This window comes from Sulfitobacter mediterraneus (assembly GCF_003054325.1).
In the GTDB taxonomy this organism is placed as follows: Bacteria; Pseudomonadota; Alphaproteobacteria; order Rhodobacterales; family Rhodobacteraceae; genus Sulfitobacter; species Sulfitobacter mediterraneus.
Window position 1 is genome coordinate 113,320 of record NZ_QBKU01000008.1, and the last position, 55,059, is coordinate 168,378.

Genomic DNA, 55,059 nt, shown 5'->3' on the forward strand with positions numbered 1-55,059 from the left:
GGACCATTTTGCGCCCAACTGCCACCTGCCCGCAGGAGACGCCCATGGCCCATCTCACCGACCCCGCCACTCGCGCGGTGCCAGAAACCGGACTGGCGGATCTGGGGCTATTTGGCAAACCCCTGTTCGAAGACCCAAGCGCACGGGCGCTGGCACGGGTCGGGGTGGTTGATGTCGGGTCAAACTCTGTTCGTTTGGTGGTGTTTGACGGTGCGGCCCGATCGCCCGCCTATTTCTACAATGAAAAAATCATGTGTGCCCTTGGCGCGGGCATGGCCGAAACCGGCCATCTGTCGCCCAAAGGCCGGACCCGCGCCTTGTCCGCGATGCGCCGCTTTAGCAAACTGGCCGAAGGTATGGGCCTGTCAGAACTGACGGTGGTTGCCACAGCGGCGGTGCGCGATGCCTCTGACGGCCAAGATTTTTGCGATGAGGTGCGCCGCGAGACCGGTTTGCGGATCTGGGTGATTGATGGGCGCGAAGAGGCGCGATTGTCGGCGCAGGGTGTCTTGCTGGGCTGGCCCGGCGCTTACGGTTTGGTCTGCGACATCGGCGGCTCTTCGATGGAACTGGCAGAGATTTCCGGCGGGCGCGTCGGGCGGCGGGTCACCTCGCAGCTTGGCCCGCTGAAACTGCGCGATCTCAAGGGTGGGGCCAAGGCACGCGAGGCACACATCAAAGAGGTGATGGAAAGTATGCACGCCCAAATGGGCGCCCAACGCGACCGGCTGTTTCTGGTGGGCGGCTCATGGCGGGCCATCGCGCGGATCGACATGCTGCGCCGGGGCTATCCGCTGCATGTGCTGCACGAATACCGCATGACGCCCAAGGCGGTCCGGGCCACGGTGAAATACATCAAAGATTGCGATCTGGATGAGTTGCGCAGTGCCTGCGGTGTCTCATCCACCCGGATGGCACTGGTGCCTTATGCCGCCGAAGTCCTGTCGCGGCTGGTGCGCACGTTCAAACCCAAAGACATCGCAATCTCAAGCTATGGCATCCGCGAAGGGATGCTGTATGAACAAATGCCCCAGCGCCTGCGCGACCGCGACCCTCTGATCGAGGCCTGCCGCTTTGCAGAAGCCAAGGATGCGCGGATGCCCGGCTTTGGTAAGGTGCTCAACAATTTCATCGCGCCGCTTTATCGCTCCGCGCCCGCCCCGCGCAAACGTCTGGTCAAAGCCGCCTGCCTGCTGCACGACGTCAGCTGGCGCGCGCATCCCGACTACCGTGCGGAGGTGTGTTTTGACAACGCCACCCGCGCCAATCTGGGGGGGTTGAAACATTCAGAACGGATCTATTTGGGTCTGGCCTTGTTGCACCGCTATTCCAACAAACGCGAAAACACCCGGTTTGAAGATCTCTACGAAATGGTCGATGAACGCACCCGCCAAGAGGCTGAAATCCTCGGCAAAGCGATGCGATTTGGCGCGATGCTGTGGATGAACAAAGACGCAGAACGCGGCGAAATGCGTTGGTTTCCAAAGAAAAAGCTGCTGCAACTGCGCCTGACCGAAGACATGTTGCCCCTGTTCGGTGAGGTCGCCGAGGCGCGGTTCAACTCTTTGGCCAGCTCGCTTGAGGCGCAGGTCGAGATCAAGACCGTGCGCGAAGGGCGTCACGATTGAACACGCCCGCCCGGCCGAGAGTGCGGGATTGAGTTTTTCTTGCCAAATTAAGCGGGGACCAGCGCCGAACAGCAGCCGCAATCAAAGATCGATCTGCGGCGCAGGTTCGGTTGGAGTTTCCGGTTTGACCAATGGATGATCCGGCTTGCGGCGGATGACGATATCGCCGTTTGGCAACATCTCTGGCGCTTGATAAGCGCTCCAATCCTCGACCTCTTCCAACAGCTCGGTCAGTTTCGGCCCCATCTCCTGCGCAAAACTTCTCAGCGCCGGACCCATCTGATCGGCCAGTCCTGAAAACTCTTCGATGGCGGGCTCCATCTCTTTGAGGATGCCTTCCATAAACATCTGCGCGCCGCGTTCCATGAGGGACAATCCGCGGTCCTCTTCGGCGGCAACAGCCATCGGTGCCATAGCCACCGCAATGATCAAACTGATACGTTTCATGGGGCCAATATAGTGGCTTTGTCTCAAGTTTTCGAGGGGGTGGCCGGACCGTCAGCGAATTCCAGCGTCACTGGAAAATGGTCGGAGGCCGTGACCAGCGCATCGCGCAGCTCTGGCGTATGCCAGCAATCTGGATCATCCAGTGGATGCCAGATCCGCCATGCCGCGCCGCGTTGGCGGAAATGCGGGGTGACCATGATGTAATCGAGCAGCGCCTGCAAAAACCGCTTTTCCGGCCTGATCCAGAACCGCGAGGTTGTTGGCATCGCCCCCAAACGGCGGCTCAATGCCTGCCGCGCATGCGGATCAAAAAGTGCATCCGGACCATCATCGCCCATGACAATCTCGACCGAAGAGCGCCCGAACAGATGCTCAAACTCATCCAGGCCCGGCCCGTCATTCAAATCCCCAAGCACCACCAATGGCACTGCATCACGCAAATGGTCCTCAATACGCCCCCGCAACCATATCGCCTGCGCCAATTGTTTGCGCCGGTTGGCGATGGCAAAGCTCATAACTTCGGCCGGATTGCTGGCCCCGTGCGGCGCTTTGGATTTGAGATGCGCCCCGATCATCCGAAAGGCAAACCCGCCCGCCGTTTCGATCGCAAGCTCTAGGGGGGGTTTGGAAAACACCACCCGATCTTCGGTTGCATCAATATCCAGATCAATCCGCAACGCTCCGTCAAACCGCGGCGCACCTTCGGCCCCCTCAGGACCAGAGGCAACGCCCTGCGGATCATGCCGGACCTTCATCACATCCGGGTCAAACAGCAGTGCGATCTCTTGCTGGGTGTCATTGGGAAAGCCGATCACCGCATCCCGCGCTCGCAGCCCAAAATGCGCGGCAAAACCGGTCAAAGCTTTGATAGTTGATCTGTTTTTGCTTTGATCCGGCGCTTCGATGATCATCACAGCATCAGCATCCAGGGCCTGAAACACCCGGCCCAAGGCTTGGGTCTGCTGCGCACGCGTCACGTTGTAACGCGCCGACCAGCCACCGTCATCGAAGAGCTGATCCTCATCGTCAAACAGGCTCGAAAACCACTCAATGTTATAAGTGGCAATCCGCATCAGGCAGCTTTGCCCGACAGGGTTTCCCAAGCCCGGTTGATATCAATCAACCGCTTTTCCGCCATGCGCACCGCCTCTTCGGGCAGGCCCCGCGCCACCAAGGCATCGGGGTGGTTGGCCCGCACCAGCTTGCGCCACGCCGCCCGCGCCACATCCATCGGGGCATCAGGCGCAATGCCCAAAACCGTATGGGGCAGTGGCGATGTATCAGGCACAAACCGCGCCTTGAGCGCTGGAAAGGTCTCGTCCGCCAGCCCGAATATCTCCGCCACCCGCTCCAGAAACGCGTCCTCGTTGGGATGGTAGGTGCCATCGGCCATCGCAATGTGAAACAACCCCTCCATCAAATCTGTCAAGATCTCGGGTTGCTCGGCAAACATCTCGGCGATCCGGCGGGCGTAATCGTCAAATCCGGCCACATCGCGCCGCGCCAGATTAAACACCCGCGCCGCGCCATCGGCATCGGCCTCGGCAATCTGAAACACTTCGCGAAATGCGGTGACCTCGTCGCGGGTGACCAAACCATCGGCCTTGGCCATCTTGGCCCCCAAAGCGATCACCGCAATGGTAAACGCCACCGACCGCTCCGGCGGGCTGCGCAGGCGGTCGAATACTTCCGTCAAACCCTGACCGGAGGTCAGAGCTGACAGCGCTTCGGTGATGCGGGTCCAAATCGACATGCGCGAACCATAGACGCTGCCGCAGGGGAAGTCAGGACGTTCAGAGGGTTTTCTGCATCAAAATCAGGTCAAGCCATTCGCCGTGTTTGCGCCCCACCTCTGGCAGACGCCCGGTCTGGACAAATCCTACCTTTCTGTGAAACGCAACCGCCGCGCCGTTGGCCGCGCTAATCCCGGCCACCATGACGTGAACCCCTTGATCTTGCGCTGCTTTCTCGGCCTTCTGCATCAGACGCGTCCCGACGCCCTGCCCGCCAAAACCGTCCGCCACGATCACCGTATGCTCGACCGTATGGGCATATCCGGGCCCGGACCGAAACGCGCCATAGGTCACAAACCCGGCCAGCCTCTCCGCCTCGGCCACCCAAAAGGCGGAAGGCCGCTCATTCATCAAAGCCGCAACCTCGGTTGCCGATTTCTCAAGGGTGGTGAACGTGAACGCCGTGTCGCGGATCATTCTATTCCAAAGCGTTGCAATACCCGCCGCATCCATTGCACTCGCGGGCCTGACAATCACCGCAGCACCCGCGCCTGACCCGCAACGTCAAACCGCGCCTCAAGCCCGGCTAATCCGGTCTCAAACGCCACAAATGCACCCTGCAAATGCGGCGCAAGCAACTGCGCCAATTCCGCCGCTTGCGGATGGCGCACGGTCAACCCTGTCATCCGGCACCCCTTTTGGTCCAACCGCGCCGCAGGATGCGCGGCGCCCTCCCACTCAATCAGCGCTGGGGCACAATTGTCATAGGGCAAAATCCCGCTCTCCGGCACCGCCATCCGCCAACGCAAATCACCCCGTTGCAACGACACAGGTGCACCAAAGCCATCCGGCAAAGCGGCCAATGTCGCGTCCAGATCGGTGCAACGGCAAATCCAGTTGCTGAGCCGGGCAGCACCAGAAAACCGGTCCAGATCAAACCACCGCGCCCGTATTGGCACCGCCCCGTCAGGATTGATCGCGATTGCCTCCAAATACAGCCCCTCTTCGAGACCCAGCAGCATATTATGGGTGAAAAACACATCATGCTCCCCGCCCTGTTGCAATGATACTTCCAAAGCCGCCTCAACATGCGCCTGCGCCGCCGCAAGGGTCTCCCCCGCAACCGCAACATGATCCAACTCCATCATTGGCTCTCTCCCCACTGCACCCCCTTTTTGGCTACAAATATTCTCGGAGGGGGTTTGGGGGAGGCAGACAGCCTCCCCCAACTTTTCCACTTGCGCCATCTGCCCAGTCAGATGGACGACGGGGAGGCAGACAGCCTCCCCCATTCAACACATCAAATCATTTGGCCCCGGCCAAATGTCCTTTGGATCATCCCCTCGCTGCGCGGATCAGCTTGAGAATGTCCTGCGCCGCCGATGGGATGTTGGTCCCCGGCCCAAAGATCGCCTTGACCCCGGCATCATAAAGGAACTGATAATCCTGCTGCGGAATAACCCCGCCGCAGATCACCAGAATGTCCTCGGCGCCCGCCTCCTTGAGCGCAGAAATCAACTGCGGAGCCAGCGTCTTGTGGCCCGCGGCCTGCGAACTGATGCCAATCACATGCACGTCATTGTCCACCGCATCCTGCGCCGCCTCGGCTGGCGTCTGGAACAACGGCCCCACATCGACGTCAAACCCGATATCGGCAAAGGCCGTGGCAATCACTTTGGCGCCGCGGTCATGACCGTCTTGGCCCATCTTGACCACCAACATGCGTGGGCGGCGGCCTTCGGCCTCGGCAAATTCTTCCACGGATTTCTGGATGTTGGCAAAGCCCTCATCCCCTTCATAAGCCGCCCCATAGACACCTGCGAGGGTTTTCACCTCGGCCCTGTGGCGGCCAAATTCGTCTTCCATTGCCATGCTGATCTCTCCCACAGTGGCGCGTGCGCGGGCCGCTTCGACTGCCCCTTCCAACAGGTTGCCGCCTTCTTTTGCCCGGCGGGTCAGTTCCGACAATGCGGCGGTGCAAGCGGCCTCGTCGCGGCTAGCGCGGATGCTGTTCAACCGTTTGATCTGGCTTTCACGCACCGCGACATTGTCCACATCCAGAATATCAATCGGATCTTCACTTTCGCGGCGGTATTTGTTGACGCCCACGATCACCTCGGTGCCGCGATCAATATTCGCCTGCCGCGTCGCCGCCGCCTCTTCGATCCGCAGTTTCGGCATGCCAGAGGCCACAGCCTTGGTCATGCCGCCCATTTCCTCAACTTCTTCGATCAGTTTCCAGGCGGCCTCGGCCAGATCATGGGTCAACTTCTCAACATAGTAAGACCCCGCCAGCGGATCGACCACATTTGTCACCCCGGTTTCTTCTTGCAAAATCAACTGGGTATTGCGTGCAATGCGCGCGGAAAAGTCGGTCGGCAAGGCAATCGCCTCGTCCAGCGCATTGGTGTGCAGCGACTGTGTGCCGCCCAGTGCCGCCGCCATCGCCTCATAGGCGGTGCGCACCACATTGTTGTAAGGGTCTTGTTCCTGCAAAGACACGCCAGATGTCTGGCAGTGGGTCCGCAACATCGAGGATTTGGCGTTCTTCGGCTCAAACTCCGACATAATCCGGTGCCACAACAGACGCGCCGCCCGCAATTTCGCCGCTTCCATAAAGAAGTTCATGCCAATGGCAAAAAAGAACGACAAGCGCGGCGCAAACCGGTCCACATCCATGCCAGCAGCTATCGCGGTGCGCACATATTCACGGCCATCCGCAAGGGTAAAGGCCAGTTCCTGCACCAGGTTCGCACCGGCCTCTTGCATGTGATAGCCCGAGATCGAGATCGAATTGAACTTCGGCATATGGTCCGAAGTATATTCAATGATATCGCCAATGATCCGCATCGACGGCTCTGGCGGGTAGATATAGGTGTTGCGCACCATGAACTCTTTCAGAATGTCATTCTGAATGGTCCCGGCCAGCACCGATTTGTCATGGCCCTGCTCTTCGCCCGCGACGATGAAATTGGCCAAAATCGGGATCACCGCGCCGTTCATCGTCATCGACACGCTGACCTTGTCCAGCGGAATGCCGTCAAAGAGGATTTTCATATCCTCAACGCTGTCGATGGCCACGCCCGCCTTGCCCACGTCACCTTCAACACGGGGGTGGTCACTGTCGTAGCCGCGGTGCGTGGCCAGATCAAAGGCCACCGAGACCCCCTGCTGCCCGGCCGCCAATCCGCGCCGGTAAAATGCGTTGGATTCCTCGGCTGTTGAAAAGCCCGCATATTGCCGGATCGTCCAGGGGCGGCCCGCATACATCGTCGCTTTCACCCCGCGCGTAAACGGCGCACTACCGGGGATACTGCCCAGATGATCGACCCCGTCCAGGTCTTCGGCTGTGTAGATCGGCTGCACCGGAATGCCTTCAAGGGTGTTCCATGTCAGGTCGTCAACACTGCGCCCGCGCAACTCCGCCTCGGCGGTGCTACGCCATGTTTCCTTTGATGTGTCCTTGTCCGCTGTCATGAGCTTGTCCTCTTGTCCTCTGATCCGGCGGCAGCGTTTTTTCTGCTCTTGTCCGGATCTTATCCTCTGTCAAATGGGCCAGACCATCCGCACCGGCGGTCAGCCAATGCAAATCGTCCGCATAGTTTTCCGCCAGTCGGGCGGTTTGTTCTGGGGTGAAGGGATGCCAACGGCCCGGTCCTTCGGGCAATTGCGCCGGGTCCGCGCCCTGTGCGGCCAACACCTCGCGCAGCTTGGGCAAATCAGGCGACCGGTTCAGCCAAAGCGCATTGCGGTCCACGGGGGCTGCGCGGCCCATGGCCGCTTCCAGCAGGCTGTCGGGACGGCCGGCAAATGTTTCAAACGGCAGCACTTCGATATGGGCGTCCGGCAGGGCGCAGGACAGATCGGTGATGACATCCCGCCAACCGCGCTGGCGGTTCGAGATCACCTCAAACGTGCGCGGCTTGGGGATCGGGTGCCCCCGCGCCACGGTCATCGCCGCCACGGATGACCACCATAGATCAGGCGAACGGACGCACAAAACCACACGGCTGATCTTGCCACCAAAGGCCGCAGAAACCCGCGCCAAACGTTCGCCAATTGCCGGATACAGGATTTTGGCCCGCAGGCGGGCGCGGGGCGTTCCGATCATGTTCTCGTCGCTGACCAACAAATCGCGCAACCCCAGATCCGCAGCCCGCGCCGCCAGAACCCGAACCCGGCCTTGTGCATGGGCCTGTCTGTTGCGCCCGTTGGCCGCTGCCGGCCCCGGAAACAAACCCGGAAACACCGATTTGCGGGTGCGCCACGGCCCCCAGAACCCGGTGCCCTGCTGGCCCAGATCATCGGCATGGTCCCGCATATAATGCTGGAACGTGGTCGTCCCGGTGCGATGCGCACCAAGGTGAAGTATGACATCCATAACAGCGGCGCCAATCGTGCTGAGCAAGGCCGCCCCCGTCGGCCTGAACGCAGGGGAATACCCCGTCATGTGCCCAAAGCCCTTGCATAATGCTTAAAGCGAAAATCGAACCGATTTTGCATCGCAAATCTTGCAAAAGCGCCTATATCTGTTCCAACAGGAGCCTTTATGAAACCGCTTATACCGCTTGTTATTGCAGGATTTTTTGCCACCGCACTGGGTGCTGACACGGGCGCACCATCGCCCGAAGATACTGTGTTTCGCGCCGCAGATATGGCCGATTTAAGCGAATTCCACTGGAAAAAGCGCCCCGTCGTAGTCTTTGCCGACAGCGAGAACGATCCTGCCTTTATTGAACAGATGGAACTGCTGGCGGCCCGCACGGAGGCGCTGATCGAACGGGATGTCGTTGTTTTGACCGACACAGACCCTGCCGCCCGCTCTGCGCTGCGGCTCAAAATGCGGCCACGCGGCTTTATGTTGGTGTTGGTGGGCAAGGACGGCGGCATCAAGCTGCGCAAACCCTTCCCATGGGACGTGCGCGAAATCAGTCGCAGCATCGACAAAATGCCCATCCGCCAACGGGAGATCCGCGAAGAGAAAGAGGCCAATCGCCCCGAAGGCCAGTGATCCTTGATCCCTGGCACGGCGCTGCCTATATTAAAGCTATGAGCAACACGAAGGTCTGATATGGACAAAGATCCCAACATACCCTTCACACCGATCCCTGTGACGTGGCGGACAGGTCCGCGCCCTGGCTACTGATGATCTGCTGGGCCGCTCTGGCGCCGCCGTCCGAATAGGCTTTGATCAAACGCAGGGCGTATTTCCCGAACAAATACGCCTGCTTACGCATTCCGACATAATCTGAATACATCGCCGTGCGCCGTGGCGGATCGAGCGTTTTGAAAGTCTCGCCGCGCATGTCATCGGCGAGGGCCGACACAGATTTGATCAGGCTGTAGTAGGCCACGATGGCGTCAATCGTTTGCCGTGGCAGCACGTCAATCTCCGCAATCACCGCATCATAGACATGATCGTGATGCTCACGTGGGATAAACGGCACATAATCCGCCTCTTTTTCCATACGTTCGGTCAACGCGGCGACATAGGCCTCTGTTTCCCCCACAACCCATAGCGATTCCAGCGTATTGCCGATCTCGGCATAAAGCGCCTTGTGATAATCCCGCAGCCGTTCCGCACGTCCACGCGACTTGGCCAATTCGGCAAAGATCGCCGTGGTCAGCCAGCCAACGGCAATCACCAAACCCGCGATCATCGCCTGCTGGATACCTGTCTCCAACTGCCCCAGAAACGGCAGCGCCGCCCAGACCAAAGCGCCAAGGATCACGACAACCGGCAGGCCAATTGTCAGAAAGAACTGCGCGATGATCAGACCTGCGGTGCGCGCCTCTTTCCACAACAGCAGCAGACCGGCGCAGAACACTGCGCCAATCGCCAGAAGCCATGGAAGTGACAGCACCGCATCGGTCATCGGATCATTCGAACTCCATGATCACGTCGTCCACTGCAAGGCTGTCGCCCGCACTGGCGTTGATCTTGGACACGACACCCTTTTTCTCGGCGCGCAGGATGTTTTCCATCTTCATCGCCTCAATGGTGCAAAGCGCTTGGCCTTCCTGCACCTCATCGCCCACAGCGGCCTCCAGTTTCACCACCAGCCCCGGCATCGGGCACAGCAGCATCTTGGACGTATCAGGCGCGACCTTCTCCGGCATCATCAGGGCCAGTTCGGCCTGACGCGGGGTGCGCACATGTACCCGCAGATCCGCGCCGCGGGTGCGCACACGGAAACCGCCCGAAATCTTGCCAACCTTCAGGATCAGCGGCGCATCCGCCACTGTCATGGTTGCCAATTGATCCCCCGGCGTCCAATCGCCACTGACGCGCAGCGCCTCACCATCGGCAAAATTCACGGTCGCGCCGTCCTGATCGGCCTCAATGGTCACATCAAAGGACTGTCCCTGAATGGCAACATTCCAATCCGAACCGACCTTGCGTTCGTGGTTGTCCATCCGGCCCGACACCCGCGCCCGGCGGATCTCGGCCACGCGGTGCATGGCAGAGGTCGCCGCCGCAATCCGGCGCAATTCGCCCTCGGGCAGTTCAACCCCCTCAAACCCATCAGGATATTCCTCGGCGATAAAGGCCGTGGTCATATCCCCGTTGATAAAGATTGGGTGATCCATCACCGCCGACAGGAATGGCAGGTTGTGACCAATCCCCTCAACTTCAAAACTGTCCAGCGCAACGCGCATCTGCTCAATCGCCTCGGCGCGGGTCGGGGCCCATGTGCACAGCTTGGCGATCATCGGATCGTAGTACATCGAAATCTCGCCGCCCTCGTAGACGCCGGTGTCATTACGCACCGCGGTCGCCCCTGATGGCGCATCATCCTGCCACTTGCTGTTATCGAGCAGCGGCCCCGCAGCCACCTCTTGTGGTGGGCGATAGCGTGTCAGACGGCCAATGGAAGGCAGGAACCCGCGATAGGGGTCTTCGGCATAAAGACGGTTCTCAATCGCCCAGCCATTCAGCTTCACATCCGATTGTTTGATCGACAGTTTCTCGCCATTGGCCACGCGGATCATCTCTTCGACCAAATCAACGCCAGTGATCAACTCGGTCACAGGGTGTTCCACCTGCAAACGGGTGTTCATCTCAAGGAAGTAAAAATTCTTGTCACCATCAACGATAAATTCCACCGTCCCGGCAGAGGCATAATCAACCGCCAGCGCCAGCGCGACCGCCTGTTCGCCCATGGCCTTGCGGGTGGCCTCATCAAGGAAGGGCGATGGCGCCTCTTCAACGACTTTTTGGTTACGGCGTTGGATCGAGCATTCCCGCTCGCCCAGATAGACACCGTTGCCATGGCTGTCACAGAGCACCTGAATCTCAATGTGGCGCGGTTGCGTGACGAACTTTTCGATAAAGATCCGGTCATCGCCAAAGGAATTGGTCGCCTCGTTCTTGGACGATTGGAACCCCTCGCGGGCCTCTTCGTCATTCCAGGCAATCCGCATGCCCTTGCCGCCGCCCCCGGCGGAGGCCTTGAGCATCACCGGATAGCCAACTTCATTGGAAATCTTGACCGCCTCATCAGCGTCCTCGATCAGGCCCATGTAGCCCGGCACGGTGGAGACCCCGGCTTCCTGCGCGATTTTCTTGGAGGTGATTTTGTCCCCCATCTTTTCAATCGCACCCACTGGCGGGCCGACAAAGGCCACACCGGCCGCCGAAAGCGCCTCGGCGAACTTGCTGTTTTCGGACAGGAACCCATAACCGGGATGCACGGCCTCGGCGCCCGAAGATTTGATCGCCTCCATCACCTTGTCAATGACGATATAGGACTGGTTCGCAGGGGGCGGGCCAATATGCACGGCCTCATCCGCCATCTGCACATGCAGTGCTTGCGCATCCGCGTCCGAATATATTGCGACAGTGGTGATGCCCATCTTACGGGCGGTCTTGATAACGCGGCAGGCAATCTCGCCCCGATTGGCGATCAGGATTTTCTTGAACATGGGATATCCTTCTGGGTCTTGAGGAAAACACAAAAACCCTGTCGCAGCGAAGGCTGCGCAGGGTTCAAATAAGCGGGTGCCAGGCGGGCGGGCCAAATAACGCGGCCTGCCGTTTTGGCAATGATTAGAGAGGGATCAGTTGCACTTGCCCGGATTGAGCTGGCAATAGGCGATGTTGCCCGCAGCACCGATGGCCGCACCTTGCGCAAGGCTGCCGCTGGTGATGGCCGCAGCGCCCGCGCCAATGGCCGCGCCGCCAAGCGCCTGTTCGCCAAGCGTGTCACCGCAAGCGGCCAAACCGCCGCAGGCCGCAAGACTGAGAATGATATGTTTGATGGACATCTGCCTGTTCCTTCACTGCTTTTATATGCAGGAACAACGCGGCACGCGCCCAATGGTTCCGCGCAGCCGGGCCGATCCTGTGCCTGACCATCCAGACCGCGCCACCTGCGGGAAAAAACGGGCAGCACATTCGGGGGGACGGTGCGCTGCCCATAAGGGGAAGGGGTTTGGTCTTGATGTGCAAACAGCGCATGGTTTTTGGTCGCGCCGCCTGCAGGTCCGACCCTGTCCAAATCCGCCCCAAGGGCCAAGCCCGACGCGCCCCATGCCGAAAAATCGGCTGAGGATCGCGCAAATGCGGGGAGGAGTGGCGCAAACATGCCGATTACCCCTCAAACGCTTCGGGGAAAGCGGCGCGGGCCATTGCTTCGTCGATGACCATGATGGCTTCGTAGTCTGCCGGATCGAAGGGATCGGTGGCAGGCAAAACCTCACGGCCAAACAGCCACGACAGACGCCCCGCATCCAGATTGCCCCGCTCAAACGGTTGATCACCAAATGCCTCCCACAAGGCCTTCATAAAGGCGGCATCGGCCCGGCGATCCGGCGGGCGACGATCTGGGCGACGCTCGCGCCGGGTGATCGGCGTGACCCCCTTGGGGTTTGGGCGGCGAATGGTGAATTGAAAGTCAGTGCCGGGCAAACGGCCCGGAAACCCGCGGTGTTTCAACATATAGGCAGGCATCACACACCCTCCTGACAAAGGGTGGTGGGGATCAAGGCAGGCGGGGTCGCCTGCCTTGTAACAGACTTACTTGTATTTGCCTGTGTATGTGGGCTCAACCGAGATGGGCTCTGGGTCGACAACCACGAATTCTTCTTCGGTCTGGCCGCTTGTACATGCGGCAACAACGGCAACAAAGCCGAGCGTTGCCAACAGTTTGATGCTCTTTGACATCTGTGTCTCCTGTCATTGTTGATGGGGCGCTGCACTGCTAGATGCCTCGCACGCCCCGGTTCTGAGGTAAGGAATACATGGGTATGCCTTGGCCGCAGAATAAGCAAAACGCCTGTCGATTGATATGGTTCCGCCGTCAATCGGCGGGTTTGTGACGCCAAAGCCTCATTCATTCGTGTCTGTGGCAAACCGCCCCCTACATGTTGTGGTTGCATCAGTAACTCTCCCAAATACAGGAGCCATTATCGGCGCGAAACGCTTCGAAAAACTGGGTTGCATCCGGGTCGGCCACGCCAAATTCGGTGGGCCGGTCGGCCAGCGACACAACGATCACATCCCCGTCCAATTCGAAATCCGAGATATAGGTCAGCGCAGTTTCCTGGCACAGATGCAGCATGTCCTGCGCGTTGACCTCGGCCATCGCATCATCACGAGAGATCTTCGGCGCAACAAACCGGAACCGCAGCCAGATCTCGTCGCCCAGATCGTCAATCAGCACCTCTTGCAGATCCACAGGTTGCCCCGATGGCACCTCGAAGGACCAGACAGGCGTCGCTGCCAGCAACAGTGCAAAAGCCAGACGGATCATGGCGCGTCTTCCTCTTGGGTGGCAAAATCGGCGGGCGAGATGATCTCGATCAGCTCCATATCATCAGAATGGCGCAGTTCGCGGTGTTTGATGCCTGGCGGCTGTAACACACAAGACCCGGCCCGCAGCAGATGCTCCCCCTGCCCCTCATATTCGAACACCACCCAGCCTTGGGTGACATAGACCATCTGAAAATCCAACTCGTGCGAATGCCATGCACCGGGGCTTTCCATCCCCGGAACCGCGCGGATCACATGGGCGCCGTAGCCGCCCTTGGTCGCATCCTTGATGCCCAGATCACGATACTCAAAAAACGGCCGCAGGCCCGCACCCTCGAATTTGCCATCATCCGCATGGGCGATGGCGAAGGCTTGGTTTTTGAAAAGGGTCATAGCAAAATCCTCTCAATCCTGCGCGAACCGTGCCTTACGCAGCGCCAATGACCGCTTCGCAAACATGATAGGTGCTGTGTCGCTAATTGATAAGCTCGCACAAAGCTCCAATCTGCAGGCCAGAGACGCCTCTGTGCTGTTTTCTTGTTGCAAGCTATCACTACAAGAACTCGCAGGTCTTTGCCCTTACGTCTGCAATGACGATTACACGCCCGACGGCCGGAATCCCTCGATAGTCCGAGGCCACACGAGGTGCGCGGTTTATCCAGAAAAGCCTGACTTCTATCTTTTCAGGCCGCTGTCCTTTTCTCGAGCCAAAGGCCACTAGCTCGCGAAAGTACTGACGACAAAGACTGAGGCCCTTCGTTGCATTCTCTTGCTTATCCCGACGCTTGTACCGCGCGTCTGTCCAAAAGTTCGCATACAAAAGTTTAGTCTTTGTGCCATCTTCGAGTGTCAAAACTGCATTAGCTCCCGCCCCAAAACAGACACGTCCATTTTTGAATTCATGCGGCGGGTTTTGACCAACGCAAAGTAGCCCGGACTGAGCTTGAAACGCCAAGCCAAAGCAAAGAAAGAGGCAAAGAGATACAAACCGCATATCACCACCTCACAACGGAATGTTGTCGTGCTTTTTCCAAGGCCGGTTGACCTTCTTGTTCCGCAAGGATGCAAAGGCCCGCGCGATCCGCTTGCGCGTGGTGCGCGGCTGAATCACCTCGTCGATGAACCCGCGCTCTGCGGCGACAAAGGGATTGGCGAACCGGTCTTCATAATCCTTGGTGTGCTGCGCGATCTTTTCTGCATCGCCCAGATCCTGACGGTGAATGATCTCTGTTGCGCCCTTGGCGCCCATCACGGCCACCTCGGCTGTCGGCCAGGCATAGTTGAAATCGGACCGCAGGTGTTTGGACGCCATCACGTCATAGGCCCCGCCATAGGCCTTGCGGGTGATCACCGTCACCATCGGCACGGTCGCCTCGCCATAAGCAAACAGCAGCTTTGCACCGTGTTTGATCACGCCGCCATATTCCTGACTGGTGCCGGGCAGAAAGCCGGGCACATCGACCAGCGTCAGCAGCGGGATTTCAAAGGCATCGCAGAACCGCACAAACCGTGCCGCCTTGCGAGAGCTGTCAATGTCCAGACAGCCCGCCAAAACCATCGGTTGGTTTGCCACCACACCCACAGTGCGCCCCTCAAGGCGGACAAAACCGGTGATGATGTTCTTGGCGAAATCTTCCTGAATCTCGTAAAAATCACCCTCATCCGCCAGCTTTTGGATCAGCTCTTTCATGTCGTAGGGTGTGTTTGGATTGGCCGGAACCAAGGTATCAAGCGAGGCTTCAATCCGGTCCGGCTCATCAAAGAACGGGCGCACGGGTGGCATCTGGGTGTTGTTGGCCGGCAGGAAATCGACCAGGCGGCGCACCTCTGCCAGGGCTTCCACATCGTTTTCAAACGCCGCATCCGCCACCGAGGATTTGCGGGTGTGGGTTGTTGCCCCGCCCAGCTCTTCAGCGGTGACAACCTCGTTGGTCACGGTCTTGACCACATCAGGGCCGGTCACGAACATGTAAGAGGTGTCTTTGACCATAAAGATAAAGTCGGTCATCGCAGGGGAATAGACCGCGCCGCCTGCACATGGCCCCATGATGACACTGATCTGCGGGATCACGCCGGAGGCTTCGATGTTGCGCTGGAACACTTCGGCATAACCGGCGAGCGATGCAACGCCTTCCTGAATACGCGCCCCGCCAGAATCGTTGATGCCAATCACGGGTGCGCCGTTCTGGATCGCCATATCCTGAATTTTGCAGATCTTCTGCGCGTGGGTTTCGGACAGTGATCCACCAAAGACCGTGAAATCCTGACTGAACACATAGACCAGACGGCCATTGATCGTCCCCCAGCCGGTAACCACGCCATCACCCGCAGGCTTTTGTTTTTCCATGCCAAAATCGGTACAGCGATGGGTGACAAACATGTCAAACTCTTCAAAGCTGCCCTCATCGAGCAACAATTCGACCCGTTCCCGCGCGGTCAGTTTGCCGCGCCCGTGTTGCGCGTCGATGCGTTTTTGACCACCGCCAAGGCGCGCGGTTTCGCGGCGCTCTTCAAGCTGTTCCAGAATATCTTTCATGGTGAACCCCTGCATAAGTTTGGCACATCTTATCCAAGCGAGGGCGGCAGCCAAAGTGAATTTGTGAATATTTGCAAAGTATTTCCATCATGGATGCAGCTAATTGCAAACTTGCAAATTCGCCCACCTTCTCTGGACATTGCCCAGACATGGGAATACTTGCATTTGCATGAATGCCCCTCCCGTTATCCGGTTTCTGGATCGGACCACCCCACCGCATATCTCGACATTGATCCTCCTCGCGGGGCTGTCTGCGATGGTGATGAACATTTTCCTACCCAGCCTGCCCTATATGGCAGAGTATTTCGGCACGGATTACGCGGTGATGCAGCTATCGGTGCCGCTGTTCCTGTTTTGCAGCGGTATTTTGCAACTCTTCATCGGCCCGATCTCTGACAATCTGGGGCGCCGCAAGGTAATGATGGGCGGGCTTGTCCTGTTCATCGGGGCGACTTTGGGCTGTATCTACGCGCCCAACGCCACCGTTTTCCTGATCTTTCGCATAGGCCAAGCCATCATCGCCACGGCAATGGTCCTCAGCCGCGCGGTGATCCGTGATCTGTATTCACAGGACCAATCCGCCTCGATGATGGGCTATGTCACCATGGGTGTGGCCCTTGTCCCGATGATCAGCCCGGCCATCGGGGGCGCAATTGAACAGGTCTTTGACTGGACTGTTACGTTCTGGTTGATGGCCGTTTTGGGCGGGGTGATTTTGTTGATCGTCTGGGCCGACATGGGCGAAACCGCCCGCCATTCCGGCAAGACCCTGATCGGCCAGTTCCGCGAGTACCCCGAACTTCTCCGCGCCCGACGGTTCTGGGGCTATGCGATGGCCTCCGGTTTTTGTTCCGGCGCGTTCTACGCCTATCTTGGTGGCGCGCCATTTGTGGGCAGCACGGTCTTTGGGCTGAACCCGTTCTGGCTTGGCATCTACTTCGGCGCCCCAGCCATCGGCTATTTTGCAGGCAACTTCCTCACCGGCCTCTACGCGGTCAAATTCGGCATCAACGCCATGGTGCTTTGGGGCTGTATCGCCAATGCACTGGGAGGCGCGGTGTCTTTGCTAATTTTCCTCAGCGGATATGGCACCGCTGAAACCTTCTTTGGACTGATGACATTGGTCGGCCTTGGCAATGGCCTGTGTATACCCAATGCTGCCGCTGGCATGTTGTCTGTGCGCCCCCATCTGGCGGGCACAGCCTCCGGCCTTGGCGGCGCGATCATGATCGGCGGCGGATCCGGCCTTGCGGTGTTGGCCGGTGCGCTCCTGACCCCCGAAACAGGCGCCTATCCCCTGCTGTGGCTCATGCTGCTGACGGCCATCGCCGGTGTTATCTCAATCGCGCTGGTGATCCGCCGCGAAAAAGCACTGGGATTAGCATTACGTTAACTCTTTCACCGCACCTTGCTGCTGACAGTTTGCAAAGCTAGGCTATCGCAAACTGCAAAGTTGCAAAGGGCGGCGTCATGGCCAATCAAAAACTCTATGCCGGGGCCAAGCTGCGCGAGCTGCGCACGCGGGTTGGTCTGACCCAAAAAGATTTTGCTGGCCGGCTCGGCGTGTCCCTGCCCTATCTCAACCAGATGGAAAACAACAACCGTCCGGTCAGCACCACTGTTGTCCTGTCTTTGGTGACAGAGTTCGGTATGGACGTGAGCGAGCTTAGCACGGGTGACGGCGAACGCCTTGTCAGTGACATGCGCGAGGCACTGGCCGACCCGGTCTTTGGCGGGAACATGCCACCGCTCGCCGATCTGCGCCTTGCCGCATCCAACGCGCCGGGGCTGGCGCGGGCCTTTCTCGAATTACACCAAAGCTACCGCCAAACCCACGAACGCCTCGCCTCACTGGACGAGGCACTGGGCCGGGGTGACGCAAGCGCCTCCCCCTCGCCATGGGAAGAGGTGCGCGACTTCTTCCACTATTGCGACAACTACATCGACGCGGTTGACCGCGCCGCCGAACATTTCGCCAGCCGCGAAGGTGGGCATCACAACATGCGCGTTGCGGCTGCATCAGCCCTTGCCAACGCCGGGGTCAGCGTCAGCTTTGCCGATGCCGACCGCCTGCGCCAATACGACCCTGCGCAAAAGGCACTGACCCTCTCGGCCCGCGCCGCACCTGAAACCCAGACCTTTCAAATGCTGCTGCAAGTTGCCCTCACCCGGCAGGAACCCCTGCTTGAGGCGACCCTCGATCTGGCCCGCTTTCACTCCACCGGTGCCCGCGAAATTGCCAAGATCGGTCTGGCCAACTATTTCGCCGGCGCCGCCTTGATGCCCTATGGCCAATTTCAAGACAAAGCACAGGACTGCCGCCATGATCTTGAGGTGCTGGCCGGACATTTTGGCGCCTCCATCGAACAGGTCGCGCACCGGCTTTCCACCCTGCAACGCCCCGGCGCCAAGGGCATCCCGTTCTTTTTTGTGCGGGTCGATCAGGCCGGCACCATCACCAAACGCCACTCTGCCACGCGCCTGCAATTTGCCCGTTTCGGCGGAGCCTGCCCGCTTTGGAATGTGCACCGCGCCTTTGAAACGCCGGGGCATTTCCTGCGGCAACTGGCCGAAACACCGGACGGCGTGCGATATATATCGCTGGCTCGCGACATCACCAAACCGGGCGGCCGCTTTGGCGCGCCCGTGCGCCGCTACGCCATCGCATTGGGCTGCGAAGTGGGCCACGCGGATGCCTTGGTCTACGCAGATGGCATGGACACCAGCCGCGACAGCGCCTTTGAACCGATCGGGATTTCCTGCCGGATTTGCGAACGCAAGGGCTGTCACCAACGGGCGGTGCCGCCGCTGGAACGCCGCCTTGTCGTCGATCCGAACCGCCGCGATGTCCTGCCCTATCAGGTCGAATAATCAGCGCCGCGCAGGCCGCCACCCAGAGGCCCGCGCCTGCGCTTCGGAACAGAACCACCGCTCGCCCTCGGCGGGCTGAATGCCGGTGCGGTCATAAAACTTTTGCCCTGGCATGTGGTAGATCCGTTTGCCCTTGGCCGAAATATTGCCCTTGATCGCACAGTTCGGATCTTGCGCATCGCGCCCCTTGATCCGGGTCAGACGATAACGTGCGGGCGATTGCAGCGTGAACCCGTGAATGCCGCGCTTGGCAACCAGGGCCGCTTTTTCATCCAGATCATAATCCATCGCATATTTGCGGTAGGCATAGGCCAGACCATCCTGCACCAGCCGCGCCCCGATATCCGCAACCCCGGCATAACACTTGGCCACCACGCGCCCGTAACGGTCTGTATCCTTGGCCACACAGCGCACCCGCTGCCCGCCGAACAAATCCTGCACCTGCCGCGTGACCCAATCACCGCAGGCCCAGTTTTGCCCGTTCAGCGTTGTGCACGGCTGATCTCGCTCTGGCGCATCAATACCATAAAGGCGCACGCGGGTCCGCCCGACATCCACCGTATCGCCATCAATCACACGCAGGTCTCCGGTGATATCTGCCGCCTGCGCAGGGGGCGCCAGCAGCCAAAGCGCACACAGCGCAAATCGTAAACAAATGGTTAACATGGCGTCACTATGGGCGCTGCGCCCGCAGGACGAAAGCGATTCTGTTAAGAAAGGTTAACGCCTATCACAACACGCCTGAGACCCGCCTGATGCCATGGCGCAGCAGATCACCGCTGCGATGTTTCCCACTCCGGATGAACCCAGGGCACATCATTGGCCCGCGCCAATGGATCAAGGCCAAGTAGCAAATCCGAAACCTTCTCACCCACCATGATCGACGGCGCATTGAGATTGCCATTGGTGATGCGCGGAAAGATCGAACTGTCCGCCACGCGCAGCCCCTCAACCCCGATCACCCGTGCCTGCGGATCAACCACGGCCATCGGATCGTCCACCGCGCCCATCTTGCAAGTGCCGCAAGGGTGATAGGCGCTCTCGGCATGTTCTGCGATGAAACTGTCAAGCTCCGCATCCGTTTGCATCTCCGCACCGGGCTGGATCTCATGCTTCACAAATGGCTTGAACGCCTCCTGCGCAAAAACCTCACGGGTCAAACGGATACAGGTGCGAAAATCCTCCCAGTCTTCGGGGTGAGACATATAGTTGAACCGGATCACCGGATCATCCGCAGGATTGCCTGACCGCAGGCTCACCGCCCCCCGCGACTTGGACCGCATCGGCCCAGTATGGGCCTGAAATCCATGCCCCTCTGCCGCGGCCTGGCCGTCATAGCGCACGGCGATGGGCAGGAAATGATACTGGATATCCGGATAAGGCACCCCGGCCTTGGAGCGTACAAAGGCCGCGCTTTCAAACTGGTTCGATGCGCCCATACCGGTCTTGGTAAACAGCCACTGCGCCCCGATCACCGCCTTGGACAGGACGTTCCAATGTTTATACAGGGTGATCGGCTGCGATGCCGCCATCTGGATATAAAGCTCAAGATGGTCTTGCAGGTTTTGCCCCACACCGGCGCGGTCCGCGACCACCTCGATCCCATGCTCGGCCAGATGCGCAGCCGGGCCAATGCCCGACAACATCAACAGTTTCGGCGAATTGATCGAAGAAGCGGCCAAAACCACCTCACGCTCGGCGCCGATGACCTCGATCTTGCCGCCGCGCAGCACCTCAACGCCGATGGCGCGGCCCTCCTCGATCACCACACGCTGCGCAAGGGCGCGGATCAGCTCGACATTGCCCGTGCGCTGCGCAGGCCGCAAATAGGCATTGGCCGCCGACCAGCGCCGCCCGTTCCACACGGTCTGCTCCATCGGGCCAAAGCCTTCTTGCTTTTCACCGTTGTAATCATCCGTGGCCTCATATCCAGCCTGCGCACCTGCCTTCACAAAGGCCTCGAACAAGGGGTTCTTGCGCGGCCCGCGGCTCACATGCAGCGGACCGTCCGTGCCGCGCCAACCCGCATCGCCGCCATGACCGCCGTCATGCCAGCTTTCCATCCGTTTGAAATACGGCAAAACATCCGCATAGGCCCAGCCCTGCGCGCCGCTTTCCTCCCAATGATCATAATCCATCGCATGACCGCGCACATAAACCATCCCGTTGATCGAGGACGATCCGCCAATCACCTTGCCGCGCGGGCAGGCCAGTTCGCGGTTGTTCAAATGCGGCTCCGGCTCTGACCGGTAGCCCCAGTCATACCGTTTCATATTCATCGGATAGCTGAGCGCCGCAGGCATTTGAATAAACGGGCCCGCATCGGTGCCGCCATGTTCAATCACGATCACCTTGCGCCCCGCCATCGCCAAACGATAAGCCATGGCACAGCCGGCACTGCCAGCCCCAACAATTACAAATTCCGCCTTCATACCTACCTCTTCGTGATTCCGCGCAGGGTCAAGGAGGCGCAAAGCGCCCCAAGCTGTGCTTGGCTTGTCCTTGACGCTGCGGGGAATCGCACCGCCATCATTGAACCGGTGTCTTGAGCCACAGACCTGTGGCGCAAGCACCTCTCAGCAAATCTCAAAACCGCCACAGAACAAAACCACCGATCCTGATCCGGGCTCACCTCGCCAAAAGCGCCAAAAATGAAACGCGCGTCAGCGCTCCTTTTGGCAGAGCCCTAAAAGGGCGCCTCCACGTCATCCATGCGCACAAACACCGATTTCAACTGGCTGTAATGCGCGATCGCCGCCTTGGAGTTCTCGCGCCCCACACCGGAGTTTTTGGATCCCCCAAAGGGGGCCTCGACCGGCGCGTCATTATAGGTGTTGATGAAACAGGTGCCCGCCTCAAACCGCGCCGCAACGCGGTGCGCACGGGTCAGATCCTTGGTGAACACACCCGCCGCCAGACCAAATTCGGTGTCATTGGCCCGCGCCATCACCTCATCTTCGTCCTCAAAATCCAGCACTGCCATCACCGGCCCAAAGATCTCTTCGCGGGCGATGATCATATCATCGGTCACATCGGCAAACACCGTCGGCTGCATGTAGAACCCTTCACGGTCCAAACGCGCCCCGCCCGTGACCAGACGCGCGCCTTCAGCCTTGCCTTTTTCGACATAGCCCAGCGCGATATTCATCTGCCGCTCTGACACCATCGGGCCAAAGCTGGTGTCGGGGTCCATCGGATCGCCGATCACCGCATTGCCCAGACGTTCCGTCAAACGGGTCAGGAACTTTTCCTTGATCGCCTTGTGCACAAACACCCGCGTGCCGTTGGAACAGACCTGACCAGAGCTATAGAAATTGCCCAAAATCGCCCCGCCAACCGCGTTCTCGATATCCGCGTCATCAAAGACGATCATCGGGGATTTGCCCCCCAGTTCCATCGTCACATGTTTGATGCCTTCGGCCGCAGCGGCATAGACCTTGCGCCCCGTCGGCACCGAACCGGTCAGCGATACCTTATCAACCCGCGGATCGGTGACCAATGCACTGCCCACCTCGCCCATGCCCTGCACGACATTGTAGATGCCCGCCGGCAGACCCGCCTCATGCAGGATCTCGGCCACCTTGAGCGCACAAAGCGGCGTTGTCTCGGAGGGTTTGAAAATCATCGCATTGCCGCACGCCAGCGCCGGTGCGCCCTTCCAGCAGGCGATCTGCGTTGGATAATTCCACGCGCCGATCCCCACACAAACGCCCAAAGCCTCGCGGCGGGTATAGACCCAGTTCTCGCCCAGCTGGATATGCTCGCCGGTCAGTGTCGCCGCCATGCCGCCGAAGTATTCCAGCGCATCGGCCCCGCTGGTGGCATCCACCACCGAGGTCTCCTGATAGGGTTTGCCGGTGTCATAGGTTTCCAGCACGCTCAGATCGTGATTGCGCTCGCGCATGATCTGCTCGGCCCGGCGCAGGATACGCCCGCGCTCAGTTCCGCTCATCGCGGCCCATGCCGCTTGGGCATTGCGCGCCGATTCAATTGCCTGATCGACAATCGCGGGCGTCGCGGCATAAACCGTTGCGATCTTTTCCCCGGTTGCGGGATAGATCACATCAATCGGCGTGCCGCTTGTGTCTTCGACGTAGGCGCCATTGATAAAATGGCTGGCCTTGGGCTGTGTGTCATAGGGCATGGGTTAACTTTCTGCCTCCGGCGGGAGTTTAGGGGCCAAATGAAGGGTCATTCACCGCGCGGGAAGCGTTTGTTGTCTTCCAGCACGTTGAGGTCCATGTGATTGCGCATGTATTGTTCGGATGCTTTGCGCAGCGGTTGATAATCCCAAGGGTAATACCCCCCCTCGCGCAGCGCCTCATAAACCACCCAGCGGCGGGCCTGACTTTTGCGCACATCGGCGTCGAAAGCTGCCAAATCCCAGCGGGCGTCCGCTTTGGCTTGCAGGGAATTTAGCGTGCCTTGGTGATCAGGGTGATCTGCCAGATTGGTCATCTCGTTGGGGTCGGCTTCCAGATCAAAGAGCTGATCAGGGTCAAGGTCGCAACGGTTGTACTTCCACTTGCCATAGCGCAGCGAAACCATCGGCGCGTAGGTCGCCTCGGCGGCATATTCCATCGCGACGGGTTCGGTCCGCTCCACCCCTTGGCCCATCGGCACCAGCGACTGTCCGGTGGTCCATTCCATCACCTCGTCCATGCTGACCCCTGCGAGATCACACAAGGTGGGACAGACGTCTATGTTGCTGACGGCGGTTGTTTGCAGGCCCGGCTCCATCTGCGGGGCCGAGATCATCATGGGCACGCGCGATGATCCCTCAAGGAAGGACATCTTGAACCAAAGCCCCCGCTCGCCCAGCATGTCGCCATGGTCGGAGACAAACAGGATGATCGCCTCTTGCCGCGTGTCTTCCAGCGTTTGCAGGATCTCGCCAATTTTGTCGTCAAGATAGCTGATGTTGGCAAAATAGGCTCGGCGCGACCGGCGGATGTCTTCTTCTTTGATGTCAAAGCTGCGCCAATCGTTGGCGTCAAAGATGCGCTGCGAATGCGGGTCGTGATCCTCATAGGCCATCGCCGGAACTTCGGGCAGCAGATGTTCGCTATCCTCGTAAAGATCCCAATATTTCTTGCGCGCCACATAGGGGTCATGCGGATGGGTAAAGCTGGCCGTCAGGCACCAAGGACGCCCGTCCTCCCCGCGTGACAGATCATAAAGCTTGCGCACCGCATTGTAGGCGACATCATCGTCGTATTCCATCTGGTTGGAAATCTCGGCAACACCAGCGCCCGTGACGGACCCCATGTTGTGATACCACCAGTCAATCCGTTCCCCCGGCTTGCGGTAATCGGGGGTCCACCCAAAATCGGCGGGATAAATATCGGTGGTCAGGCGTTCCTCGAACCCGTGCAACTGGTCTGGCCCGACGAAGTGCATCTTACCCGACAAGCAAGTGTGATAGCCCGCCCGGCGCAGGTGATGCGCATAGGTCGGGATCGACGAACAGAACTCTGCCGCGTTGTCATACACACCGGTATCGCTTGGCAATTGGCCCGACATAAACGCCGCCCGCCCCGGCGCGCACAGAGGCGATGCCGTATAGGCATTGGCAAACCGGGTGGACCGCGCCGCCAGCGCCTTGAGATTTGGCGCGTGCAGGAAATCCGCCGGACCATCGGGAAAGAATGTGCCGTTGAGCTGATCCACCATCAGGATCAGAATATTTGGTTGTGTCATCTAGGTGCCTTAAGCAAGAGATCGAGTGTTGTAAGGGCTGAGTTCAGCGCCGCCTTGGCAGTGCCGGAGTGCGACAGCGCCGCACGTAGATAGAGGCCATCAATCAAGGCCGCTATGGTATCTGCATCCGCTTCGGGATGGGGGGATGCGCCGCGCAGGGCATGGGTCAGGTTGGACCGCAACCGGCGCTGGTAAATTCGCAAAAGCCGCTGGGTGCCGTTGCTGGTGCGCGATGCCGCATAAAGCGTCATCCAGGCGGACACCGTTTCGGGCGCAAAACATGTCTCGTCAAAGCTCGCGATGATGATCGCTGCTGCCCGGTCGCGGGGCGTTTCGGCCTGTGACAAACGGTGCAGAACCTGCGCTTTGTATTCCTCAAGGATATGGGTCATCGCGGCGAGGAAGATCTGGTCCTTGCCGCCAAAATAATGATGCGCCAGCGCTGTGGACATGCCCGCACGTTTGGCGATCTGCCCCACGGTGACATCCAGCGAATGCGCCGCGCCGATCTCGGCGATTGTGGCCTGCACCAGCGCCGAGCGCCGGATGGGCTGCATTCCTACTTTTGGCATGACGGATTCTATCCTTTGGCGTTACCGCGTCAGGATAGTTCGATCTTTATTGACCCGTCAATCAAGAAAAGTCAGAGCTTGGTCGCATTTGCATTCGGCGTGATCTGCCGCTTTAGCATAGCCTCGCGCCAGGTGATAAATGTCACCGACCCCAGAATGACAAACCCGCCGACGATCACCCAGATATCCACCGGCTCGTTAAACGCCAAAACCCCAAGGGACGTGGCCCAAAGCAGCTGCAAAAAGGTGATCGGCTGCGTCACCGTCACGGGCGCGGCAGCAAAGGCCAGCGTCATGGTGTAATGCCCCGCCGTGGCAAACACCGCGACCGCCGTGAGCAGCAAAACCTCGCGCAATGTCGGCGTGACCCAGACCGGCAGCGCAAATGGGGCCAGCGCCAATGTGACAAAAATCGACAACATGGCGACCACCACTGCGGGCCTCACCTCATCGGCCAACACCTTGGCCAACAGGTAAGATCCGGCAAAAACCACAGCCGCAAACAGCATGGCCAGATGGCCCAGACTGACCTCGCGAAACCCTGGCCGGAGGATGATCGCCGCGCCCATCAACCCCAGACAGACCGCCGCAATGCGCCGCGCCGCCAGCTTTTCCCCCAGAAACACCGCGGCCCCCAATGTGACATAGATCGGGGCGAGGTAATTCATCGCCGTGACCTCGGCGATGGGGATGCGGGTCATGGCGTAGAACCACAAGATCACGCCCAGCGCGTGACAAAACCCGCGTAATCCGAACAGGGACCATTGGCGGCGGCTGAGGTTGGTTTGCCGCAATGCCCCCAACGCAGGCAGCAGGAACACCAGCCCGATAGCATAGCGCAGAAACGCCGATTCCGCCGCAGGCAGGCGCGGCCCCATGTATTTGACCAAGGCCGTGACGGCGATGAAAAGCAACCCCGTGACCAACATCCAAAGAATACCGGTAAGCGGGCGTTGAGGGACTTCAGTAACCATAACGCGACAGTTTCCCAACGCGCCGCAAAGGGCAAGGTCACATCAGCAATAGTTTTGCCGCAATGCCCCACATCGTCGCCGCGATCAGCCCGTCCAGAATGCGCCAGCTGAGCGGGATGGCAAACAGCGGACCAAGCAGGCGGGCGCCATAGCCCAATGAAAAGAAGAAACAAAAGCTGGCGAGCGTGGCCCCGATGCCAAAGGCCAGCCTATCGGGATATTGCGCCGAGATCGAGCCGATCAGAACCACGGTATCAAGATAGACATGCGGGTTCAGCCAGGTCAGTGCCAGAACCGTCAGCAGTGATTTTCTCAATGACCCCGCACCCTTCCCGTCCGCCTCAAGCACCGCGCCGCCAAACCATGCCGCGCGGGCGTTCAGGTAGCCATACCAGATCAGAAAGGCCGCGCCGCCATAGCGCATGATGGTCTCGAACCACGGCCATGCCTTTGCCAATGCCCCAAACCCCGCGACCCCGCCGGCGATCAAAACAGCATCGGACAGCGCACAGGTCAGGCAGACCCAGAACACATGCGCTCGGCGCAACCCTTGCCGCAGCACAAAGGCGTTCTGCGCCCCAATGGCCAGAATGAGGGTCAGGCTCAGGGCAAAGCCGGGAAGGAAAGAGGTCAGCACAGGCTTGGTCCTTTTACAGGTCTGGCGTTTGACTACAGCGCCCCTGCAAATTAGACAAATTAAAGATGCTAAATCTGAATTAGGAAAATTGATGTCGCTTGACCCGACCCATCTGGCCGCCCTGTCCGCCATTCTAAGGCTGGGCAGTTTTGATGCGGCGGCGGGTGCGCTTGGGGTCACGCCATCGGCGGTGTCGCAACGCCTCAAGGCGCTGGAAGAACAGGTCGGCGCAACTTTGGTTCACCGCAGCCAGCCTTGCCGCGCCACCACGCTGGGGGCACGGCTGGCCAAACATGCGGAGGACATCGCATTGTTGGAGGCGCAGGCCCTTGGGCAAACCTCAGCACCGCGCCCAAGGCTGCGCCTTGCGGTACCGGCCGATGCATTGGCCACATGGATGATACCCGCCTTGGCGGCAGTGCCGGATCTGCTGTTTGATGTGGTGAACGACGATCAGGACACCGCGGATGATTGGCTCCGCCGTGGTGCGGTCAGTGCCGCCATCACCGGCCATGACCGCGCCGCGCCCGGCTGTGATCTGTTGTCGCTGGGTGCCATGCGATACATCGCGACGGCCAGCCCTGCGTTTATGCGCAGTCATTTTGCGAAGGGCGTCAATGCCAGCACCCTCGCCTATGCACCGATGATGGTGTTCAACAGCAAGGATCAGCTGCAATCGCGCTGGATCGCCCAAGTGACCGGCAGGCGTCTGCATCCGCCCAGTCATCACCTGCCCTCCACCCATGGATTTGTTGATGCAGCGCTGTCCGGTATGGGCTGGGGCATGAACCCGGAGCCGCTGGTGCGGACGCATCTGGCCCATGGCAGCCTTGTCGCCCTGACCAAAAACGCCCCGCTGGATGTGCCGCTGTATTGGCAATGCGCACGGGTGATGGCCCCTGCCCTCACCCCGTTGACCCGCGCGGTACAGAATGCCGCCCGCAACCATCTGCATCCCACCTCCGGTTGATTGCAACAAAACGGACACAATTCGGTGAATTTGGTTGCGGCTCTCTGGCAGAACGGCAGCGCCGCACCTATGTGCTGTTCATAACCAAAGGAAGACAGATGAACGATTTTCAAAGCAAGCTGGATTTGAACCAGTCACAACTGGAGGTGATCGAGGCCGCGTTGCACACGCAGTCCAAGATCTTGAACGTACAGGCCAGCACCGGCAGCCGCGCCGCCCGCACAAAACTGAACGAAGTTAAAACCGTTCTGGCCCAGATTTCCCAAGCCAAAGCCCCCGAGCCGATGAAGCCATGCGCACGCATCGGCAGTGGATGGCTCGGTATGTCGCGCATCTTCGGATAAGTCAGCGCCTGCCATTGGCCTTCCACCGCCCCTGTGGGGGCGGTTTTTTATTGCCCAAAGCCCAACTTTTGGGCCGCCCGATTTACGCCGCCAGCCACGCCTCTGCCGCCGCGGTGCCATCAAGCGGAAACGCCTTGATCGTCAAACCCGGCATCAACGCGCCCTCGACCTCAGCTGCCGTCCGAATCCAGCCAGCATCGGTCAGAACGGCACATTTGTCATATTTGCCCAGCAGGCCAAACATCTTGGGCAGCATGGTCAATTCCACGCCCAAAGCCTCCAGTGTTGGCAAGGCAAACTCGGGAATTGTATAAAGCATCGTGCCGTTCGTGACCCCTTCGGACATCGACAACAGATCCTCCAGACCTTTGCGCATCATGTCCGCATCCAGTGACCCGCGCAGTTCGATATCGACACGGTTGTCCGACGGTTTGGTGATGGTGAGCATATTATCCTCCTATACAATGTCCAAAGTATCGCACATCGCCGGAGGGCCGTCCTTGATCCGGGTCAAAGCCTGCTATGATCAGCAGTTATCCGCCACAAAAAAACCGGCCCTCGTGAGGCCGGTTTCAAAAGCAGTTCAATAGGCGCAGATCAAAGCTGCGACATCACCTCGTCGGAGGCTTCAAAGTTGGTGGTGACCCGCTGCACGTCGTCATCATCTTCGAGCGCATCAACCAGCTTCATCAGCTTTTCCATGCTTTCGAGGTCCATCTCGGTGGTGGTGGTCGGACGCCAGACCAGTTTGGTCGATTCAGATTCGCCCAGTTCCGCCTCAAGCGCCGTGGACACATCGTTCAAATCGGTGTCCGCACACCAGACCACATGGCCATCTTCGGTGCTTTCGACATCTTCTGCGCCCGCCTCAATGGCGGCCATCATCACGGTGTCGTTGTCGCCGACCTCAGCCGGATAGGTCACTTCACCCTTGCGGTCGAACATGAAACCAACGCTTCCGGTTTCGCCCAGATTGCCGCCGTTCTTGGTAAAGGTCGAGCGCACGGTAGACGCCGTCCGGTTGCGGTTGTCGGTCATCGCCTCGACGATGACGGCAACACCGTTGGGGCCGTAACCCTCATAGCGGATCTCTTCGTAATCATCGCCTTCGCCGCCCTGCGACTTTTTGATCGCGCGTTCGATCACATCTTTTGGCACCGACTGCGACTTGGCCTCTTTCACCGCCATCCGCAGACGCGGGTTCTTTTCTGGGTCGGGATCGCCCATCTTGGCCGCAACCGTGATCTCCTTGGCCAGTTTGGAGAACAATTTGGAACGCTGTGCGTCCTGACGCCCTTTGCGGTGCTGAATATTTGCCCATTTGGAGTGGCCGGCCATGGATACCTCATAACTTGGATGATCGCGTTGCCACTCTATAGGGCAGCCCACCGCCCAAGGGCAATCCCCCCTGCCGATTGCCCCTTGCGTTGACGCATCAGGCGCGGTGTCATGGTGGCAAACACCATGTGAGGCCGTGATGAGTACCGATCAGATTATCCTGTTTTGCCTGTTTGGCGCTGTCTTTGGCTTGCTGCTTTGGGGGCGGTTTCGATATGACATCGTGGCCTTTTCGGCGCTGATGGTCGGTGTGGTTTTGGGCGTCGTTCCTACCAAGAATGCCTTTGACGGGTTCGGCCACCCCGCCACTTTGGTGGTGGCGCTGGTGCTGGTGGTCTCTGCCGGTTTGGTCCGGTCCGGTGCGGTGCTGTTGATCACCCGCACTCTGGTCGATGCCTCCCGTTCGCTGGGCGCGCATATCACCTTGATGGGTGCAGTGGGCGGAATCCTCTCGGCCTTCATGAACAACGTCGCAGCACTGGCGCTATTGATGCCTGTGGACATCCAGACCGCCCGCAAGGCCGGACGCCAACCGGGGCTGAGCCTGATGCCGCTCAGCTTTGCCACGATCCTAGGCGGTATGGTCACATTGATCGGCACGCCGCCCAACATCATCATCGCCTCGATCCGCCAGGATGCCTTGGGCGAGCCGTTCAAAATGTTTGATTTTGCCCCCGTGGGCGGGGTGGCCGCCATTGCCGGTCTGATCTTTGTGGCGCTGATCGGTTGGCGGCTGATCCCGGCGCGCGACGATGCCAGCATCGGCGAAAGCGATCTGGCGCAATACATCGCCGAATTGACAGTGCCAGAAGGCAGCAAACACATCGGCAAACGGCTGGCCGAGCTGACAGAGATAGCGGAAAAGTCCGACGTCGCGATCCTTGGGTTGATCCGCGATGGCAAGCGCCGCTATGGGCAGGCCCGCAATGTCGCACTTAAGGCCGGGGATGCCTTGGTGCTGGAAGCGGCGCCAGATGCGCTGGACGAATTTCGCAGCACGCTGGATCTGGCCCTGTCCGACACGGACCGTGAGGATCGCTTGAAAGCAGGCGGGGAAGGCGTTGAAATCATTGAAGTTGTGGTGCAGGAAAACTCCCGCCTGAATGGCCGCACCGCACAGGCCGTGGGGCTGGCATGGAGGCAGCGCACAATCCTGCTGGGCATTTCGCGACAGGGCCGCAAGATCACATCGCATCTGCGCGGCACACAGTTGCGCACCGGTGACATCCTGTTGCTGTTGGTGCCGCGTGACACCGCCGCCCATGTCACGGATTGGCTGGGCGTGCTGCCGCTTGCAGATCGCGGATTGGCCGTCACCGAAAATTCAAAGGTCTGGCTAGCCATCGGCCTTTTTGCCGCCGCCGTGGCCGCCGCTAGCGTCGGGCTGATCTATCTGCCCATCGCGCTGGGACTGGTGGTGGTGGCCTATGTTCTGGCCAAGATCGTGCCGCTGTCCGAACTCTACACCCATATCGAATGGCCGGTGGTGGTGCTGCTCGGCTCTATGATCCCGCTGGGCGCTGCACTGGAAACCTCGGGCGGCACCGAATTGATCGCGGGCGCCTTGATCGGGCTGACCGAAGGTTTGGCGCCGTGGATTGTGCTGACGGTTCTGATGGTGGTCACGATGACCCTCTCGGATGTCCTCAACAACACCGCCACCACAATTGTCGCCGCCCCCGTGGGCATCCAGATGGCGCAAACCCTCGGGGTGTCTCCGGACCCGTTCTTGATGGCGGTGGCGGTTGCGGCATCTTCGGCCTTCCTCACCCCCATTGGCCATAAAAACAACACGCTTATCCTTGGGCCGGGCGGCTATTCCTTTGGCGATTATTGGCGCATGGGTCTGCCGCTTGAGATCATTGTTGTTGCAGTCTCAATCCCTGCAATTCTGGTGTTCTGGCCCCTCTAGGCCAAAACCGCCCCAGCAAATCGCTTGTTTTTCAGGCTGATGCGTTCCTAATGGCCGCAACCAAAGGAGAAAGCCATGGATATCCTGATCAACGTCGTGCTGCCGCTGTCACTGGCGATCATCATGCTAAGCCTCGGTGTCGGCCTCAGCATTGCCGATTTTGCCCGCGTGGCACAGCGGCCCAAAGCGTTTTCCATCGGTGCAATCAGCCAGGTGGTGATGTTGCCCCTGATCGCCTATGCCTGCGTGCGGGCCTTTGGGCTGGGCGGCGAGCTGGCGGTTGGCGTGATGCTCTTGTCGCTATGCCCCGGCGGCGTGACCTCCAACATGGTTAGCAAACTGGCCCGCGGCGATGTGGCCTTGTCAGTCTCGTTGACGGCAGTGGTGTCCTTGTTGTCGATCCTGACAGTGCCAGTGCTGGCCGCATGGGCGGTGCAGCACTTCATGGGCGATGCCGCGCCGGATGTGTCTGTGACGTCGCTGGCCTTTGCAATGTTCCTGATCACTACCCTGCCCGTGGCAATCGGCGTTGCCATCCGCCACTTTGCCGCGGCTTTTGCTGACCGGATTGATAGCGGCCTGTCGCTTCTGGCTACGGTTCTGTTTGTGCTGATCGTCGTCGCCGCACTGGCGGGCAACTGGGCGCTTTTTGTTGAAAATCTGCCCCGGCTCGGACCCGCTCTGATCACGTTGAATGTGGTTCTGATGGCGCTGGGTCTGGCATTGGCCGCACTTGCCGGATTGGCATGGCAAGCGCGCAAAACCATTTCCATCGAAACAGGCATCCAGAACGCCACATTGGGCATCACCCTCGCCGCGATCATCTCGGGCCAGTCAGAAGGGTTCAGCACCATGGCGCTGCCCTCTGCCGTTTATGGGATCACCATGTATCTGGTGGCATTGCCGTTTGTCGCATGGTTCCGCAGCCACTGACCCGCCAGCACCCTACCAGAACAGAGGTATCACCGCACTGGCCAACAGCGACATCGACAGGTTCAGCGGGATACCGATCCGCATAAAATCGGTAAACCGGTAGCCCCCCGGCCCGTAAACCAACGTGTTGGTCTGGTACCCAATGGGCGTGGCAAAGGCGCAAGAGGCCGCGATCATTACCGCTACCACCAAGGGCCGCGCGTCAATGCCAAGCGCAGCGGCAAGGCTGATGGCAATCGGCGTCATGATCACCGCCACTGCATTGTTCGATACGATCTCGGTCAGGATGGTGGTCAACAGGAACACACAGAATATCACCACGGTCAGCGGCAGCGTGCTGAGCACCGGCGCGATGTTGTCCACCAAAAGCGAGATCGCACCGGAGTTCTGCAAACCTGCACCAACCGCCAGCATCGAGAAAATCAACGCCAATAGCCGCCCATCCACAAAAGAAAACGCCTCTTCGGCATCAATGCAGCCGGTGACCAGAACCAAGGCCACCGCCAACACAGCCAGCAACAAAATCGGAGCCACATTCAGCGCCGCAAGGGTAACGATCCCGATCAACGCCGCAATCGCAATCGGCGCATGACCCCGCCGATAGGCCCGCGCCGACGGTTGGCTGACATCAACCATATCCATATCCGCCGCCAGTCGTTGAATATCCTCCGCCGCGCCTTCCAACAGCAGGGTATCGCCCACCTTGACGATCAAATCGTCAAGCTGCCGCCCGATGTTCTGGTTGCGGCGATGCACCGCCAATGGATAGACCCCATAACGCCGCCGAAGGCGCATACTGCCCAGCGTCCGCCCCACCATCCGGCAGCCTGGGGTGATCAGAACTTCAACGGTGGTGGTCTCGACCGCCGACAGCTGATCCACACGTTTTAGCTCTTTATTGGCCTGAAGGCTCAACAGTTCGGTCATCTGGGTGCGCAAGACCACACGGTCCCCGACCTGCAGCGCAACCCCCTGCAACGCACGCCGCAAAGAGGTGTCGCCGCGCACAACGTCGATCAGGCGCACGCCCTCGCGCTTGAACAACTGCACATCGAGAACCTCGCGGCCGATCAGGTTGCTTTCGGGGGGGATCACCGCCTCGGTGAAGAATTTCATCTTGGAGCGATCCGACAACATATTGGCCATGCTGTCCCGGTCCGGCAGCAATCGGCGCCCGATGGTGGACATGTAAATCACCCCCCAGGCGCAAACCACAAGGCCAATCGGCATGATCTCGAAAATGCCAAATGGCTCCATCCCCTGCGCGCGCGCGACCCCGTCAACCAGAAGGTTTGTGGACGTCCCCAATAGCGTCAAAGAGCCGCCCATGATCGCCGCATAACTCAGCGGGATCAACAGCTTGGAGGCCTTGGTGCCCAAGGTCTTGCTCAACTGAACCACGACCGGGATCATCACCACAACCACCGGCGTGTTGTTCATAATCGCAGAGGCGCCCATCACCGACAGGATCACCCCGACAACGGCCAATCGCGGATTGCTGCGGGCATAGCGTTCGGCCAATCGGGTCAACACATCCAAAGCCCCGGTGCGCACAAGCGCGCCCATAACAATGAACATCGCTGCAATGGTCCAAGGCGCCGGATTGGACAGAACCGCCCGCGCATCCTCGTAAGGCAGAACTCCCATGGCCAGCAGGCTCGCCGCGCCAGTGAGCGCGACTACCTCCGTCGGGAAGGTCTCGCGCAGGAACAGGATGAACATGATCACCACAACCGTCAGGGTCAGAACGGCGCTGCCGGTTTGGGAAAGGCTAAAAAGCTGCATATGTCAGGCCCGTTCGCCAGTGAGGTTGAAGACAAGTGTCGCCTGTCCGCGCATCCGCTGCAAGGGCGCCGTTGGGTGCAAGCGCTGGTGCAAAGGGGGCCAGCCCCCACCGCCGCTGCGCGGCGCTCCCCCCGGAGGTTTTTCTGGCCAAATGAAGCTGGGTGCCGCTCTTCTTCATTTGGCCCTTAAACCTCTGGGGTCCGGGGCAAAGCCCCGGGTGTTTGCCTCGCACATGGAGCGGAATTAGGGGGCGCTGGTTTGCAACAAACCGCCATCGCGCACCGGAACAATGCGGGTGGCGCGGCCCGTGCGGTCGTCCGTTTCGATATAGACGCCCGAAAGTGTGGCCTCGGAATTGGCCGGGGTAAACCGTTCCTTGGGCATGCCGGTGATAAACCGGCGCATGGGTTCGGTTTTTTCCATGCCGATCACCGAATGATAATCGCCGCACATGCCAGCATCGGTTAAATAAGCCGTGCCGCGCGGCAGGATCATTGCGTCCGCCGTGGGGACATGGGTGTGGGTGCCCACAACCAGCGAGGCGCGGCCGTCGCACCAATGCCCCATGGCCATTTTTTCTGAGGTTGCTTCGCAGTGCATATCGACAATGATCGCCGAGGCCAGCCCGCCCAGCGGATGGGTTTTCAAGACTGTATCCAGCGCCGAAAACGGGTCATCAAATGGCCGTTTCATAAACACCTGGCCCAGCGCTTGGGTGACCAGCACCTTGCGCCCGTTCTTGGAGGTAAACAGCCGTGCGCCCTTGCCCGGTGCGGATTTGGAAAAGTTCAGTGGCCGGATAATGCGCGGCTCTTGTTCGATAAAGGACAGCATGTCCTTTTGGTCAAACGCATGATCCCCCAACGTCAGGCAATCCGCCCCCGCATCCAGCAGCAGTTTGGCATGCGCGCCCGAAAGCCCCATGCCGCCGGTTGCGTTTTCGCCGTTGACCACGATGAAGTCGAGCTTCCAATCGTCGCGCAAACGGCCCAGATTTTCCGTGATGGCACGGCGCCCCGCGCGGCCCATCACATCGCCAAGAAACAGTATTTTCATGGTTTCAACGGGTACGCCGACACGGTCCGAACAGCAAGTCAAACCTGCGGGCTAACCGCCGCGCGGGATATCAATGACGCCTCGTTCGGTCACGATCAGATCCAGCGGCTGATCCGTCGGCTCCAGCGGGACATCGGCGTGTTCCTGCCCGGCAAAGGCAAAGCCGATCGCCATAGTGGGCCGTTTGGCACGCAGCATCTCAAGCGTACGGTCATAAAATCCGCCGCCATAACCCAGCCGCCCGCCGCCTCGGTTGAAGGCCAAGAGCGGCACGATCAAGATCTCTGGTTCAAAAAACACCGGATCGGCGGGGATCATCGCGCCAAAGGCGCCGCTGACCATTTCAGTGTCCGGTGTCCATTGCGCGAACTTGAGCGGCGTCGCTGCCGCCTCAATCACCGGAACACCGACGGGGCCGTGGGCGCTGGCCTCTGCCATGGCGGGGGTCGGGTCAATTTCGGTGCGGATCGGCATGAAGCCGGACAAAGGTACCCCGCGATAGCCTGCAAGTACCTCGCTCAGATAGCCCGCTTGCGCGGCATTTGCATTGTCAAACAGGGGCTTGCGCCGTGCAAAGGCCGCCTTTCGGGCCGCGTCTTTGATCGCTGCGAGATCGGTCATAGCAGCACCGCCGCCGCGAGGCCGAGAAAGGCGAAGAAACCGACAACATCTGTCACCGTGGTCACGAAGGCCCCCGAAGCCAGCGCCGGGTCAACGCCGACGCGTTCCAGCAGGATCGGGATGCCTGTGCCCGCCAGTCCGGCCACCACCATATTGATCACCATCGCCACCGCGATCACATAGCCCAGCGCAGGCGAGCCGAACCAGATGATCCCCACGACGCCCATCACCAAGGCAAAAATCACCCCGTTCACCAGCCCCACCAGACATTCGCGCCGGATCACCCGCCAGACGTTGGAGCCGGTCAAATCCTTGGTCGCAATGGCCCGCACGGCAACGGTTAGACTTTGGGTGCCAGCATTGCCGCCCATGGAGGCCACGATGGGCATTAGTACCGCCAGTGCCACAATCTGGGCAATGGCCGCCTCGAACTGGGAAATCACCATAGAGGCCGCAATTGCCGTCACAAGGTTCACCGCCAGCCATGGCAGGCGCTGTTTGGTGGTCTCGACCACGCGGTCCGAAAGCGACCCCTCGCCCACGCCGGCCAGACGCAGGATGTCCTCCTCGTGTTCTTCATCCAGCACCGCCATCGCGTCATCAATGGTGATCACACCAATCAGCCGCCCCTCATCATCCACCACGGGGGCCGAGATCAGGTGATATTGGTTAAACGCATAGGCCACGTCGCCCTCATCGCGCATCGCGGGAATGATCTGAAAGGTCTCTTCGAGGATATCGCGCAAAGGTGTGGCGCGTTTGGAGCGCATGAGCTTGCCCAGCGTCACATTGCCAACGGGATGCAGCCGCGGATCGACCATCACGATGTGATAGAATTGATCCGGCAGATCCTCTTCGGCGGTGCCTCGCAAATGGTCAATCGCCTGCCCCACGGTCCAATGTTCAGGGGCCATCACCACCTCGCGTTGCATCAGGCGGCCCGCGGAATACTCCGGCCAGTTCAACGCCTGTTCCACCGCAACCCGGTCGGCGTCTTCGAGCACCTCAAGGATCGCTTCTTGCTGGTCGTCCTCCAGGTCTTCAATCAGGTCAACAACATCGTCGCTGTCCATATCCCGCACGGCCTGGCTCAGAACTTGCGGGGTCAGAACGGCGATCACTTCCTCGCGGATAGATTCGTCCAGTTCCGACAGGATTTCGCCGTCAAATTCGCGGTCATAAAGCCGGACAAGGCGGCTCCTGTCGAAGGCGTTGATCTGCTCAAGAAGGTCAGCAATATCCGCCGCATGCAGCGGATCCATCAGTTCGGTCAGCTTTTCGCGGTCGTCGATATCCACCGCATAAAGCACGGAGGCAACGGTCTTCGGCTCCAGCTTGTAGGCCTGACGCTCCGCATCCTCGCCAGTGGCCAGTTCAAGGTCTTCGATCTGTTCCGACATCGCTTGGCCCTCCGTTTGAGGGCGACCATAGGCAAGCGTTTGGGTGGTTTCAATGCCACTTGAGACGGCTTTGCGATTGTCCCCGACCTCTGCGAGGCTTAGGGTTGGATCATGACAAATCTGACCCTCATTCTTGGACCCGTTCTGCGCTATGCGGGTGATCCGTTGCGCGGCCCTTGGCAAGATGCCGTGCACGTGGACGGTGCGGGCGGAGTGTTGATCGAGGACGGCCAGATCATTGAGGTCGGCTCGGGTGCGGATCTGCAAAAGGCGCATCCGCAGACGGATCTACACCGCTATGGCAGCGATCACCTGATTGCGCCGGGATTTGTGGATGCGCATGTGCATTATCCGCAAACAGCAATCATCGCGTCATGGGGTAAGCGTCTGATTGATTGGCTAAATTCCTATACATTTCCCGAAGAAATGCGCCTGTCCGATCCCGCGTATGCCGATCAGATCGCCGGGCGTTATCTGGATTTGACGTTGGCCCATGGCACCACCACGGCCGCGTCTTATTGTACCATTCATCCCCATTCTGCGGATGCATTGTTTGAGGCAGCGGCGGCCCGCGGGCAACGGATTGTTGCAGGCAAGACATGTATGGACCGCAACGCGCCAGAAGGGCTGCGCGATACGGCGCAATCGGCTTATGATGACAGCAAAGCCCTGATTGGCAAATGGCATGGTAAGGGCCGCGCCAGCTATGCCATCACCCCGCGGTTTTCGCCCACATCAACGCCAGATCAACTGGCAGCATTGGGGGCATTGTGGGCGGAGCATCCCGATTGCCTGATGCAGACCCACCTGAGCGAGCAGACCGATGAGATTGCTTGGGTGAAAGAGCTGTTTCCGCAGGCCCGCGATTACCTTGACACTTATGAGGCGCATGGATTGCTGGGTGAGCGGGGCCTCTACGGTCATGCGATCCATCTGGAGCCGCGGGAGATTGACCGCCTAAAAGACTGCGGCGCAGCGCTGGTGCATTGTCCTACGTCAAACACGTTCATCGGCTCGGGCTTGTTTGACATGGCCGGATTGACGGCGCGCGGCATTCCGGTTGGTCTGGCCACGGACACGGGTGGCGGATCGTCCTTTTCGATGCTGCGCACCATGGCGGCAGCTTATGAAGTCGGTCAGTTGCGCGGCACCCCACTGCATGCGGCACAGCTGATTTGGCTGGCCACAGCAGGATCGGCGCGTAGCCTGCATCTTGGCGATAAGATCGGCAGCCTAAGCACGGGAATGGAGGCGGATCTGACGATTCTCAACCTCAGCTCAACCGCCGCAATTGCACAGCGGGCCGATCAAGCCAGTGACATCTGGGAAAACCTGTTTGCCACCATCATGATGGGCGATGATCGTGCCATCGCGGATGTATGGGTCAACGGGCAGAAACGCCCTTAACATAAAAGCCTTAGCAGGGCGCGGCCAGCACCATAACCCACAGATGCCCCGGCCCCCGCGCCACGCCGATCTCGCGCAGTTCGGGGCGGATCATATTGGCAAGATGTCCGGGGCTTTCGGCCCAATCCTGCATCACTTGGGTCAAGCTGCGTTGTCCCTTGGCGATGTTTTCCGCCACCAGACACCACTCATACCCTTGCGCGGTGACCCGTTGCCCGACAGTTGATCCATCGCGGCCTTCATGGGCGAAATACTTTCGCTGCGCCATGTCTATGGCATGCAGCAACGCCGCATTTTCCAGCGAAGGTGCATAAACCATTGGCGCATGGCCTTGCGCGACGCGCAGTTCATTGACCGGGCGCAGCACCGCCGGATCGGCCAAGGCCGGCATCCCAAGTGCCATCGCAAGCACCAACAAAAGTGATCTCATGCGGCCTCCGCCAATTCACGTGCCATTTGGTTCTGACGTGAAATGGTTGCCCCAAGGTTAATCGTTTGCACATGCCCGTCCCGCACAATCTGCCGACCTTCGACAAAAAGGTCACGCACCGTGGTCGGCCCCGCCAGCAAAAGCGCCGCCGGATCCCAACTGCCTGCGCTGGCCAATCCCTGCACATCCCAAACCGCTATATCGGCGCGTTTGCCAACCTCCAGCCGCCCGCAGTCGGGCCGCCCAAGAATATCCGCCCCGCCGCGCGTGGCAATTTCAAGCGCCTCGCGGGCGCTCATGGCATCGGCCCCCTGCGCAACCCGTTGTAGCAGCATCGCCATCCGGGCCTCTGCCACCAGATTGCCCGCATCGTTGCTGGCCGATCCATCCACGCCCAAGCCCACAGGCACGCCTGCATCGCGCAGCCTCCGCACTGGCGCGATACCAGAGCCGAGGCGGCAGTTGGAGCAAGGACAATGGGCAATCCCGGTACCCGTTTCCGCAAAAAGTGCAATTTCGGCTGCGTCCAGCTTCACGCAATGGGCGTGCCAGACATCACGGCCAACCCAGCCCAGATCCTGCGCGTATTCACCGGGGCGACAGCCGAATTGTTCAAGGGAATAGGCAATATCCTCATCGTTTTCAGCCAGATGCGTGTGCATCATCACGCCCTTGTCCCGTGCCAGAACCGCCGTGTTGCGCATCAGATCACGGCTGACAGAGAACGGCGAACAGGGTGCCAGCGCCACACGGCACATAGAGCCCTCCGAAGGGTCGTGGAAGCCATCCACCAAGCGGATGCAGTCTTCGAGGATGGCATCCTCGTTTTCAACCAGCGCATCAGGTGGCAAGCCGCCATCACTTACCCCGATACTCATCGAGCCGCGGGTGGGCTGGAACCGAAGGCCCAGTTCGGCGGCAGCATGGATGGTATCCTCCAACCGGACACCGTTGGGGTAGAGATAAAGGTGATCAGAGCTAAGCGTGCATCCCGACAGCGCCAGTTCTGCCAGCCCGATCTGCGCCGAGGTAAACATGTGATCCGGCGTCATCCGCGACCAAATCGGATAGAGCGTTTGCAGCCACCCAAAGAGCAGCGCATCCTGCCCGCCCGGCACGGCACGGGTCAGGTTCTGGTACAAATGGTGATGGGTGTTCACCAGCCCCGGCGTGACCACACAGCCCGAGACATCCACCACCTCCGCGCTGCCCGACAGGTCTTGGCCGATCTGAGTGATCACGCCATCTTTGATCCGGATATCAGCGAAGCTGAGCTCGCGCCGCCCGTCATCCATCGTCAGAATTGTATCAGCATTTTTAAGAAGAATTTCGGACATGGCTCACCTATATCGCGGTAAACCTGTCTCAGACCATGCATGCATCCGGTGGAAAACAGGTTGAAGAACCAGATGCAGGCAGACCCTACCCTGCCTTTGACCGCTTGGTCAACAATCTTTGAGAATGGCCAATGCCGCGGCGTGAATGTCGGCATTCGCGGCGGCAATCGCGCGGCCACCATCATGGGCTGGGCCACCTTGCCAGTCCGTGACAATTCCGCCTGCGGCCTGCACCACGGCAATGGGCGCCTGAATGTCATAGGGGTTCAACCCGGCCTCAATCACCAGATCCACCTGCCCCGCCGCCAAAAGCGCGTAGGCGTAACAATCCATGCCATAGCGCGTTAGACGCGCCTGCGCTGCAACCGCATGAAACCCGGCTTGATCCGCCGCAGTGCCAACCTCTGGGAATGTAGTAAACACCACCGCATCGGACAGCGGCTTTGGCGCCAGTGTCTGTATGGCACCTGCACTATGCGGACCTTCGAAGGCTGCACCATCTGGCGCGCCTTCATAGCGCTCGCCAATGTAGGGCTGATCAATGATGCCATAAAACGGTCCCTGCCCATCAGACACCGCGATCAATACACCCCAAGTGGGCGTGCCGCTGACAAACCCACGGGTGCCGTCAATCGGATCCAGCACCCATGTGAGGCCCGATGTCCCATCTGATGCGCCATATTCCTCGCCCAGAATCCCGTCCGCAGGGCGTTCTCGCGCCAGAATATCCCGCATCGCCCGTTCTGCGGCGCGGTCGGCTTCGGTCACGGGGTCATAGCCGCCATCGAGCTTGTTTTCAGCGGTCAATGCGGCATTGCGAAAATAGGGCAGAATCACCAAACGGGCCGCATCCGCCATCAGATGCGCCACGCGGCGAATATCGCTATCGAAATCGTTGTGTTTGGTCATGGCACTGGCCTGCCACCTCTGGCGAGGTGATGCAAGCCAATGTCATCAATGCTTTCAGGCAACGTCGCTCAACACACGCGCCAGTTCGAACAAGCGGCGGCGTTGATCTTCGGGGATCGCATAATAGGACCGGATCAAATCCATCGCTTCTTTGTCACCCATCACGTCAACGGGCACCTTGCCAGATGTCGTCACTTCGGCGCCTTCGCCTTCCATGCCTTCAAAGAAAAATGCAACGTTCACGTCGAGGGCATCGGCGATATCCCAAAGGCGGGACGCGCTAACGCGGTTTGCCCCGGTTTCATATTTCTGGATCTGCTGGAACTTAATCCCCACCAGTTCCGCAAGCTTTTGTTGGGTCATCCCGGTGAGCCATCTGCGTTGACGGATCCGCTTGCCTACATGCAAGTCTACTTTATGAGCCATCGTGTACACTCCCCCTTCGGCTTAAATGTGCAGTTCGGCCATTTTCATGTTCCCCTTCCGCAACGAAGGAGCGCCGACTGTTGAATAAGTCTACAAAACTTAACGGTTGCGGGCAAAACCTTTTGACGCTGGTTTGGCAATAAGTCCGGTCTGAACGCGCAAACCGGTGATCAACGGACGACTCTCCCTATGCTTGCGCGCCGGAATGCCGCAGGTGACTCAACCGCCCAACATAGATGAAGAGATCGCCGCAAAACATTGAAAAACAATAAAGCTTATGGATGTGGAAAAAATTCGATTCCACTAAAAGTTGAACATTTGTGTAACAACAAAAATTTGTGCTGCGCGATTTTATCGCAACGCACAAATTTTAGGCATTCGGCAAAGACCCGCCTCAAACCGCTCGTAAACGGCCAACTTGACTGGTCGAAAACGCATTTCGCAGCAGCCCGACCAGGGTATCATGCACCTCATTCTTGGCCGACCGACCTCCGTAAAGATTGATCAACTGCAACGGCAGCTCCGGCAGGGCACCATCGTGATCGATCTGCTCCATATGCGGGGGTTCGGTGCCCTCGATCATCGCATTGACCGCGAGATCTGCGCTGACGGCAGCTTCAATCGTGCGGTCGCTGTCCGTATCGAGCGACATCTCCCATGGCATATCGACCTGATCCAGCGCTGCGGTGACATGGGGGCGGAACGTGCAATAGCGGCAAAACGCAAGTTTCAGCGGCCGTTGCCGCCACGTCGCCCCACCGGGCGCGCCCAGCCAGACCAGCCGTTTGCGGGCAATCGTATCGCCGCCGCTGTCCACTTCGGGTTCGGTGGTCAGGATGATGTCGCATTCCCCTTTGGAAAATTGTTCCTTCAGCGTGCGGGTATATGAGGCTTCAAGCTGGATCTTCACGCGGGGAAAGGCGGCGTGGAATTGTTTCAGCACCTGCGGGATCGCCGGATAAACGATGTCATGCGGCACACCCAGCGTGATTTCCCCTTCATAGGCGTGATCAGTCAGCCGGGTGATAATTTCGTCATTCAGCGCAATCATGCGCCGCGCATAGGCCAACAATTGTTCCCCCGACGCAGTGAGCGCAATGGTCCGGCCCGTCCGGTCAAGCAGTTCGAGGCCCAGCATTTCTTCCAGCCGTTTGAGCTGCATTGAGACCGCCGATTGCGTGAGATGCAAAAAACCAGCGGCGCGGGTCACGCCGCCGGAATCGGCCACCGCCACAAAAGACCGCAGGGTCGTGATATCCAGATTTCTCATTCATCAATATCCTTGATGGCCAACATAACAAACATTCAATTTCATTATGCCCATTCGTTGCCATATATCAACCATCGAAATGAATTAAGAAGTTATCATCACGAAATCAGAAAGGTCACTCCCATGACACAGATCACTCTCCGCTCCGCACACCTCGCCTCTTCTCGCAGCACCTCTCGCGCTGCTGCCGCACTGAACGCCGTCCAACTGTGGCGCAGCCGCCGTGCGCTGGCGCGTCTGGATGCACGTATGCTTGAGGATATTGGTGTTTCCGCCGAAGCCGCCGCGACCGAAGCGTCCCGCGCGCCATGGGATGTCCCTGCATACTGGTTGAAATAAACCGATGCCAATCCCGCTCCAGACGCAGGTTCACCCTTGAAAAACGGGGCCATAGGCCCAATATTCCCCTCAATACTTCGCGCGCGTCGCGTGAGGGTGAACCTATTAGTCAATTGGAGGTCTTGAATGGCTGACGTGAATACAATCCGGGCCGCAGCCGGAGCCCGCGCCGCCGATATCGATGCGGGGCTGCGCGCCCACATGAACAAAGTCTACGGCACAATGTCGATCGGGATGCTGATCACATTTGCGGCCGCTTGGGCGCTGTCCGGTCTTGCCGTGACAACGGATCCATCTGCTGCTTCCGCGCAGATCGGCCCTGACAAGTATCTGACCGGCCTTGGTTACGCGCTTTATGCATCTCCGCTGAAGTGGGTTGTGATGTTTGCACCGCTGGCCTTTGTCTTTGGTTTTGGTGCCGCGATCAACCGGATGTCCGCTGCCACCGCGCAAACAGTCTTCTATGCGTTTGCCGCTGTGATGGGTGTCTCCATCAGCTCGATCTTTTTGGTCTTCACCGGTTATTCGATCGCACAGGTGTTCTTGATCACTTCGATCGCCTTTGCCGGTCTGTCCCTCTGGGGCTACACCACAAAGAAAGACATCTCTGGCTGGGGCAGCTTCTTGATCATGGGTGTAATTGGCCTGATCGTTGCATCCATCGTGAACATCTTCCTCGCCTCTTCGGCGCTGATGTTTGCCATCTCTGCCATCGGTGTTCTGATCTTCGCCGGTCTGACCGCCTATGACACCCAGAAAATCAAAACCGAATATCTGGCCCACGCCCACCACGGCGATACAGAATGGCTGGGCAAAGCGGCGATCATGGGCGCGCTGAACCTCTATCTGGACTTCATCAACATGTTCATGTTGCTGCTCCAGCTGTTCGGCAACCGCGAATGATCACGCTTTGAGCGTTAAGTGAACCGGACCGGCCCCGCAAAGGGCCGGTCTTTTTTTTGTATGATCCATAGGATGCCCCATGCTTGAGCTGCGCCCCAATTGTGAACTTTGTGACTGCGACTTGCCGCCAGAAGCCACGAATGCCCGAATCTGCAGCTATGAATGCACTTTCTGTGCCGATTGCGTTGAAAACATCCTTGAGAATGTCTGCCCCAACTGCGGTGGAGAGTTTGTGCCCCGCCCCATCCGCCCGGCAACAGCACGCCGTGCAGGCACCAGCCGCGCACATCAACCGCCAAGCGATAAACGCCGCTCGCTCAGGCACGATATGGACAACGTCAAAGCGCTGGTCGCTGCGACCAAAGACATTCCCCCTGCTGATCGCTAAGGCTGTTTGTCCAGCCATGCCTGAACCTCGGGAGGGCTGCGCAGGTGGGCCACCTTCAGCCTCATCCGCCTCGGCCAGTAGCTTGGCGATCTTGGCGCGAGAATCATGTCTGGTTTGCCAGATGAAGTGGTAAAACCGCAGGGTTTCAGGGTGAAGCCTTTCGTGGCAACCCGGCGGCAGATCGGGCCGCGCTTTGCCCAGATAACGAAACAGGCGTTTGGTCACCCGCCACAGACGCAAGCCCACCGGCAGATCCAGCCAGATCAGCATATCGGCACGCTGCATCCGGTTGCCATAGGTCACGGACATACCGCCCTCGAAGACCCACCTGTCCTTCCTCTCTACGGCTAGCGCCATAGGCAATTTCTCTTCCATCGGACGTTCGACCCAGTTTTCCTGCCAGTGGATCTGGTCCATGTGAAAAACCGGCAACCCAAGTCGCGGCCCCAGTATCCGCGCCAGGGTCGATTTGCCCGATCCCGGTCCGCCAACAATCATCACACGTTTCATCAAACGCCCTCCCCCTCAAACGCAAAAAGCCGCGCATAAGCGCGGCCTTAGAGCGATCCAAAGAGACTGATCTTACTTGATCTTGCCTTCTTTGTATTCCACGTGCTTACGCGCAACGGGGTCGTACTTACGGACAACCATCTTTTCCGTCATGGTGCGTGCGTTTTTCTTGGTCACGTAGAAATGGCCTGTGCCCGCGGACGAGTTCAGACGGATCTTGATCGTGGTTGGCTTTGCCATCTTGTCATCTCCTGCTGCACCTTAGACCATCGGGCGGGGTGCGTGAATTCTGAAACCTGGCTTGTAACGGGATGCGGGCGCGTGTCAACCGCAAAAGCTATGGGAAATCATGCTTTCCTCACAACTCAATCCGCACGTCATGCATCCACAGTTTTGCAGGCCGCGACAACATGAAAACCACTACATCGGCCAGATCATCCGGTTCAGTGAAAATATGGTTCGGCACATCCTCGCCCGCCTTGTCGAACATGCCCGTGTTGGTGCCACTTTGATAAAGCCCCGCCACCCGCACGCCGCTTTCGGCCTCATCTTCCTTCAGTACGTCGGTAAAGCCCCGCATGCCGTATTTGCTGGCGGTGTAGACCGATTGCCCGGCCTGCGCCAAAACGCCGGATTTGGACACAACATTGAGAATCGCCGCCTCTTCGCGGCTGCGCATTCCCGGCAACAAAGCACGGGTCAGATGGATGGCGCCGCTGAGATTGGTGGCCAGAGTGGCCTCGATCATGGCCGGATCAATGCTGTCGAGTGGGCCCGCCTTGTGCCAGATGCCCGCGTTGTTGATCAGAATGTCGATGGGGCCAAAATCATCCAGAATCGCCATTGCAGCGGTATCGATCTGTGCCGAATGGGCCAGATCACAGACAAAGCCTTGCGCGGCTGGTGCGCCCGCTTGCAGCGCCTCTGCAGCCACGGCATCCAGACGGTCTTTGTTGCGCCCAAGCGCCGCGATACGCAGGCCCTGTGCCGCCAGTTTCAGGCAGATGTGCCGCCCGATGCCATCGCTGCCGCCGGTGACAAGGGCGGTTTTTCCGGTGAGTTGCATGGGCTTGCTCCTGATTGCGCCGCCCGATGGGTGGGGCGCGGAAAATTTGAATTTTCCGTGCCGTTTTCTTGGAGGAAAACGACGCCGGTTTGAAAATGCGCGGAAGGCCTATAAGCCGGATTCTGTCCAGGGCTTGCGCCCCTGGATGACCATTCCTCTGACCGCACCGTTGCCGATGCAGCTATAGCTGCCAACCCGAACCTGCTGGGGCAAAAACAGCCCCGCCCCCTTGCGGCGGCACGCGGTCCCTATTTGGCATTGCTCCCGGTGGGGCTTGCCATGCCGCCCCTGTTGCCAGCGGCGCGGTGGGCTCTTACCCCACCGTTTCACCCTTACCCGTCCGGCGGTATCGGTTGCCCGACACAGACCCGAAAGGGCGGTTTCATTTCTGTGGCGCTCTCCGTCGGGTTGCCCCGCCCGGGCGTTACCCGGCACCGTTGTTTTTTGGAGTCCGGACTTTCCTCGACAATTTGCATCGCCGCGGTCATCCGGCCTTCCGCGCAGGGTGCGGCGTAGCGTGTCATTGCGGCTGCCGTCAATGGCTGCACGGGCGGGATTGAGTATTTGAGGGCCAAAAAGGGAGAAGGAGGTCGATTAATCCAGCACCGGTAGGTTCAGATCATCTGGATGCAGGGCACCCAGCCGCCACGGCGCAAAGCGCAGGCGTGTGGCGGTGAGCAGATCCTCCAGCGACGCCTCTGCGGTAAAGCCTGCGGCGCAAGCGGCGGTGCGAAAGCTGTTTTCGGTTGGGGTCTGGTCCTTGGCGGTTTGGACGGCGGGCTGCGCGAGTCCCTGCCGCGCAAGACGCGCCCAGTCAAATTGCGGACCGGGATCGCATTTGCGCCCCGGTGCCATATCAGAGTGACCGATGACCCCCGCTGGCACAATCGACCAACGGTCCATGATCTGGCGCAGCAGGGCTTCCAGCGCCTGCATTTGTGGTTCTGAAAACGGCTGTGAGCCGGTGTTGTCCAGTTCAATCCCGATGGAGCGCGAGTTGATATCGGATTGCCCGGCCCATTCCCCGGCGCCGGCATGCCATGCGCGGCGATCCTCCGGGACCAGGCGCAGGGTTTCACCGCTGTTTGCAATCAGGTAGTGCGCGGACACCTCTGCCTCAGGATCGCACAACCGGTCGCGGGCGGCCAGTGCGCTGTCCATGGCGGTGTAGTGGATCACGATCAGGCTGGGCGTCAGCCCGTTCCGGCGCGGGCCGCAATTGGGCGAGAGATGATCGGTGATCTCAGGCCCGGACACGTCAGCCTTGGGCCGCGCGGCGGAACGGGGTTGGATCCCAGTCGCAGGCAAAGCCATCGCCGTCCGGGTCCATGCCTTTGCGGTCTTTTTGCGGACCGCCGCGCGCGAGGAAGTCAATCTGTGCCTGATCTGGCGTGCTGAACGACCGGCAGGACCGGGCGTATTTTGCCGCCTTGTTCAGGCCGATGCGGCGATAGACCTGCTCTCCCACTGCGTTTGACGTGCTCAGGGCGTAGGCCACGATGTTGGGGCCAGAATCAACGCGGGTTGGCAGGGCCTCAGGTGTGACCACCTCATACTGCGCCTTGTTGGCGGCAATGCGGGCGGCGTCATCATCAATGCTGCGCTGGCCTGACACCGCGTCAAAGTTGTTCTCGTTCGAGATCCCTGCCGTGTTCACCACTGCGGGCGGCGGGTTGGACGGGCTGGCGTTGATCGGCGCCGCACCGCTGTTTGGCACACCCGGACGGGTCGCCGCCAACACACGGGCAGTTTCCGCCGCCGTGGCCGCCGCAGATGGATCGCTTGGCGTTGCGGTCCGTAGCGGGGTTTCCGCGATCACAGGTGCAGAGGGCACGATCCCGGCCAGCGCTGCGTCACGCTTGCGTTGCTCTGCCTCGAAACTGTCAAAACCGGCGCCCTGCCCCGAGTCCGGGATGGCAGGCTGACAAGCAGCGAGAACCGCGCCAGCGGCGAGAACGAAAAAGGCCTGTTTGATCATGTGCACTGCTCTGTCTTTTTGACGGTTATTGGCGCAGGTTTACCACCATTTGTCTGCCTTGGCTACAAAGCCTGCGGCCTTCTCCAGCGCATAGGCAGAAGACAGCAGATCCGCCTCTTCCCAAGGTCGCCCGATCAGTTGCAGGCCCAGTGGCAGACCCTGACGGTTCTGCCCCGTCGGCACCGCGATGCCCGGCAAGCCCGCAAGGTTGACCGTGACGGTGAACACATCGTTGAGATACATCGCCACCGGATCGGCATCGGTCATCTCGCCCAGACCAAAGGCCGCAGACGGGGTGGCCGGGGTCAGGATGCTGTCGATGCCTTGGGCAAAGACATCTTCGAAGTCTTTCTTGATTAGGCTGCGCACCCGGCGGGCACGGTTGTAATAAGCGTCATAAAAACCGGCGGACAGCACATAGGTGCCAATCATCACGCGGCGCTGCACCTCGTGGCCAAACCCTTCGGCGCGGGTGTTTTCATACATCTCGGTGATGCCGTCCCCAGCCTCAAGCGTGGCGCGGTGGCCATAGCGCACACCGTCATAACGCGCGAGGTTCGAAGACGCCTCAGCGGGTGCAATCACGTAGTACGCGGGCAAAGCATATTTGGTATGCGGAAGCGAGATATCTACGATCTCGGCGCCGGCGTCCTTCATCATGGCGATGCCGTCCTGCCAGAGCGTCTCAATCTCTTCTGGCATGCCGTCCATGCGGTACTCTTTGGGAATACCGATCTTCTTGCCGCGAATATCACCGGTCAGCGCCGCCTCAAAGTTTGGCACCGCCAGATCGGCCGAGGTGCTGTCTTTGGGGTCATGCCCGCACATTGCCTCAAGCATGATCGCAGCATCGCGCACCGATTTGGTCATCGGGCCTGCCTGATCCAGCGAGGAGGCAAAGGCAACAATGCCCCAACGCGAACAACGCCCGTAAGTCGGCTTGATCCCAACCGTGCCGGTAAAGGCCGCAGGCTGGCGGATCGACCCGCCTGTGTCAGTGCCAGTCGCCGCAAGGCAAAGGTCCGCTGCAACCGCCGCAGCAGAGCCACCGGAGGAGCCACCGGGCGTCAGCGCCGCATCATCATTGCCGCGCCGCCACGGGTTCACTGCATTGCCGTAAACGGAAGTCTCGTTGGAGCTGCCCATGGCGAATTCGTCCATATTCAGCTTGCCCAGCATCACCGCGCCATTGTCGAAAAGGTTCTGGCTGACGGTGCTTTCATACTCTGGCAGGAACCCTTGCAAAATACGCGATCCGGCCTGAGACGGCACACCCTTGGTGCAAAACAGATCCTTGATCCCGATGGGCAGACCGCACATCGCGGGCGCGTCACCGGCGGCAAGACGCTTGTCGGCAGCATCCGCTTGCGCCAAAGCCACATCCGGCGTGTTATGGACAAAGGCATTCAATGCCCCCGCGCCATGGATTGCAGTGAGGCAGGCCTCGGTCAGGTCTTTGGATGTCACATCGCCGCTGCGCAACGCATCGCGTGCGCCAGCCAGGCCCAATTTGTTCAGTTCAGTCATTATTCCACCACCTTCGGCACGGCAAAAAACCCTTCGCGGGCATCAGGCGCATTGGCCAGCACTTTGGCCTGCTGGTCCCCATCGGTCACCACATCTTCGCGCCGCTTCAGCTTTTGCGGCGTTACCGAGGTCATCGGCTCGACCCCTTCAATGTCCACTTCGTTCAGCTGTTCAATGAACCCGAGGATATTATTGAACTCCTGCGCCAGCGCCGGCAGCGCCTCAGGCTCTACCTTGATGCGGGCCAGTTTCGCCACGCGGGCGGCGGTGTTTTCGTCGATCGACATGAAGGCTCTCCATCTGCTTGGGCGGCGGTGTATCCTTCCTTTTGCGCCCTCGCAAGGGTGCGCCCTGCCCGCCTCTTCATTTGGCCCAAAAAACCTCCCCCCGGAGGGCCGGTTTGCCGCCAGATGCCGCACTTGCCGCAGCGCCAGAACAGATTATGCTTTCCCCAATCGAAGGGGAGAACACATATGAATATCATCTGGCTTGGCCACGGCTCATTTCGCATCGAAATCGAAGATCAGGTGGTCTTGATCGACCCTTGGCTGAACGGCAATCCGATGATGCCCGAAGACGGTTATGGGGCCGCCACCCAAGGCGCGACGCATATTCTGGTCACACATGGTCATTTTGATCACATCACCGATGTTGTGGAGATCTCCAAATCCACCGGCGCGCCGGTTTCAGGTATGTATGAGCTGGCGCAATACCTCGCGGCGGGCGGTGCGGTGGAGGGGGCGGCTTATAACATCGGCGGCACGATCCCGCTGGGCGATAACGTGACAGCCGCGATGGTGCCTGCGATGCATTCGTCGTCCACCATGGAGAGGGACAAACCTCTGGCTATGGGCCACGAGACAGGATTTATCCTGCGCGGTGAAGGGCATACGGTCTATATCTCGGGCGATACCGGCATCATGGCCGACATGGACTGGATTGGCGATTTTTACAAACCCGACATCGGTATTCTGTCGGCGGGTGGGTTCTACACCATGGGCATGGCCGAGGCCGCCTATGCCGCAAAACGTTATTTCGACTTCAAAACCGTGATCCCCTGCCATTACCGCACCTTTGACGCGCTCGAACAATCGGCCAAGGCGTTGGCAGACGGGTTGCCGGGGGTCAATGTGATTGAACCGGAGGTGCTGGAGCCGATCCGCCTGTAACGTCTACTGGATCGCCCATTTCATGCCCACGCCAGTGCGGGCGTGGACCACACATCCCTCCGCCCCGTCGAATGTGATGTCCTGAAAGGGATAGCGGTCGCGGAGCTGGGTGTCGGTTTGAAAGGTGGCGCAGACCTCAAATTGATCGGCGCTGCTCCAGATGAAGACGTATTCTTCGTTCGTGACCGGATCGCGCGCATCTGGTTTGCGCACATGGCCGGCGCACCGATCTGGCGTTTCTTGGGATTCGCGATCACCCAGCGATGGCTCAACCGGAAGGTTGCAACGGTAATACTGCCCCAGTATGCGCAGGTTCGCTGCCCGCTGCGCGTCGTTCTTTTCCATGCAGGCATGTCCCGGACCGCCCACGACCATCAACGCGGCACCCAAAGCGCCGCACACAAGGGCCACGCAAGCCGCAAAAAGCAGCTTGTTCATGCCGCGTCCCCTTTGCGGATATCCCCCAGATAATACAGGAAAATCAGGCCAGAGACCGCGCCGACAACCAGCGCCTTGGCCAAAAACTGCAGAGTGAAATCACCGCTGAGGAAGGCATAGATCACCGACACCAGATCGCCCAGCAACACGCCGGACGCGCCCAGCAGGGTCAGATAGGTCATCCAACGCCGGATCGCCGACCGGTACAGCGCCGGATCGGCGGCCAGTTTGCCGCGTTCCCGCGCGGTCAGCCACAGATAGGTCGGCGCCGTCACCACCAGAACCGCAATCGCCCAGCGGATGCCATGGCTGCTGCGGTAGCCTCCATCATCAAAGGCCCGATCAATCAGATGGTTCAGCAAAAGCACCAGATGGATCGCGCCAAACAGCAAGACCCCGAACATCAGCGCGTAGATAAAGAAATCCCGCGCCGAAACGGTGGATTGCGGCCTTGGCACCGGGGGCGCGAACGGGGTGTCTGCCCAGGCGCTCAATGCATCCGACACTTCTGATGCGCTCCAGCCTGAGGCGGTCAAGGCGGTTGCAATCTCATCGCGGCTTTTGCCTGCGCTCAATGCATCTCGGGTAAAGCGGGAAAGCTCTTTACTGACAGCCATACCAATTAACCTTTTCTTTTCGCTTCAAAAAACTCTTTCAACATGGCCTCCGCCGCCGCCCCGTCAATGCCGTCAAACACCTCTGGCACATGGTGGCATTGCGGATGCGAAAACACCCGTGCGCCCTGCGCGACCCCACCTGATTTGGGATCGGAAGCGCCATAATACAACCGCGCCACCCGCGCCGCCGATATCGCGGCGGCACACATCGGGCAGGGTTCAAGCGTCACGTAAAGCGCATGATCCGGCAGCCGTTCGGACGCAGCCGCCGCGCAGGCGGCGCGGATTGCCAGCACCTCGGCATGGGCGGTCGGATCGTTCAATTCACGCGTGCGGTTGCCCGCCCGCGCCACCACTTGCCCCGCCGGATCGACGACAACAGCGCCCACCGGCACTTCGCCGCGCACGCCAGCGGCGGCCGCTTCGGCCAGGGCGGCCTGCATGTGGGATCGAAACACCATCCCTTTTCATGCCCGCAATTGCCGCCCTTTCGCAACCCGCACAAACAGGGTAAGCGGTCGGCATGACAGAGAATGCCCCCAAAGAGACCCCGAAAGGCGACCGGATCGCCAAAGTTCTGGCCCGTGCCGGTGTTGCCTCCCGCCGTGAGGCCGAGCGCATGATCGAGGCAGGCCGTGTGCGCGTGAACGGGGAACAGATCCTGTCTCCCGCGCTGAACGTGACCGAGAGTGACGCCATAATGGTCGATGGCAATCTTGTGTCAGAACCGGAGCCGCCGCGCATGTGGATGTATCACAAGCCCACCGGGCTGGTGACCAGCGACCGCGACGAAAAGGGCCGCGAGACGATTTATGACAAAATGCCCGAAGACATGCCGCGTGTGATGTCGGTGGGGCGTCTTGATATCAATTCCGAAGGGCTGCTGCTGCTGACCAATGACGGCGGCATCAAGCGCAAACTGGAACTGCCCAGCACCGGTTGGCTGCGCCGCTACCGCGTGCGCGTCAACGGGCGGCCCAGCGACGCCGCGTTGGAGCCATTGCGCAAAGGCATCACCATTGAGGGCGAGCGGTTTCAGCCGATGACCGTGACGCTGGACCGGCAGCAGGGCGCAAATGCCTGGCTGACCGTGGGGCTGCGCGAGGGCAAGAACCGCGAAATCCGCCGCGCAATGGAAGCTGTGAACCTCAGCGTGAACCGCCTAATCCGCATCAGCTATGGCCCGTTCCAACTGGGTGAGCTGAAATCCGGTGAGGTCGAAGAGGTGCGCCGCAAGATCGTGCGTGACCAATTGGGGCTCGAGATCGAAGACGCCAGCGGCACCGCGCAGAAAAAGCCCAAAACGGTGCAGCGGTTTTCAAAGCGCCGCAGCAGCATGGCCGGAAAGCCCGGCAAACCCCGCCGCTAAATCACGGCTGCCGCGCCGCCAGAGTTACCAAGCGGCTTCAGGTTCGGCAGTCTCGGCGGGCAACAACGGTCCGGCGGGCTTCAAACGCGCCTCACCCAGCCTCGGATGCAGGCGCCCTGCGATCCCCCAAGCAACAAAGCTGGCCGCCCCTGCCGCGACAAAGATGCCCGAGATCGGCGCAGCCAGCAGGATCAGCCAGGCAATCCCCGGCGTGGCAATGCCCGACACATCGCGGAACGAGGAATAGATCGCCGACATCTCGGTCCGCTCGGACGGTTTGACCGCCATCAAAAAGGGCAGCCCGGCGCAGATATCCAGCAAAATCAAAAAGAAACTTCCGCAAAACAGCAGCGCAATCGTGGCGAGCGGCAAACCCGCCACAAAACCGGCCAGCGCAAAGAGCATCCCGCAGGCCATGAACCCAGTGCGCACAGAACGGCGGATGGACCCCGCCTGCATCCAGCGCAGCATCATCGGCGACAGGAACAGCGCTGCATTTGTCAGCGACAGTAAGATCCCGCCCAACTGTTCCCCTAACCCGTTTTCCACAGCAAAAATAGGCAGATACACCACGTAGGCCCACCAGCCACAGGACCGGATCACCGCAAAAAGCCAGCCTGCGATCAACCTTGGCTGTTCAAAGAACCGCCCCAGAAACGACAGCGGGTTGGGCGGTGCCCGGCGGGCCCGCGTGATCAACTTGCCATTGCCCAGCCGCATATAAAGGAACACCGCCAACATCAAAGCGGCCGCAACAGCAGAGACAACGAAAGGCGCAGGTTGCCAGACAGTCCAAAGCACCACGCCCAACACCGGGCCGAGCGTCCAACCCAAAGCCGAATAGAACATGCGCAGGGTCTCGCATTTGCCCAATTCCACCCGCGCGATGTAGTCCAGCACATAGGCGTTAAAGCAGACAAAGGTTGTCACCGTTGCCAGTGAATTCAGCACCAAGGACGCCACGATCATTTCGGGCCGCCCCGTCATCGCCAGCCCTGCCGAAACAACAAAGCCAAACGCCCCCACACCATACATCCAGCGGCGCGGTACAAACCGGTTCAGGAAGGGCACCAGCAGCCCCACAATCAAGGACACAACCCCGATGCAAAAGTAGATCGAGCTGATCAGCGCGGCATCTTTGAGAGCATCATAGATCGCCACAGGATAGACCGAGATCAAGATCCCTCGCGCAACGGCTTCACATCCCGCCAGCATCGCGAACCCTCTGACAGAGGGGGCTGGCGCGTGGCGGATCCATTCGGGAATACGGCGTTCGAACATAAGAAAAATTCACCCCATGTTTTTGGCCAACTTGACTGAGAATCCCGGCTTTTCTGTTCGCCCTGCGACACCAAAGCGGGATCGCGATGTCGCAAAACCTCTTTGGGCTGCGGTGCGATGCACATCTCATGGGTGAGTTTTGACCGGTTTTTCCCCGTCACATGTCATTCACAATGGTCGGGTAAACCCCTATATCTTATGTACAAATTTACAGAGCGCACGCTTGATGGCGCCATGTCTGTCTGCCGCCAATCTGTGCACCAAGGTAGATCGTCTGGCACGGCGACAAAGTTGCGCCTATGTTGGCAGCACGGGGGAAAATAGTGGCACGGCTCTTGCTGATCGTATTGTTTGTTGTGGTGATCGTTGCCATTGGCGCGATAATGCTATCAATCTGGACTGCGGCTACAGCCCCCCGGCCTTCTGGGTCCGAAACGGGCATCGCGGGAATAAAGGAAGATCTGATGGGGTCACGGTCCGTTCG

58 protein-coding genes and 1 other RNA gene (1 of these 59 only partly in view) are annotated in these 55,059 nt (G+C 59.6%); 14 read left to right on the forward strand and 45 right to left on the reverse strand.

Features of this window, described 5'->3' with window-relative positions; genetic code table 11:
• Positions 1–44: 44 nt before the first annotated feature.
• Entirely contained in the window at positions 45–1,628 is a 1,584-nt protein-coding gene (locus C8N31_RS13910) for a Ppx/GppA family phosphatase (protein ID WP_025047717.1), read from the forward strand.
• Positions 1,629–1,709: 81 nt separating this feature from the next.
• Here the strand turns inward: C8N31_RS13910 and C8N31_RS13915 are convergent, their stop codons facing one another.
• The 7 genes from C8N31_RS13915 to C8N31_RS13945 form a co-directional block, all read right to left on the reverse strand.
• Positions 1,710–2,075 (reverse strand): hypothetical protein, encoded by a 366-nt coding sequence (locus tag C8N31_RS13915; RefSeq protein WP_025047718.1) that lies wholly within the window; start codon positions 2,073–2,075, stop codon positions 1,710–1,712.
• A 23-nt stretch (positions 2,076–2,098) separates the two neighbouring features.
• Positions 2,099–3,148 carry an endonuclease/exonuclease/phosphatase family protein gene (locus C8N31_RS13920; RefSeq protein ID WP_025047719.1) on the reverse strand — a complete coding sequence of 350 codons (1,050 nt, stop codon included), beginning with the start codon at positions 3,146–3,148 and terminating at the stop codon, positions 2,099–2,101.
• Positions 3,148–3,828, reverse strand: a complete 681-nt coding sequence (locus tag C8N31_RS13925) for a molecular chaperone DjiA (RefSeq protein WP_025047720.1) — start codon at positions 3,826–3,828, stop codon at positions 3,148–3,150. Before C8N31_RS13925 ends, C8N31_RS13920 begins: the two co-directional genes overlap by 1 nt.
• A 40-nt stretch (positions 3,829–3,868) precedes the next feature.
• Entirely contained in the window at positions 3,869–4,321 is a 453-nt protein-coding gene (locus tag C8N31_RS13930; protein WP_338063686.1) for a GNAT family N-acetyltransferase, read from the reverse strand.
• Between the two features lie 20 nt (positions 4,322–4,341).
• A complete protein-coding gene (locus C8N31_RS13935; protein ID WP_025047722.1) occupies positions 4,342–4,956 on the reverse strand; it encodes a VOC family protein in 615 nt (204 codons plus the stop codon).
• Between the two features lie 187 nt (positions 4,957–5,143).
• A complete protein-coding gene (scpA, locus tag C8N31_RS13940; protein ID WP_025047723.1) occupies positions 5,144–7,285 on the reverse strand; it encodes a methylmalonyl-CoA mutase in 2,142 nt (713 codons plus the stop codon).
• Entirely contained in the window at positions 7,245–8,258 is a 1,014-nt protein-coding gene (locus tag C8N31_RS13945) for a hypothetical protein (RefSeq protein ID WP_231476755.1), read from the reverse strand. The genes scpA and C8N31_RS13945 overlap by 41 nt, the downstream gene beginning before the upstream one ends.
• A gap of 99 nt (positions 8,259–8,357) precedes the next feature.
• On the opposite strand from C8N31_RS13945, the gene C8N31_RS13950 reads away from it, so the two are divergent.
• Positions 8,358–8,819, forward strand: a complete 462-nt coding sequence (locus C8N31_RS13950; RefSeq protein ID WP_025047725.1) for a DUF4174 domain-containing protein — start codon at positions 8,358–8,360, stop codon at positions 8,817–8,819.
• An 85-nt stretch (positions 8,820–8,904) separates the two neighbouring features.
• On the opposite strand, the gene C8N31_RS13955 is transcribed toward C8N31_RS13950, so the two are convergent.
• From C8N31_RS13955 to C8N31_RS13990, 8 genes are all read right to left on the reverse strand, one after another.
• Positions 8,905–9,684, reverse strand: a complete 780-nt coding sequence (locus C8N31_RS13955; RefSeq protein ID WP_025047726.1) for a hypothetical protein — start codon at positions 9,682–9,684, stop codon at positions 8,905–8,907.
• Positions 9,685–9,688: 4 nt separating this feature from the next.
• Positions 9,689–11,734 carry an acetyl-CoA carboxylase biotin carboxylase subunit gene (locus C8N31_RS13960; RefSeq protein WP_025047727.1) on the reverse strand — a complete coding sequence of 682 codons (2,046 nt, stop codon included), beginning with the start codon at positions 11,732–11,734 and terminating at the stop codon, positions 9,689–9,691.
• Between the two features lie 135 nt (positions 11,735–11,869).
• Complete coding sequence (locus tag C8N31_RS13965; protein WP_025047728.1) at positions 11,870–12,076, reverse strand: hypothetical protein; 207 nt, start codon at positions 12,074–12,076, stop codon at positions 11,870–11,872.
• Positions 12,077–12,401: 325 nt separating this feature from the next.
• Positions 12,402–12,749, reverse strand: coding sequence for a hypothetical protein (locus C8N31_RS13970; protein ID WP_025047729.1), 348 nt, complete (start codon positions 12,747–12,749; stop codon positions 12,402–12,404).
• 78 nt (positions 12,750–12,827) lie between these two features.
• Positions 12,828–12,974, reverse strand: coding sequence for a hypothetical protein (locus C8N31_RS20385; RefSeq protein WP_162933395.1), 147 nt, complete (start codon positions 12,972–12,974; stop codon positions 12,828–12,830).
• 214 nt (positions 12,975–13,188) lie between these two features.
• Positions 13,189–13,563 (reverse strand): DUF6497 family protein, encoded by a 375-nt coding sequence (locus C8N31_RS13975; RefSeq protein WP_081785664.1) that lies wholly within the window; start codon positions 13,561–13,563, stop codon positions 13,189–13,191.
• Complete coding sequence (locus C8N31_RS13980) at positions 13,560–13,955, reverse strand: cupin domain-containing protein (protein WP_025047731.1); 396 nt, start codon at positions 13,953–13,955, stop codon at positions 13,560–13,562. The genes C8N31_RS13975 and C8N31_RS13980 overlap by 4 nt, the downstream gene beginning before the upstream one ends.
• 610 nt (positions 13,956–14,565) lie before the next feature.
• On the reverse strand, positions 14,566–16,098 hold the full coding sequence (locus C8N31_RS13990) for an acyl-CoA carboxylase subunit beta (RefSeq protein WP_025047733.1): 1,533 nt from the start codon (positions 16,096–16,098) through the stop codon (positions 14,566–14,568).
• Between the two features lie 169 nt (positions 16,099–16,267).
• Between C8N31_RS13990 and C8N31_RS13995 the strand changes: the two genes are divergently transcribed.
• A complete protein-coding gene (locus C8N31_RS13995) occupies positions 16,268–17,491 on the forward strand; it encodes a multidrug effflux MFS transporter (RefSeq protein WP_025047734.1) in 1,224 nt (407 codons plus the stop codon).
• Positions 17,492–17,568: 77 nt separating this feature from the next.
• Complete coding sequence (locus C8N31_RS14000) at positions 17,569–18,969, forward strand: helix-turn-helix domain-containing protein (RefSeq protein ID WP_025047735.1); 1,401 nt, start codon at positions 17,569–17,571, stop codon at positions 18,967–18,969.
• On the opposite strand, the gene C8N31_RS14005 is transcribed toward C8N31_RS14000, so the two are convergent.
• From C8N31_RS14005 to C8N31_RS14035, 7 genes are all read right to left on the reverse strand, one after another.
• On the reverse strand, positions 18,970–19,635 hold the full coding sequence (locus C8N31_RS14005; RefSeq protein ID WP_025047736.1) for a thermonuclease family protein: 666 nt from the start codon (positions 19,633–19,635) through the stop codon (positions 18,970–18,972). It abuts the gene before it with no gap.
• A gap of 107 nt (positions 19,636–19,742) precedes the next feature.
• A complete protein-coding gene (betA, locus tag C8N31_RS14010; protein ID WP_025047737.1) occupies positions 19,743–21,401 on the reverse strand; it encodes a choline dehydrogenase in 1,659 nt (552 codons plus the stop codon).
• 254 nt (positions 21,402–21,655) lie between these two features.
• Entirely contained in the window at positions 21,656–23,113 is a 1,458-nt protein-coding gene (gene betB, locus C8N31_RS14015; protein ID WP_025047738.1) for a betaine-aldehyde dehydrogenase, read from the reverse strand.
• A gap of 47 nt (positions 23,114–23,160) precedes the next feature.
• The gene (gene betC / locus C8N31_RS14020; RefSeq protein ID WP_025047739.1) at positions 23,161–24,669 is read right to left on the reverse strand and encodes a choline-sulfatase; all 1,509 of its coding nucleotides are present in this window, start codon (positions 24,667–24,669) and stop codon (positions 23,161–23,163) included.
• Positions 24,666–25,241, reverse strand: coding sequence for a choline-binding transcriptional repressor BetI (gene betI / locus C8N31_RS14025; protein ID WP_025047740.1), 576 nt, complete (start codon positions 25,239–25,241; stop codon positions 24,666–24,668). The genes betC and betI overlap by 4 nt, the downstream gene beginning before the upstream one ends.
• A 71-nt stretch (positions 25,242–25,312) precedes the next feature.
• On the reverse strand, positions 25,313–26,215 hold the full coding sequence (locus tag C8N31_RS14030) for a DMT family transporter (RefSeq protein ID WP_025047741.1): 903 nt from the start codon (positions 26,213–26,215) through the stop codon (positions 25,313–25,315).
• A gap of 37 nt (positions 26,216–26,252) precedes the next feature.
• On the reverse strand, positions 26,253–26,849 hold the full coding sequence (locus tag C8N31_RS14035; RefSeq protein ID WP_025047742.1) for a LysE/ArgO family amino acid transporter: 597 nt from the start codon (positions 26,847–26,849) through the stop codon (positions 26,253–26,255).
• 94 nt (positions 26,850–26,943) lie between these two features.
• On the opposite strand from C8N31_RS14035, the gene C8N31_RS14040 reads away from it, so the two are divergent.
• Together C8N31_RS14040 and C8N31_RS14045 are read left to right on the forward strand one after the other, a co-directional pair.
• The gene (locus tag C8N31_RS14040) at positions 26,944–27,822 is read left to right on the forward strand and encodes a LysR family transcriptional regulator ArgP (protein ID WP_025047743.1); all 879 of its coding nucleotides are present in this window, start codon (positions 26,944–26,946) and stop codon (positions 27,820–27,822) included.
• A gap of 98 nt (positions 27,823–27,920) precedes the next feature.
• Positions 27,921–28,166, forward strand: coding sequence for a hypothetical protein (locus C8N31_RS14045; protein ID WP_025047744.1), 246 nt, complete (start codon positions 27,921–27,923; stop codon positions 28,164–28,166).
• Positions 28,167–28,248: 82 nt separating this feature from the next.
• Here the strand turns inward: C8N31_RS14045 and C8N31_RS14050 are convergent, their stop codons facing one another.
• Together C8N31_RS14050 and C8N31_RS14055 are read right to left on the reverse strand one after the other, a co-directional pair.
• Positions 28,249–28,614: a SpoIIAA family protein gene (locus C8N31_RS14050; RefSeq protein ID WP_025047745.1), complete on the reverse strand. Its 366-nt coding sequence runs from the start codon at positions 28,612–28,614 to the stop codon at positions 28,249–28,251.
• A gap of 149 nt (positions 28,615–28,763) precedes the next feature.
• Entirely contained in the window at positions 28,764–29,504 is a 741-nt protein-coding gene (locus tag C8N31_RS14055) for a YebC/PmpR family DNA-binding transcriptional regulator (RefSeq protein WP_025047746.1), read from the reverse strand.
• 139 nt (positions 29,505–29,643) lie between these two features.
• Between C8N31_RS14055 and C8N31_RS14060 the strand changes: the two genes are divergently transcribed.
• Positions 29,644–31,416: an SLC13 family permease gene (locus tag C8N31_RS14060; RefSeq protein WP_025047747.1), complete on the forward strand. Its 1,773-nt coding sequence runs from the start codon at positions 29,644–29,646 to the stop codon at positions 31,414–31,416.
• A gap of 75 nt (positions 31,417–31,491) precedes the next feature.
• Positions 31,492–32,349, forward strand: a complete 858-nt coding sequence (locus tag C8N31_RS14065) for a bile acid:sodium symporter family protein (protein WP_025047748.1) — start codon at positions 31,492–31,494, stop codon at positions 32,347–32,349.
• A gap of 12 nt (positions 32,350–32,361) precedes the next feature.
• Here the strand turns inward: C8N31_RS14065 and C8N31_RS14070 are convergent, their stop codons facing one another.
• From C8N31_RS14070 to mgtE, 4 genes are all read right to left on the reverse strand, one after another.
• A complete protein-coding gene (locus C8N31_RS14070; RefSeq protein ID WP_025047749.1) occupies positions 32,362–34,134 on the reverse strand; it encodes an SLC13 family permease in 1,773 nt (590 codons plus the stop codon).
• Positions 34,135–34,377: 243 nt separating this feature from the next.
• Positions 34,378–35,190, reverse strand: coding sequence for a TIGR00282 family metallophosphoesterase (locus tag C8N31_RS14075; RefSeq protein WP_025047750.1), 813 nt, complete (start codon positions 35,188–35,190; stop codon positions 34,378–34,380).
• Positions 35,191–35,241: 51 nt separating this feature from the next.
• Positions 35,242–35,811: a 5-formyltetrahydrofolate cyclo-ligase gene (locus tag C8N31_RS14080; protein WP_025047751.1), complete on the reverse strand. Its 570-nt coding sequence runs from the start codon at positions 35,809–35,811 to the stop codon at positions 35,242–35,244.
• A complete protein-coding gene (mgtE, locus tag C8N31_RS14085; protein ID WP_025047752.1) occupies positions 35,808–37,211 on the reverse strand; it encodes a magnesium transporter in 1,404 nt (467 codons plus the stop codon). The genes C8N31_RS14080 and mgtE overlap by 4 nt, the downstream gene beginning before the upstream one ends.
• 111 nt (positions 37,212–37,322) lie before the next feature.
• Here mgtE and guaD point away from each other — a divergent pair, with 111 nt between their 5' ends.
• Positions 37,323–38,618 carry a guanine deaminase gene (guaD, locus tag C8N31_RS14090; protein WP_025047753.1) on the forward strand — a complete coding sequence of 432 codons (1,296 nt, stop codon included), beginning with the start codon at positions 37,323–37,325 and terminating at the stop codon, positions 38,616–38,618.
• A gap of 10 nt (positions 38,619–38,628) precedes the next feature.
• Here the strand turns inward: guaD and C8N31_RS14095 are convergent, their stop codons facing one another.
• The 5 genes from C8N31_RS14095 to C8N31_RS14115 all read right to left on the reverse strand — a co-directional run bounded on the left by C8N31_RS14095 (position 38,629) and on the right by C8N31_RS14115 (position 42,990).
• On the reverse strand, positions 38,629–39,048 hold the full coding sequence (locus tag C8N31_RS14095; protein ID WP_025047754.1) for a CAP domain-containing protein: 420 nt from the start codon (positions 39,046–39,048) through the stop codon (positions 38,629–38,631).
• Positions 39,045–40,385: an 8-oxoguanine deaminase gene (locus C8N31_RS14100; RefSeq protein WP_025047755.1), complete on the reverse strand. Its 1,341-nt coding sequence runs from the start codon at positions 40,383–40,385 to the stop codon at positions 39,045–39,047. Before C8N31_RS14100 ends, C8N31_RS14095 begins: the two co-directional genes overlap by 4 nt.
• A gap of 108 nt (positions 40,386–40,493) precedes the next feature.
• Positions 40,494–41,294, reverse strand: coding sequence for a histidinol-phosphatase (hisN, locus tag C8N31_RS14105; RefSeq protein WP_025047756.1), 801 nt, complete (start codon positions 41,292–41,294; stop codon positions 40,494–40,496).
• Between the two features lie 54 nt (positions 41,295–41,348).
• Positions 41,349–41,720, reverse strand: a complete 372-nt coding sequence (locus C8N31_RS14110) for a helix-turn-helix domain-containing protein (protein WP_025047757.1) — start codon at positions 41,718–41,720, stop codon at positions 41,349–41,351.
• 394 nt (positions 41,721–42,114) lie between these two features.
• A complete protein-coding gene (locus C8N31_RS14115) occupies positions 42,115–42,990 on the reverse strand; it encodes a LysR family transcriptional regulator (RefSeq protein WP_025047758.1) in 876 nt (291 codons plus the stop codon).
• A gap of 123 nt (positions 42,991–43,113) precedes the next feature.
• Between C8N31_RS14115 and C8N31_RS14120 the strand changes: the two genes are divergently transcribed.
• On the forward strand, positions 43,114–43,329 hold the full coding sequence (locus C8N31_RS14120; protein WP_025047759.1) for a YjiS-like domain-containing protein: 216 nt from the start codon (positions 43,114–43,116) through the stop codon (positions 43,327–43,329).
• A gap of 126 nt (positions 43,330–43,455) precedes the next feature.
• Positions 43,456–44,232, forward strand: coding sequence for a Bax inhibitor-1/YccA family protein (locus C8N31_RS14125; RefSeq protein WP_025047760.1), 777 nt, complete (start codon positions 43,456–43,458; stop codon positions 44,230–44,232).
• Here C8N31_RS14125 and C8N31_RS20745 read toward each other — a convergent pair.
• From C8N31_RS20745 to gatC, 8 genes are all read right to left on the reverse strand, one after another.
• Positions 44,195–45,130, reverse strand: coding sequence for a P-loop NTPase family protein (locus C8N31_RS20745; protein WP_476755909.1), 936 nt, complete (start codon positions 45,128–45,130; stop codon positions 44,195–44,197). The two genes, C8N31_RS14125 and C8N31_RS20745, sit on opposite strands and share 38 nt — an antisense overlap.
• Positions 45,131–45,202: 72 nt before the next feature.
• Positions 45,203–45,370: a 50S ribosomal protein L33 gene (gene rpmG / locus C8N31_RS14140; protein WP_011454349.1), complete on the reverse strand. Its 168-nt coding sequence runs from the start codon at positions 45,368–45,370 to the stop codon at positions 45,203–45,205.
• Between the two features lie 118 nt (positions 45,371–45,488).
• Entirely contained in the window at positions 45,489–46,196 is a 708-nt protein-coding gene (locus C8N31_RS14145; RefSeq protein ID WP_025047762.1) for an SDR family NAD(P)-dependent oxidoreductase, read from the reverse strand.
• Between the two features lie 95 nt (positions 46,197–46,291).
• Positions 46,292–46,696, reverse strand: an RNA gene (gene rnpB, locus C8N31_RS14150) — RNase P RNA component class A.
• Between the two features lie 94 nt (positions 46,697–46,790).
• The gene (locus C8N31_RS14155) at positions 46,791–47,510 is read right to left on the reverse strand and encodes an N-acetylmuramoyl-L-alanine amidase (protein WP_025047764.1); all 720 of its coding nucleotides are present in this window, start codon (positions 47,508–47,510) and stop codon (positions 46,791–46,793) included.
• Positions 47,455–48,174: a hypothetical protein gene (locus C8N31_RS14160; RefSeq protein WP_025047765.1), complete on the reverse strand. Its 720-nt coding sequence runs from the start codon at positions 48,172–48,174 to the stop codon at positions 47,455–47,457. The genes C8N31_RS14155 and C8N31_RS14160 overlap by 56 nt, the downstream gene beginning before the upstream one ends.
• Positions 48,175–48,213: 39 nt before the next feature.
• Positions 48,214–49,701 (reverse strand): Asp-tRNA(Asn)/Glu-tRNA(Gln) amidotransferase subunit GatA, encoded by a 1,488-nt coding sequence (gatA, locus tag C8N31_RS14165; protein ID WP_025047766.1) that lies wholly within the window; start codon positions 49,699–49,701, stop codon positions 48,214–48,216.
• Positions 49,701–49,988 (reverse strand): Asp-tRNA(Asn)/Glu-tRNA(Gln) amidotransferase subunit GatC, encoded by a 288-nt coding sequence (gene gatC / locus C8N31_RS14170; RefSeq protein WP_025047767.1) that lies wholly within the window; start codon positions 49,986–49,988, stop codon positions 49,701–49,703. Before gatC ends, gatA begins: the two co-directional genes overlap by 1 nt.
• 186 nt (positions 49,989–50,174) lie before the next feature.
• Between gatC and C8N31_RS14175 the strand changes: the two genes are divergently transcribed.
• Positions 50,175–50,870, forward strand: coding sequence for a metal-dependent hydrolase (locus C8N31_RS14175; RefSeq protein WP_025047768.1), 696 nt, complete (start codon positions 50,175–50,177; stop codon positions 50,868–50,870).
• Between the two features lie 3 nt (positions 50,871–50,873).
• Here C8N31_RS14175 and C8N31_RS14180 read toward each other — a convergent pair whose 3' ends face one another.
• The 3 genes from C8N31_RS14180 to C8N31_RS14190 are packed head-to-tail and all read right to left on the reverse strand — an operon-like array spanning position 50,874 to position 52,386.
• Positions 50,874–51,308 carry a hypothetical protein gene (locus C8N31_RS14180; RefSeq protein WP_025047769.1) on the reverse strand — a complete coding sequence of 145 codons (435 nt, stop codon included), beginning with the start codon at positions 51,306–51,308 and terminating at the stop codon, positions 50,874–50,876.
• A complete protein-coding gene (locus C8N31_RS14185; protein ID WP_025047770.1) occupies positions 51,305–51,925 on the reverse strand; it encodes a DUF5671 domain-containing protein in 621 nt (206 codons plus the stop codon). Before C8N31_RS14185 ends, C8N31_RS14180 begins: the two co-directional genes overlap by 4 nt.
• A 5-nt stretch (positions 51,926–51,930) precedes the next feature.
• Positions 51,931–52,386, reverse strand: coding sequence for a nucleoside deaminase (locus C8N31_RS14190; protein ID WP_025047771.1), 456 nt, complete (start codon positions 52,384–52,386; stop codon positions 51,931–51,933).
• Positions 52,387–52,448: 62 nt separating this feature from the next.
• On the opposite strand from C8N31_RS14190, the gene C8N31_RS14195 reads away from it, so the two are divergent.
• On the forward strand, positions 52,449–53,294 hold the full coding sequence (locus tag C8N31_RS14195; protein WP_025047772.1) for a pseudouridine synthase: 846 nt from the start codon (positions 52,449–52,451) through the stop codon (positions 53,292–53,294).
• A gap of 24 nt (positions 53,295–53,318) precedes the next feature.
• On the opposite strand, the gene C8N31_RS14200 is transcribed toward C8N31_RS14195, so the two are convergent.
• Positions 53,319–54,575, reverse strand: coding sequence for an MFS transporter (locus C8N31_RS14200; protein ID WP_025047773.1), 1,257 nt, complete (start codon positions 54,573–54,575; stop codon positions 53,319–53,321).
• Positions 54,576–54,898: 323 nt separating this feature from the next.
• Here C8N31_RS14200 and C8N31_RS14205 point away from each other — a divergent pair, with 323 nt between their 5' ends.
• On the forward strand, positions 54,899–55,059 hold the 5' portion of the coding sequence (locus C8N31_RS14205; protein WP_037918184.1) for a hypothetical protein. 70 nt of this gene lie beyond the right edge of the window; 161 of the gene's 231 nt are visible here — the first part of the coding sequence; its start codon is at positions 54,899–54,901; its stop codon lies beyond the right edge, outside the window.

Bases quoted from the DNA above. Each gene is read 5' to 3' on its own strand.
- C8N31_RS14045 (WP_025047744.1), top strand. From the start codon at position 27,921: ATGAACGATTTTCAAAGCAAGCTGGATTTGAACCAGTCACAACTGGAG.
- C8N31_RS14110 (WP_025047757.1), bottom strand. From the start codon at position 41,720: ATGGCTCATAAAGTAGACTTGCATGTAGGCAAGCGGATCCGTCAACGC.
- C8N31_RS13930 (WP_338063686.1), bottom strand. From the start codon at position 4,321: ATGGATGCGGCGGGTATTGCAACGCTTTGGAATAGAATGATCCGCGAC.
- C8N31_RS14080 (WP_025047751.1), bottom strand. From the start codon at position 35,811: ATGACCGATCTCGCAGCGATCAAAGACGCGGCCCGAAAGGCGGCCTTT.
- C8N31_RS14000 (WP_025047735.1), top strand. From the start codon at position 17,569: ATGGCCAATCAAAAACTCTATGCCGGGGCCAAGCTGCGCGAGCTGCGC.
- C8N31_RS13925 (WP_025047720.1), bottom strand. From the start codon at position 3,828: ATGTCGATTTGGACCCGCATCACCGAAGCGCTGTCAGCTCTGACCTCC.
- C8N31_RS14145 (WP_025047762.1), bottom strand. From the start codon at position 46,196: ATGCAACTCACCGGAAAAACCGCCCTTGTCACCGGCGGCAGCGATGGC.
- hisN (WP_025047756.1), bottom strand. From the start codon at position 41,294: ATGACCAAACACAACGATTTCGATAGCGATATTCGCCGCGTGGCGCAT.
- C8N31_RS13950 (WP_025047725.1), top strand. From the start codon at position 8,358: ATGAAACCGCTTATACCGCTTGTTATTGCAGGATTTTTTGCCACCGCA.
- C8N31_RS13960 (WP_025047727.1), bottom strand. From the start codon at position 11,734: ATGTTCAAGAAAATCCTGATCGCCAATCGGGGCGAGATTGCCTGCCGC.
- C8N31_RS14160 (WP_025047765.1), bottom strand. From the start codon at position 48,174: ATGATCAAACAGGCCTTTTTCGTTCTCGCCGCTGGCGCGGTTCTCGCT.
- C8N31_RS14195 (WP_025047772.1), top strand. From the start codon at position 52,449: ATGACAGAGAATGCCCCCAAAGAGACCCCGAAAGGCGACCGGATCGCC.
- C8N31_RS13990 (WP_025047733.1), bottom strand. From the start codon at position 16,098: ATGAAAGATATTCTGGAACAGCTTGAAGAGCGCCGCGAAACCGCGCGC.
- C8N31_RS14030 (WP_025047741.1), bottom strand. From the start codon at position 26,215: ATGGTTACTGAAGTCCCTCAACGCCCGCTTACCGGTATTCTTTGGATG.
- C8N31_RS14060 (WP_025047747.1), top strand. From the start codon at position 29,644: ATGAGTACCGATCAGATTATCCTGTTTTGCCTGTTTGGCGCTGTCTTT.
- C8N31_RS13980 (WP_025047731.1), bottom strand. From the start codon at position 13,955: ATGACCCTTTTCAAAAACCAAGCCTTCGCCATCGCCCATGCGGATGAT.
- C8N31_RS14095 (WP_025047754.1), bottom strand. From the start codon at position 39,048: ATGAGATCACTTTTGTTGGTGCTTGCGATGGCACTTGGGATGCCGGCC.
- C8N31_RS14125 (WP_025047760.1), top strand. From the start codon at position 43,456: ATGGCTGACGTGAATACAATCCGGGCCGCAGCCGGAGCCCGCGCCGCC.
- C8N31_RS14065 (WP_025047748.1), top strand. From the start codon at position 31,492: ATGGATATCCTGATCAACGTCGTGCTGCCGCTGTCACTGGCGATCATC.
- C8N31_RS14120 (WP_025047759.1), top strand. From the start codon at position 43,114: ATGACACAGATCACTCTCCGCTCCGCACACCTCGCCTCTTCTCGCAGC.
- C8N31_RS13975 (WP_081785664.1), bottom strand. From the start codon at position 13,563: ATGATCCGTCTGGCTTTTGCACTGTTGCTGGCAGCGACGCCTGTCTGG.
- C8N31_RS13920 (WP_025047719.1), bottom strand. From the start codon at position 3,148: ATGCGGATTGCCACTTATAACATTGAGTGGTTTTCGAGCCTGTTTGAC.
- gatC (WP_025047767.1), bottom strand. From the start codon at position 49,988: ATGTCGATCGACGAAAACACCGCCGCCCGCGTGGCGAAACTGGCCCGC.
- C8N31_RS20385 (WP_162933395.1), bottom strand. From the start codon at position 12,974: ATGTCAAAGAGCATCAAACTGTTGGCAACGCTCGGCTTTGTTGCCGTT.
- C8N31_RS14175 (WP_025047768.1), top strand. From the start codon at position 50,175: ATGAATATCATCTGGCTTGGCCACGGCTCATTTCGCATCGAAATCGAA.
- C8N31_RS14055 (WP_025047746.1), bottom strand. From the start codon at position 29,504: ATGGCCGGCCACTCCAAATGGGCAAATATTCAGCACCGCAAAGGGCGT.
- C8N31_RS14155 (WP_025047764.1), bottom strand. From the start codon at position 47,510: ATGGCTTTGCCTGCGACTGGGATCCAACCCCGTTCCGCCGCGCGGCCC.
- C8N31_RS14070 (WP_025047749.1), bottom strand. From the start codon at position 34,134: ATGCAGCTTTTTAGCCTTTCCCAAACCGGCAGCGCCGTTCTGACCCTG.
- C8N31_RS14005 (WP_025047736.1), bottom strand. From the start codon at position 19,635: ATGTTAACCATTTGTTTACGATTTGCGCTGTGTGCGCTTTGGCTGCTG.
- betI (WP_025047740.1), bottom strand. From the start codon at position 25,241: ATGCCAAAAGTAGGAATGCAGCCCATCCGGCGCTCGGCGCTGGTGCAG.
- C8N31_RS14100 (WP_025047755.1), bottom strand. From the start codon at position 40,385: ATGTCCGAAATTCTTCTTAAAAATGCTGATACAATTCTGACGATGGAT.
- C8N31_RS14190 (WP_025047771.1), bottom strand. From the start codon at position 52,386: ATGGTGTTTCGATCCCACATGCAGGCCGCCCTGGCCGAAGCGGCCGCC.
- C8N31_RS14185 (WP_025047770.1), bottom strand. From the start codon at position 51,925: ATGGCTGTCAGTAAAGAGCTTTCCCGCTTTACCCGAGATGCATTGAGC.
- C8N31_RS20745 (WP_476755909.1), bottom strand. From the start codon at position 45,130: ATGAAACGTGTGATGATTGTTGGCGGACCGGGATCGGGCAAATCGACC.
- C8N31_RS14180 (WP_025047769.1), bottom strand. From the start codon at position 51,308: ATGAACAAGCTGCTTTTTGCGGCTTGCGTGGCCCTTGTGTGCGGCGCT.
- C8N31_RS13995 (WP_025047734.1), top strand. From the start codon at position 16,268: ATGAATGCCCCTCCCGTTATCCGGTTTCTGGATCGGACCACCCCACCG.
- betB (WP_025047738.1), bottom strand. From the start codon at position 23,113: ATGCCCTATGACACACAGCCCAAGGCCAGCCATTTTATCAATGGCGCC.
- scpA (WP_025047723.1), bottom strand. From the start codon at position 7,285: ATGACAGCGGACAAGGACACATCAAAGGAAACATGGCGTAGCACCGCC.
- C8N31_RS14040 (WP_025047743.1), top strand. From the start codon at position 26,944: ATGTCGCTTGACCCGACCCATCTGGCCGCCCTGTCCGCCATTCTAAGG.
- rpmG (WP_011454349.1), bottom strand. From the start codon at position 45,370: ATGGCAAAGCCAACCACGATCAAGATCCGTCTGAACTCGTCCGCGGGC.
- C8N31_RS13955 (WP_025047726.1), bottom strand. From the start codon at position 9,684: ATGACCGATGCGGTGCTGTCACTTCCATGGCTTCTGGCGATTGGCGCA.
- C8N31_RS14115 (WP_025047758.1), bottom strand. From the start codon at position 42,990: ATGAGAAATCTGGATATCACGACCCTGCGGTCTTTTGTGGCGGTGGCC.
- C8N31_RS13945 (WP_231476755.1), bottom strand. From the start codon at position 8,258: ATGACGGGGTATTCCCCTGCGTTCAGGCCGACGGGGGCGGCCTTGCTC.
- betA (WP_025047737.1), bottom strand. From the start codon at position 21,401: ATGAAGGCGGAATTTGTAATTGTTGGGGCTGGCAGTGCCGGCTGTGCC.
- C8N31_RS14050 (WP_025047745.1), bottom strand. From the start codon at position 28,614: ATGCTCACCATCACCAAACCGTCGGACAACCGTGTCGATATCGAACTG.
- C8N31_RS13970 (WP_025047729.1), bottom strand. From the start codon at position 12,749: ATGTTGAAACACCGCGGGTTTCCGGGCCGTTTGCCCGGCACTGACTTT.
- C8N31_RS14200 (WP_025047773.1), bottom strand. From the start codon at position 54,575: ATGTTCGAACGCCGTATTCCCGAATGGATCCGCCACGCGCCAGCCCCC.
- C8N31_RS13910 (WP_025047717.1), top strand. From the start codon at position 45: ATGGCCCATCTCACCGACCCCGCCACTCGCGCGGTGCCAGAAACCGGA.
- gatA (WP_025047766.1), bottom strand. From the start codon at position 49,701: ATGACTGAACTGAACAAATTGGGCCTGGCTGGCGCACGCGATGCGTTG.
- betC (WP_025047739.1), bottom strand. From the start codon at position 24,669: ATGACACAACCAAATATTCTGATCCTGATGGTGGATCAGCTCAACGGC.
- C8N31_RS13915 (WP_025047718.1), bottom strand. From the start codon at position 2,075: ATGAAACGTATCAGTTTGATCATTGCGGTGGCTATGGCACCGATGGCT.
- C8N31_RS13965 (WP_025047728.1), bottom strand. From the start codon at position 12,076: ATGTCCATCAAACATATCATTCTCAGTCTTGCGGCCTGCGGCGGTTTG.
- guaD (WP_025047753.1), top strand. From the start codon at position 37,323: ATGACAAATCTGACCCTCATTCTTGGACCCGTTCTGCGCTATGCGGGT.
- mgtE (WP_025047752.1), bottom strand. From the start codon at position 37,211: ATGTCGGAACAGATCGAAGACCTTGAACTGGCCACTGGCGAGGATGCG.
- C8N31_RS13935 (WP_025047722.1), bottom strand. From the start codon at position 4,956: ATGATGGAGTTGGATCATGTTGCGGTTGCGGGGGAGACCCTTGCGGCG.
- C8N31_RS14075 (WP_025047750.1), bottom strand. From the start codon at position 35,190: ATGAAAATACTGTTTCTTGGCGATGTGATGGGCCGCGCGGGGCGCCGT.